The 57671-nt window shown below is 39.2% G+C and carries 46 protein-coding genes (1 of these 46 cut by a window edge); 7 read left to right on the forward strand and 39 right to left on the reverse strand.

Annotated features, from left to right (window positions below):
• Window positions 1-5 precede the first annotated feature (5 nt).
• A complete protein-coding gene (locus BM086_RS07440; protein ID WP_092325370.1) occupies window positions 6-1355 on the forward strand; it encodes a S1C family serine protease in 1350 nt (449 codons plus the stop codon).
• A 31-nt stretch (window positions 1356-1386) separates the two neighbouring features.
• Window positions 1387-2328, forward strand: coding sequence for a 3'-5' exoribonuclease YhaM family protein (locus BM086_RS07445; protein ID WP_092325372.1), 942 nt, complete (start codon window positions 1387-1389; stop codon window positions 2326-2328).
• A gap of 159 nt (window positions 2329-2487) precedes the next feature.
• Here BM086_RS07445 and BM086_RS07450 read toward each other — a convergent pair whose 3' ends face one another.
• From BM086_RS07450 to BM086_RS07465, 4 genes are all read right to left on the reverse strand, one after another.
• Window positions 2488-3651, reverse strand: a complete 1164-nt coding sequence (locus tag BM086_RS07450) for a pyridoxal phosphate-dependent aminotransferase (RefSeq protein WP_092325374.1) — start codon at window positions 3649-3651, stop codon at window positions 2488-2490.
• A complete protein-coding gene (locus tag BM086_RS07455) occupies window positions 3648-4136 on the reverse strand; it encodes an Lrp/AsnC family transcriptional regulator (protein ID WP_092325376.1) in 489 nt (162 codons plus the stop codon). The genes BM086_RS07450 and BM086_RS07455 overlap by 4 nt, the downstream gene beginning before the upstream one ends.
• A 78-nt stretch (window positions 4137-4214) precedes the next feature.
• Window positions 4215-5204 (reverse strand): AIR synthase-related protein, encoded by a 990-nt coding sequence (locus BM086_RS07460; RefSeq protein ID WP_175560152.1) that lies wholly within the window; start codon window positions 5202-5204, stop codon window positions 4215-4217.
• Between the two features lie 87 nt (window positions 5205-5291).
• Window positions 5292-6869 carry a VanW family protein gene (locus BM086_RS07465; protein WP_092325380.1) on the reverse strand — a complete coding sequence of 526 codons (1578 nt, stop codon included), beginning with the start codon at window positions 6867-6869 and terminating at the stop codon, window positions 5292-5294.
• A gap of 112 nt (window positions 6870-6981) precedes the next feature.
• Here BM086_RS07465 and BM086_RS07470 point away from each other — a divergent pair, with 112 nt between their 5' ends.
• Window positions 6982-7590, forward strand: coding sequence for a hypothetical protein (locus tag BM086_RS07470; RefSeq protein ID WP_141107708.1), 609 nt, complete (start codon window positions 6982-6984; stop codon window positions 7588-7590).
• A 182-nt stretch (window positions 7591-7772) separates the two neighbouring features.
• On the opposite strand, the gene galT is transcribed toward BM086_RS07470, so the two are convergent.
• The 10 genes from galT to BM086_RS07520 all read right to left on the reverse strand — a co-directional run bounded on the left by galT (window position 7773) and on the right by BM086_RS07520 (window position 20970).
• The gene (galT, locus tag BM086_RS07475; RefSeq protein ID WP_092325384.1) at window positions 7773-9311 is read right to left on the reverse strand and encodes a UDP-glucose--hexose-1-phosphate uridylyltransferase; all 1539 of its coding nucleotides are present in this window, start codon (window positions 9309-9311) and stop codon (window positions 7773-7775) included.
• A 5-nt stretch (window positions 9312-9316) separates the two neighbouring features.
• Window positions 9317-10498, reverse strand: coding sequence for a galactokinase (locus BM086_RS07480; protein ID WP_092325386.1), 1182 nt, complete (start codon window positions 10496-10498; stop codon window positions 9317-9319).
• A 644-nt stretch (window positions 10499-11142) separates the two neighbouring features.
• Entirely contained in the window at window positions 11143-13302 is a 2160-nt protein-coding gene (locus BM086_RS07485; protein ID WP_092325388.1) for a glycosyltransferase, read from the reverse strand.
• Window positions 13303-13312: 10 nt separating this feature from the next.
• The gene (locus BM086_RS07490; RefSeq protein WP_141107709.1) at window positions 13313-14002 is read right to left on the reverse strand and encodes a hypothetical protein; all 690 of its coding nucleotides are present in this window, start codon (window positions 14000-14002) and stop codon (window positions 13313-13315) included.
• 3 nt (window positions 14003-14005) lie between these two features.
• Window positions 14006-15403: an exopolysaccharide biosynthesis polyprenyl glycosylphosphotransferase gene (locus BM086_RS07495; RefSeq protein WP_330391554.1), complete on the reverse strand. Its 1398-nt coding sequence runs from the start codon at window positions 15401-15403 to the stop codon at window positions 14006-14008.
• An 11-nt stretch (window positions 15404-15414) separates the two neighbouring features.
• The gene (locus BM086_RS07500; RefSeq protein ID WP_092325393.1) at window positions 15415-16905 is read right to left on the reverse strand and encodes a hypothetical protein; all 1491 of its coding nucleotides are present in this window, start codon (window positions 16903-16905) and stop codon (window positions 15415-15417) included.
• A 42-nt stretch (window positions 16906-16947) separates the two neighbouring features.
• On the reverse strand, window positions 16948-18111 hold the full coding sequence (locus tag BM086_RS07505; protein WP_092325394.1) for an SH3 domain-containing protein: 1164 nt from the start codon (window positions 18109-18111) through the stop codon (window positions 16948-16950).
• A gap of 125 nt (window positions 18112-18236) precedes the next feature.
• A complete protein-coding gene (locus BM086_RS07510) occupies window positions 18237-19088 on the reverse strand; it encodes a hypothetical protein (protein WP_092325395.1) in 852 nt (283 codons plus the stop codon).
• 72 nt (window positions 19089-19160) lie between these two features.
• A complete protein-coding gene (locus tag BM086_RS07515; protein ID WP_092325396.1) occupies window positions 19161-19955 on the reverse strand; it encodes a hypothetical protein in 795 nt (264 codons plus the stop codon).
• Entirely contained in the window at window positions 19936-20970 is a 1035-nt protein-coding gene (locus BM086_RS07520) for an LCP family protein (RefSeq protein ID WP_092325397.1), read from the reverse strand. The genes BM086_RS07515 and BM086_RS07520 overlap by 20 nt, the downstream gene beginning before the upstream one ends.
• 154 nt (window positions 20971-21124) lie before the next feature.
• Between BM086_RS07520 and BM086_RS07525 the strand changes: the two genes are divergently transcribed.
• Entirely contained in the window at window positions 21125-21598 is a 474-nt protein-coding gene (locus BM086_RS07525; protein WP_092325398.1) for a helix-turn-helix domain-containing protein, read from the forward strand.
• A gap of 149 nt (window positions 21599-21747) precedes the next feature.
• Here the strand turns inward: BM086_RS07525 and BM086_RS07530 are convergent, their stop codons facing one another.
• Both BM086_RS07530 and BM086_RS07535 read right to left on the reverse strand, forming a co-directional pair.
• Window positions 21748-22914 (reverse strand): toxic anion resistance protein, encoded by a 1167-nt coding sequence (locus BM086_RS07530; RefSeq protein ID WP_092325399.1) that lies wholly within the window; start codon window positions 22912-22914, stop codon window positions 21748-21750.
• 50 nt (window positions 22915-22964) lie between these two features.
• Complete coding sequence (locus tag BM086_RS07535; protein ID WP_092325400.1) at window positions 22965-24206, reverse strand: 5-bromo-4-chloroindolyl phosphate hydrolysis family protein; 1242 nt, start codon at window positions 24204-24206, stop codon at window positions 22965-22967.
• A gap of 225 nt (window positions 24207-24431) precedes the next feature.
• On the opposite strand from BM086_RS07535, the gene BM086_RS07540 reads away from it, so the two are divergent.
• Window positions 24432-25331, forward strand: a complete 900-nt coding sequence (locus BM086_RS07540; RefSeq protein ID WP_092325401.1) for an AraC family transcriptional regulator — start codon at window positions 24432-24434, stop codon at window positions 25329-25331.
• Window positions 25332-25412: 81 nt separating this feature from the next.
• On the opposite strand, the gene BM086_RS07545 is transcribed toward BM086_RS07540, so the two are convergent.
• The 11 genes from BM086_RS07545 to BM086_RS07595 form a co-directional block, all read right to left on the reverse strand.
• Window positions 25413-27332, reverse strand: coding sequence for an ABC transporter ATP-binding protein/permease (locus BM086_RS07545; protein WP_092325402.1), 1920 nt, complete (start codon window positions 27330-27332; stop codon window positions 25413-25415).
• 92 nt (window positions 27333-27424) lie between these two features.
• Window positions 27425-29356, reverse strand: coding sequence for an ABC transporter ATP-binding protein/permease (locus BM086_RS07550; protein WP_092325403.1), 1932 nt, complete (start codon window positions 29354-29356; stop codon window positions 27425-27427).
• Window positions 29357-29406: 50 nt separating this feature from the next.
• Entirely contained in the window at window positions 29407-30417 is a 1011-nt protein-coding gene (locus tag BM086_RS07555; protein ID WP_092325404.1) for a hypothetical protein, read from the reverse strand.
• A gap of 62 nt (window positions 30418-30479) precedes the next feature.
• The gene (locus BM086_RS21575) at window positions 30480-30602 is read right to left on the reverse strand and encodes a hypothetical protein (protein WP_255367779.1); all 123 of its coding nucleotides are present in this window, start codon (window positions 30600-30602) and stop codon (window positions 30480-30482) included.
• A 501-nt stretch (window positions 30603-31103) separates the two neighbouring features.
• Window positions 31104-33584: a glycogen/starch/alpha-glucan phosphorylase gene (locus BM086_RS07560; RefSeq protein WP_092325405.1), complete on the reverse strand. Its 2481-nt coding sequence runs from the start codon at window positions 33582-33584 to the stop codon at window positions 31104-31106.
• A 139-nt stretch (window positions 33585-33723) separates the two neighbouring features.
• Window positions 33724-35622, reverse strand: a complete 1899-nt coding sequence (locus tag BM086_RS21700; protein WP_092325406.1) for a flagellin N-terminal helical domain-containing protein — start codon at window positions 35620-35622, stop codon at window positions 33724-33726.
• A gap of 60 nt (window positions 35623-35682) precedes the next feature.
• The gene (locus BM086_RS07570) at window positions 35683-36081 is read right to left on the reverse strand and encodes a hypothetical protein (RefSeq protein ID WP_092325407.1); all 399 of its coding nucleotides are present in this window, start codon (window positions 36079-36081) and stop codon (window positions 35683-35685) included.
• Between the two features lie 86 nt (window positions 36082-36167).
• A complete protein-coding gene (locus tag BM086_RS21350; RefSeq protein WP_175560153.1) occupies window positions 36168-38075 on the reverse strand; it encodes a flagellin N-terminal helical domain-containing protein in 1908 nt (635 codons plus the stop codon).
• A gap of 405 nt (window positions 38076-38480) precedes the next feature.
• Window positions 38481-41678 carry an isoleucine--tRNA ligase gene (ileS, locus tag BM086_RS07585; protein ID WP_092325408.1) on the reverse strand — a complete coding sequence of 1066 codons (3198 nt, stop codon included), beginning with the start codon at window positions 41676-41678 and terminating at the stop codon, window positions 38481-38483.
• Window positions 41679-42088: 410 nt separating this feature from the next.
• Window positions 42089-43585, reverse strand: coding sequence for a cell wall hydrolase (locus BM086_RS07590; protein WP_141107710.1), 1497 nt, complete (start codon window positions 43583-43585; stop codon window positions 42089-42091).
• A gap of 4 nt (window positions 43586-43589) precedes the next feature.
• Window positions 43590-44276 (reverse strand): MIP/aquaporin family protein, encoded by a 687-nt coding sequence (locus BM086_RS07595; RefSeq protein WP_092325410.1) that lies wholly within the window; start codon window positions 44274-44276, stop codon window positions 43590-43592.
• Window positions 44277-44424: 148 nt separating this feature from the next.
• Here BM086_RS07595 and BM086_RS07600 point away from each other — a divergent pair, with 148 nt between their 5' ends.
• Window positions 44425-45966 (forward strand): glycoside hydrolase family 28 protein, encoded by a 1542-nt coding sequence (locus BM086_RS07600; protein ID WP_092325411.1) that lies wholly within the window; start codon window positions 44425-44427, stop codon window positions 45964-45966.
• A 156-nt stretch (window positions 45967-46122) separates the two neighbouring features.
• On the opposite strand, the gene BM086_RS07605 is transcribed toward BM086_RS07600, so the two are convergent.
• The 10 genes from BM086_RS07605 to BM086_RS07650 all read right to left on the reverse strand — a co-directional run bounded on the left by BM086_RS07605 (window position 46123) and on the right by BM086_RS07650 (window position 54643).
• Window positions 46123-46614, reverse strand: a complete 492-nt coding sequence (locus tag BM086_RS07605; protein ID WP_092325412.1) for a GAF domain-containing protein — start codon at window positions 46612-46614, stop codon at window positions 46123-46125.
• A 62-nt stretch (window positions 46615-46676) separates the two neighbouring features.
• Window positions 46677-47354: a hypothetical protein gene (locus BM086_RS07610; protein ID WP_092325413.1), complete on the reverse strand. Its 678-nt coding sequence runs from the start codon at window positions 47352-47354 to the stop codon at window positions 46677-46679.
• Window positions 47351-48016 carry a hypothetical protein gene (locus BM086_RS07615; protein ID WP_092325414.1) on the reverse strand — a complete coding sequence of 222 codons (666 nt, stop codon included), beginning with the start codon at window positions 48014-48016 and terminating at the stop codon, window positions 47351-47353. The genes BM086_RS07610 and BM086_RS07615 overlap by 4 nt, the downstream gene beginning before the upstream one ends.
• 14 nt (window positions 48017-48030) lie before the next feature.
• Window positions 48031-48942 (reverse strand): ATP-binding cassette domain-containing protein, encoded by a 912-nt coding sequence (locus tag BM086_RS07620; RefSeq protein ID WP_092325415.1) that lies wholly within the window; start codon window positions 48940-48942, stop codon window positions 48031-48033.
• A gap of 1 nt (window position 48943) precedes the next feature.
• Entirely contained in the window at window positions 48944-49318 is a 375-nt protein-coding gene (locus tag BM086_RS07625; RefSeq protein WP_092325416.1) for a GntR family transcriptional regulator, read from the reverse strand.
• Window positions 49319-49744: 426 nt separating this feature from the next.
• Window positions 49745-50887, reverse strand: a complete 1143-nt coding sequence (locus BM086_RS07630; protein WP_092325417.1) for a tyrosine-type recombinase/integrase — start codon at window positions 50885-50887, stop codon at window positions 49745-49747.
• 82 nt (window positions 50888-50969) lie between these two features.
• Window positions 50970-51140: a helix-turn-helix domain-containing protein gene (locus BM086_RS07635; protein WP_092325418.1), complete on the reverse strand. Its 171-nt coding sequence runs from the start codon at window positions 51138-51140 to the stop codon at window positions 50970-50972.
• A 141-nt stretch (window positions 51141-51281) separates the two neighbouring features.
• Window positions 51282-52733, reverse strand: a complete 1452-nt coding sequence (locus BM086_RS07640) for a virulence-associated E family protein (protein ID WP_242952147.1) — start codon at window positions 52731-52733, stop codon at window positions 51282-51284.
• Window positions 52705-53316: a CHC2 zinc finger domain-containing protein gene (locus BM086_RS07645; protein WP_175560154.1), complete on the reverse strand. Its 612-nt coding sequence runs from the start codon at window positions 53314-53316 to the stop codon at window positions 52705-52707. The genes BM086_RS07640 and BM086_RS07645 overlap by 29 nt, the downstream gene beginning before the upstream one ends.
• Before the next feature lie 13 nt (window positions 53317-53329).
• Entirely contained in the window at window positions 53330-54643 is a 1314-nt protein-coding gene (locus BM086_RS07650; RefSeq protein ID WP_092325420.1) for a hypothetical protein, read from the reverse strand.
• 732 nt (window positions 54644-55375) lie between these two features.
• On the opposite strand from BM086_RS07650, the gene BM086_RS07655 reads away from it, so the two are divergent.
• On the forward strand, window positions 55376-56194 hold the full coding sequence (locus tag BM086_RS07655; protein WP_175560155.1) for a helix-turn-helix domain-containing protein: 819 nt from the start codon (window positions 55376-55378) through the stop codon (window positions 56192-56194).
• An 8-nt stretch (window positions 56195-56202) separates the two neighbouring features.
• Here BM086_RS07655 and BM086_RS07660 read toward each other — a convergent pair whose 3' ends face one another.
• The gene (locus BM086_RS07660; RefSeq protein WP_092325422.1) at window positions 56203-57147 is read right to left on the reverse strand and encodes a lysophospholipid acyltransferase family protein; all 945 of its coding nucleotides are present in this window, start codon (window positions 57145-57147) and stop codon (window positions 56203-56205) included.
• A gap of 113 nt (window positions 57148-57260) precedes the next feature.
• Window positions 57261-57671, reverse strand: partial view of a class I adenylate-forming enzyme family protein gene (locus tag BM086_RS07665; protein ID WP_092325423.1) — the final stretch only. It continues 1293 nt past the right edge of the window; the window shows 411 of its 1704 coding nt (coding positions 1294-1704); its start codon lies beyond the right edge, outside the window; it ends in the stop codon at window positions 57261-57263.

A 57671-nucleotide genomic window follows, 5' to 3' on the forward strand; every position in this document is an offset into this window, starting at 1 on the left:
AAACTATGCCATTTAATCAGGATGAAAATAAAAAAGACAAGCTTGCAAATACCACATTTATCAGTGAAAAGATAAAACAGCGCCCCATCAACAGAAAAAAGCTCCTAAGAAGAACGATAATAACCATTTCACTGGCAGTTATCTTCGGAATTGTAGCATGTTTTACTTTTCTTTTACTTCAGCCCGTGTTTAGCGATAAGCTCTATCCGGAAAAAGAACCTGATGTTATTTCTTTTCCCGAAGAATCAGCAAGTGATGAGCTTACGCCTGAAGAAATGGTTGCTGTAGAAAATGAAATTGCGGCAAGTGAAGCTCAAAGTCTTGAAGCTAACCAAAAGGATCAGATTGACCAGGCAATTGCATCCTACACCTTTAATTCCACAGACTATGGAAAAATGATGGCTTCATTAAAAGTTCTCGCTACTGACGCTAATAGAAGCATCGTAAAGGTAACCGCCATCTCAAGCGACAGCAACTGGTTCAATTCATCATATCAGAGCAGCGGTTCAACTTCAGGTCTGATAGTGGCAGATAATGGCAATAATTATTACATTCTTGCTCCCTATGAAAAACTTAAAGATGCTGAATCCATCGGAATCACTTTTTGTAACTCAATAACAGTTGAAGCTCAGCTAAAGCTTGTTGATACCATAACCAATCTCTGTGTCCTGAGCGTAAAAAAGGCTGCCCTTTCACTTGATACAAGGAACAGCATAATCGCCGCAACGCTTGGCAGTTCCAATACAAGCAGCATTACAGGTCTCCCTGTTATCGCCGTTGGAAGTCCCATAGGAATTCAGGGTTCTATTTCTTACGGCATCATTACTTCTGAAAAAACTACCATAGACCTTCCGGATTCAACTTATAAGTTATTAACTTCTGACATTCAGGGAAGCAGCGAAGGAAGCGGTGTTTTAATAAATCTTTACGGTCAGGTTGTGGGAATCATTGACATGACAAAGGTTCCAAGTGACCTTTCAGGAAATATATGCGCGATCGGAATCACCGAGCTTAAGACACTTATAGAAAATCTATCCAACGGTAAGAACCGAGCTTATCTGGGAATCCATGGAACCACAGTTCCTGAAGAAATTCAGACAAAACAAAATGTTCCTGCAGGCGCATATATTACTCTTACAGAAACCGGTTCGCCTGCCATGAAAGCAGGCATTCAGAGCGGAGATATCATCACTTTCATTGATGACACAGAAATAACAAGCTATGAACTTCTTATAAATAAGCTTGCTTCTCTTAGCCCTGATGATGTAATATCAATTACTGTAATGAGACAGGCACCCACAGATTATGTTGAGATGAAACTTGAAGCCACTCTGTCAGGCGCCACCCATGATTAATTATTTGCTTATTTAGAAATGAGGTTTTTTAATGAAATTTATTAAGGATTTGAAGCCCGGAGACAGAATCAATGACGTCTACCTTTGTAAACACAAGGTCAGCGCCACGACCAAGAATGGTAAGGAATACTTTTCAGTAATTCTCCAGGACAAGACAGGAACCATCGATGCAAAGATTTGGGAGCCTAATAGTAACGGAATCTATGAATTTGATGCTACAGACTACATTAATATTTTCGGTGAAGTAACAAGTTTTAACGGCGCATTACAGGTTAGTATAAAAAGTGCAAGAAAATGCCAGGAAGGTGAGTATGATCCAACTCTTTATCTTCCGGTTACCTCCAAGAATGTTGATGAGATGTACAAAGAGCTCCTTGGTATAATTGGAAGCATTCAGAATCCTTATTTAAAAAAGCTACTTGAAGATTTCTTTATTCACGACGAAAAATTTATAGTACTTTTCAAAAAATCCAGCGCAGCTAAGACTGTTCACCACGGCTTTATTGGTGGACTTTTAGAGCATACACTTAGTGTTACAAAGCTCTGCATGTACTATTGCACTTCTTACCCCAAGCTAAACCGTGATCTGCTGCTTACTGCAGCAATCTGTCATGACATCGGCAAAACAAGAGAACTTAGTCTTTTCCCTACAAACGATTACACTGATGAAGGACAATTCCTTGGTCATATCGTAATGGGAACTGAAATGATTGGAGAAAAGGCACGCAATATACAAGGTTTCCCTGAACTACTCAAGCAGGAATTGCAGCACTGTATTTTAGCTCATCATGGCGAATTCGAATATGGTTCTCCCAAAAAGCCTGCCATTATGGAAGCTGTTGCACTAAATCTTGCAGATAACACAGATGCCAAGATGGAAACTTTCACTGAGCTTTTATCAAATGTTCAGGCTCCAGGCTGGCAGGGCTACAACAAGTTCTTTGAATCAAATATTTATGAAACTGTAGTGTGATCATGCTACAGTTCATCAGCAAATTATGATAATGACAAATAAGACGGATGCCCTTGATTCATACATAATATGAACCATAAGCATCCGTCTTCTTATATACTATCTCTCAATAAATCTTTTTAATCAGCAATATACTTTACTGTATCAATCACCAATCTATCAATGTTCCAATTTTGAAATAAATTTCTCAAATCTTTCCATGGCAATCTTAAGATTTTGTAGGGAATACGCATAGGAAATTCTGATGTACCCTTCTCCACAGTCTCCAAAGGCACTACCTGGAACAACTGCAAGTTTTTCCTCTTCAAGAAGCCTTGTACAGAATTCATCACTACTCATTCCAAACTTCTTGATACATGGGAATACATAAAACGCTCCAAACGGCTCAAAACAAGGAAGTCCAAACTTCTTAAATTCATTAAGAAGGTACCTTCTTCTATGATTGTACTCCTCACGCATTTTGCTGACATCTTCGTCACCATTTCGAAGTGCCTCTACTGCTGCGTACTGGCTTGTAGTAGGTGCGCACATTATAGCAAACTGGTGTATCTTAACCATCTGAGCCATTATGTTTGCAGGTCCGCAAGCATATCCAAGTCTCCATCCGGTCATAGCATAAGCCTTGGAAAAACCGTTTATTAAGATTGTGCGCTCTCTCATACCGGGAAGTGAAACTATTGAAACATGTTTGCCATTATAAGTAAGCTCACTATATATTTCATCAGAAATAACATAAAGATCTTTTTCGATAACTACTTTGGCAATCTCTTCCAGGTCCTTCTTCTCCATAACAGCGCCGGTAGGGTTGTTGGGAAATGGCAACACAAGAATCTTTGTCTTATCTGTTACCTTTTCAAGAACTTCTTCTGCGGTAAGTCTAAAATCATTTTCTTCTTTAAGCTCAATGATAACAGGCACAGCATCAGCAAGAATCGCACAGGGCTCATATGACACATAACTTGGCTGTGGAATAAGGACTTCGTCTCCCTCATCAACCATTGCTCTAAATGCAAGGTCAATTGCTTCTGATCCGCCAACCGTAATGAATATTTCTTTTAACGGATCATAGGTTACTCCCTGTGTTCTGTTTATATAATTACTAACTTCCTGCCTAAGTTCCTTAAGTCCTGAATTGGAGGTATAAAATGTTCTTCCCTTTTCAAGAGAGTAAATGCCCTCATCTCTGATATGCCATGGTGTGTCAAAATCCGGTTCACCAACACCAAGAGAAATAGCACCTTCCGTCTCCTGAACTATATCAAAAAATTTTCTAATACCGGATGGCTTGATTCCAATTACTTTCTTTCCTAACGGATCTCTCATGGTGTGATTATCTCCCTTGTGTCCTCGTATTGCTTAGTCAAAATAGTTCCGTGATCCTTATACTTTTTCAAGATAAAATGAGTTGCAGTGCTAAGGACTGTATCCAGCGTTGCCAGCTTATTATTTACAAAACCGGCAACTTCTTGCAATGATTTACCTTCAAGTATTACCATAAGGTCAAATCCACCGCTCATGAGATACACACTTGTAACTTCCGGATATTTATAAATTCTCTCCGCAATATTATCAAACCCCTGGCCTCTTGTAGGTGTTACTTTAACTTCTATCAAAGCATTAACCTTATCGAGCCCTGTTTTAGACCAATCTATCATGGTATGGTAACCACAAATTATTCCCTCATCTTCAAGCGCCTTGAGTTCGTTGGCTATAAGAAGCTCATCCGCCCCTAGCAACACGCTAAGTTCATGAACTTCAATGCGACTGTTTTTTTCAATAATATTTAGTATTTCTTCTCTGGTTCCCATCTCATTCTCCTCACAGTAATATTACGATTCTCTTGTGTTTCTTCATCATATGATAACACAGAATAAAAAACTACTCCATTACAATACTTTTAGTATCTCATCAGCCTGAGGCGCCTCTAAAAATCTCGTCTCATCAGCATTGATTATAATCTTATCATTACTATCCGTAAGTTCTCCAACAATCTTTGCCGGAATACCATTATTGTTGAGGTCAAATACCAGTTTTTCACCGTCATCTGCCGCTATAAGAAGAGCCCCGCCTGACAGAAGCTGATACGGATTTATTTCAAAAAACTCACATATCTCTATTGTCTCCTGTCTGATTGGAATATTCTTAAGATCAACACGCAGTCCACATCCCGATCTTCCTGCAAGTTCCCAAAGACCTGCAAAGACTCCGCCATTTGAAAGGTCATGCACTGCAGATACTCCCGATCCTGCTAAAATATCCATCTCTTTTTTCACATAGAGGTCATACTTAAAGTTTCTGGCTCCATCTATAAAAGGGACAGGATATTTTGCTGTAAGTTCATCAAACTTCTCCCATGCCAGCATAGCTGTTCCCTCAAGTGCTACACATTTCGTGATCACAAGACTTTGCCCCGGTTTACCCTTTCCATTACAGGTAACTCTTTTACCATCAGTTAATGCTTCCTCACTTAAGTAGCCTATAGCAGTAATATTCAAAACCGGACGATTTACCAGTGAAGTAACCTCTGTATGACCGCCTGAATAAACCACATTGCATAGTCTTGCGGCTTCTATAGCGTCATTTACATACTTCTTTATCTGCGGTTCTTCTGCATTTTCCGGCAAAAGAATACTCATCAGCACCTGCTCCGCTGTAATTCCTTGGGCTACAAGTCCATTTACAGCCTTGATTACTCCATAAAATGCTGCATCTTCTATATCCACCGTCACAGGACAAATTGTGGAAAAAGTCTTTTTTTCATTAGAAAAAGCGCAGTCAGACCCTGCAGCTGCGCTTCCTTCATTTTTAAATTCCGTTTTTATTAGTTTTAATACTGATCTTTTTAATGCATTCTCAGTAATCTTACCAATTCTCATCAATACTCCAATCATAATATGATGTAAAGTTCAATAATCGTATCACGTATTGTTCCGTGCAATGCGCTCCAATAATCCTGCGTTTTATCAGTTGGTGATAATTGCCTCTGCATCTTCCACCGGTGCACTCTCAGCTGCTGCCTGCTGAATCTGCTGATTAGCTGCATTTACTGCCTGTGCCGCAGCAATGGCTGCTGCCTCTGCATTCTCTGTTCCGGCTGCATCTCTTGCTGCTGCAAGTGCTCCTGCAACTGCCTTAACTGTACCAAGATCCTTGGTTGCAATAGCAGTCTGAAGCTGAGCTACCATGTTTGGATCAGCTCCACCTGTTCCGACTGTTACAAGTCTTGGAACCATCTTGTAATTACTACTGTTGATTACCTCTTCACTTACTACTGCGCCATTCTCAGATACAACTTTTTTAAGCTGTGCCTTATATCCAATATGCGCTGACTGCACGCCCACATAACCAATCGCCTGAGAAGCATCTGTTGAATACCGATCTTCTGAAGCAGGTATCTTTTCTAAAACTTCACTCTTAAATGAAACAACTCTTCCGGCAGGTCTTGTCTCAACACCATAAATTGTAAAAGTGATCTGCTTGTCAGCAGTTGTTCTTCCCTCTATATATATAGGATAATCCGTACTATTTACAAATCTGAAATTCTTTCCGCCGGATTCAGCAATTGCCGCATCAGCAGAAGGATCAACATAAGTAACGATCATTGAATGATTATGACGTTCTGTAACATCAAGCTCTGCAAGAAGAACTGCGTTGTATAGAGTTGTGGATACCTGGCAGATTCCCCCTCCGATACTCTCCACAACAACACCATTTAAATAAGATCCTGCAGGGAAATATCCATTAGCTTCTGTAAAAGGAGTAATTACATCAAGTACCGAGAACTCCTCTCCCGGATAAAGAGTTGTTCCATTTATTAAAGAACAACCATTAGCAACATTGGCACTTCTTGAAGCACCGGATGACTTGTAACTTGTTGTAAATGTTCCAAGCACATCTCTTACACGTGAAAGTTCCTCTGCACTTCCAAGCGGCACATCCTCTGCAACACAAAGCTGAATCTGAGTAGCTTCACCATTCCATCCGCTCTTTACAAACTCTTTTATTTTATCAACAGAACCCTCTACATCAATAAGATAACCTGTCTGTCCCTGAGTTACCTCAAATCCATCAGCAGTCTTTTTTAACGAAAAATTTACTTTTTTCTGGTTAAAAGAACTACATCTGTTACTTACAATATCAACTATATGTTCATCATTAAAACCATACTCAATATCATATCTATGATTTGACTGCTCAAGGTCTCTTAGCGCCTTATATCTCTGAACCACGTTGCCACAATGTCCAAGGTTATAAGCTTCCTCAACAACCTGTGGATTTCTCCAAGAAATACCAAGTTCATCACCCTTAATTGTGATACTCTTGCCTTCACCGGCTGTAAGAGTTATATCTGCTTCTGCAAGTCTGTCAAAATACGCATTTACTGCCGATCCTGCATCTGTAACGCTCATTCCCGAAACATCTATATCACCTATAAATACTCCGTTTGCAATTGTTCTGCCATCTGCTGCTTTTGTCTGAATCCCAGGCAGAAGTAACAGCACACCAAGTGAGAGTAAAACTCCACGCAAATATTTTTTCATAATGCCCCCTATGTGCCATTTTACGTGCTATTATATATGGTATACAAGCACCTTTATTTACGAAAGGATATTATAGATGATATTCCCCTTTTTAGCAAGTTTCATTATATTAGTGATAATATTCAACATTCGCTCCCGTGGCGTTTCAAGAAAGATAGAAGAACGGGAACAAAATTTTTGGGAAAAAGAAAGAGAAGCCAATAACGTCAGAAAAAAAAGCCTGGATTCACTAGAGTATATTCATATACCTGTAGACCTTCTTCCATTCGACACCCACGGTAACAATGGCATCTTACAATCTGCAGAGGAAGAACTTCTTGCGTTAAAGGATGAAAAGATCGTGAACCTGACAGGAATAACAAATACTGATCTAAAGCTTGAATATGGTACAGCAAACATAACTGTCCTGACTCAATACGACCAGAATTACACTGCCATGGTTGTCTCTTTACAGAAATGGGGACAGGAGCTTTATGACCAGGGGAGATTTGAAGACGCGGCAAAAGTCCTTGAGTTTTCAGTAAAAACACGGACTGATATAACCGCAACCTACAGATTATTAGTGGATTTGTATAAGACCAAACTGGGATTTAGCGAATCTGAAATAAATAGAAAACTTGAAGGACTTCTTCCTATAGCAAAAGGCCTCAATGCTTTAAGCCGCAATCAGATTGTGAAGCTTATTGAAGAAGCAATTATTCCTTTGGAAGAAGTAATGTAGTCTTAACGCAAAGCTACAATTACCTGCTTATTCAGTACTAGATTGTGTAATTATCAAGTATTATGATCATTAAGGAAAAATGGTGACCAACTGGTCACCATTTTTTAATGCTTTATATCAAACAACAATTTCACTTGATGCTTTCTATAAATCACTTTTGCTTGAAATTTACATTAATACCTTTAGCATAAAGACGCTGTGAATCTGTCAAAGGCTGCCTGCCCCTGCTCTGTGCGCTTATAAACGCCGGCATCTTCAAGAACATGCATAAATACTTCTCCAATTTCTTTCTGGATTATTAAGTCAATGTTTTCCTTATTAATTGAATCGTATTTTTCCTTAAATAAATCCACCCAGTCAGCATGTTTCTCAAGAACTTCATCTTTTCTTAAGTCTTCACCATTTAAGATAGCTTCTTTTAACTGAGCCATTTCTCCCTTAAGTCTTGCAGGAAGAACAGCAAGTCCCATTACTTCTATAAGACCAATGTTCTCTTTCTTTATATGATGAAGCTCAGCATGCGGATGATATACACCAAGCGGATGCTCATCTGTAGTGATATTATTTCTCAAAACAAGGTCAAGTTCATAATTGTCGCCGCGTTTTCTTGCTATTGGAGTTATTGTATTATGAGGAGTTCCTTCTGTTTCAGAAAAAATGAACGCTTCCTCATCAGTATATCCTCTCCATTTATTAAGAATAATGTCTGCCAGTTCTATGACCCTGTCAGTATTTTTTCCTGAAAGCCTGATAACGGACATCGGCCACTTAACTATTCCGCTCGAAACATCCTCAAAACCTTTAACGTTAAAAGATCTTTCCACAGGCGCCTTTGCCATAGCAAAGTCATAATGCCCTCCCTGGAAATGGTCATGGCTGAGTATCGATCCTCCAACTATTGGAAGATCAGCATTTGATCCTACAAAATAATGAGGAAACTGCTTTACAAAATCAAAGAGCTTACAAAATGTATTGTGCTCTATTTTCATCGGGATGTGCTGTGAATTAAACACGATACAATGTTCGTTATAATACACATAAGGCGAATACTGAAATCCCCACTTAGAATCCTGAATTGTCACAGGAATTATTCTGTGGTTTTCTCTTGCAGGATGATCCAGTCTTCCCGAATAGCCCTCATTTTCCCAACAAAGCTGGCATTTAGGATATCCGCTCTGCTTCGCATTTCTTGCAGCTGCTATAGCTTTAGGATCTTTTTCCGGCTTTGAAAGATTGATAGTTATATCAAGATCACCATATTCAGTCGGTGATACCCACTTCACATCCTTTGCTATGCGATATCTTCTAATATAATCACTGTTTTTAGAAAGATTGTAGTAGTAATCTGTAGCTTCTTCAGGACTATTAGAATACTTATCGTTGAACTTTTTTATGATAGCACTCGGTCTTTCTACCAAAAGTCCCATAATCTTTGTATCAAAAAGATCTCTATAGGCAACGCTGTCATTCTCGATAAGCCCTTTTGATACTGCATAATCATCGATTTCTTTTAACAGACTTTCCAGGTATCTTCCAAGCTCAGCCTCATCTTCCGGAATCTTTTCTGAAAGCTCTTTTATCCCGCCAATCTCATATTCTGCACTATCAAGTCCAAGCTCTATCAAAAGCGAATTTACCGCATAAATAATATCCGACTCCTCAATAAGCTCAGTCTTAAACGCATATGCAACTAAATTTACAATACTATCCTGTATATTCATAACTTTCAGATTACCTCAGGGCCATTGCCGATTTCTACTGTATAAAATGTTGCCTCATATCCTATTTTCTTAAGATAGTTTTCTCCAACAGTTTTCTTAAAATTCTCAACCGCTTCGTCCTTTACTATTGAAACAGTGCATCCTCCAAAACCGCCGCCTGTCATTCTAGATCCGATTACTCCCGGAATCTTCCATGCCTCTTCAGCAAGAGTATCAAGCTCTACTCCTGTTACATCATAATCATCACGAAGAGATTCATGAGACTGTCTCATAAGTTCTCCAAAGTGAGCAAGGTCGCCATCCTTTAGAGATTTCACAGCCTCGATTGTTCTCTGATTCTCATATACAGCGTGCTTAGCCTTCTTCTGCATATCAGGATCTGTGAGAACATCCTTATGAGCTTCAAATTCCTCAACAGAAAGATCTCCAAGTCCCTTGATATCAACTGTCTTCTGTAAAATAGCAAGTGCTTCTTCGCACATGCTGCGTCTTGCGTTGTACTGAGAATCTGTAAGCTTATGCTTCTTGTTTGTGTTTGCAATTACAATCTTTGCACCCTCAAGTTTAATTGGCGCATATTCATAAGATAAATCTGCTGTATCAAGGAAAATGGCATTATCCTCTTTTCCCATAGCAACAGCAAACTGGTCCATAATTCCGCAGTTACATCCGTTAAAATTGTTTTCTGAATACTGACCGATAAGAGCAAGGTCCTGATTGCTAACTTCAAAACCATATAAATCTCTTAAAATAAAGCCTGTCAATACTTCCAAAGATGCTGAAGATGAAAGTCCTGAACCATTAGGAATATTTCCGTTAATAACAAGATCAAAGCCCTTATCCAGCTTCATTCCTCTTTTTTCAAAAGCCCAGATAACACCAATAGGGTAATTTGCCCAGCCTGCTTCAGGTGTTGGCTTAATCTCCTCATCCAGGTTGATCCCATATACACCAAATCTGTCCTGATTGCAGGAATAGAAATGAACCATTCTGTCATCTCTCTTTGCTGCTGCGCCATATGTTCCAATAGTCAAAGCACATGGGAAAACATGTCCGCCGTTATAGTCGGTATGCTCTCCTATAAGATTTACTCTTCCCGGTGCAAAATAAGCCTTAACACCATCCTTTTTTGAAAAAGACTTCTCGAAACTGTCAAGCACAGCCTGTTTCATGTTCTGATCGATCATAAATCCTCCTGATAAACATAGTTATTCATAATTGTTAAATTGCGTCTTTCCACAAGTCCATTATGTTAAATGTTATTTATCTTCTCTTACATCTCATTCTTATGATATCATAAGCCCATAACATATATTTTTAAATACCACTTTGTTTGTGATACCTGTCGAAATGTTATATTTATAGGATATATTTCAATAAGTATGTTCATTAGATTACAGTTGTAGTCTATGACATTAATTATAAGATTTTCTAAATTCAAGACTATTCTATAAGCAAAGATGTATATGGAATAAATCAGTTTTTTATCTGAAATTGAGAACATTAAAATAAGAGATACAGTATCTATCACAAACCAGCATTAAGATAGATATTGTATCTCTTTTTGCAAAAATATATACTTTTTCAATCTTTAAATCAAATTCTGACCAATAGTCAAAATAAAATTTTAATTTAACATATAAAAAGCAAAATTAAATTAGAAACCATCATCTTTTTCACAGTTTACATACACAATTCACACAATTTGTTCACAGAATTTGGTTATATTTATTCTCACGCCTGTCACACGTGCCTCAGCGTTGATAGTGTCATAACATAAGCACGTGGCGAGCGCACCATGCGCACACTTCTTTCTGTTTTTCTAAAATGTCTATTTTCCTCTTCTTTTTTTTAGCCCAATTATAAAACTTAATGCCTGAAGCATAAGTTTAAAATCATTTAAAAGACCAAAATGCTGAATATAAAAAATATCCATTTTTAAAATATCAACAGCATTTGCATTTCTATTACCATATATCTGATAATATCCGGTAATCCCCGGTTTCATCCTGTATCGAAATGCCACACGTACATCATCACTATTCTCAGCCGAAGCAACAACAGATGTGGGGCCAACAAGGCTCATAGAACCATTAAGTACATTTATAAAAGCAAGTGCATCGATTTCTTTATCAGAGGAAAATCCATATCGTTTATAAATCTTCCCATCTCTTGTCATACAGGGAATCTTAACAACCTTATCTCCTCTCATTAATCTATAAATATAATACGGTAGACAAAAAAGTGTACATATCGTCCCTATAACAATATCTACCGTTCTCTTTACTACCCTTTCTTCCCATCTTGCGCTATATTCCTTAAGCTCAAGGATTGGTGTATCAAATAACTCCATATCCTGCGTTCCCTGAAGTAAAATATCTCCCATATCAGGAATCAAATATACTCTTATTAGATGCATGTAGCAAAATTCCAAAAGTTGTTTTCTTAATCTTTCTTCGCCTCCATTTATAACAACACAGCCATACCACCTTAAGCATTCATCCATGATTTCCTCAAAATTTCCGCAGTATTGCATCACTTTCATAACTTTGAACCTGTCACTTCTGGAATTGAATCTGTTAATAACTGCTTCTGTATCGTCAAAGCTTAAACTAACATAACTTTTTCTTTTTATCGAATATACCTTCGTTCCATCATTACCATCCTGTACATTTTTACTTACTAATAATCCTGTTTTTTCATAATGCAGCTCTTCATTGCCATATTCACGAATATCCTGAAGATCAATTACCAGCGTTTCTCTTGGTGGAAAAACATGACGATAAACCGCATCAGCAACAAATGCCCATATTCCTACGATAAATACTTGCAGAAAAAACACTCCAAACATAGGTTTTAATGGCATGAGCCAGTTACGCATAAGGCTAAGCTGAAAATATGTAATAGCATTTGTCAAAACAAGTGCCACTATCTCTGACACAAAAATATTAGAGGGTTTAAGATATCCCGTTCTAAGTCCTCCGGAACTTTGTGACATAAAAAGCAAAATTGAAAAATATACAATTAGTATTAAAATATGACCACGAAAATATAGTTTTAACCCACCGCCAAAGTAGAAGCCATCCTGCGATATACGTGGAAGATTTAGAATAGGATATAATTCATTAAACCATACATACGCATAAATACCAGTATACATGATTATTCCAAGAACACTTAACTGTACAACAGTAAAACGCTTTACTGTTTCAATATGCGCTCTCACAGTTTCAGCCAGGAATCTCCTAAGTGAGGCTCTTATTGCCCAGATCATAATGCATAGAAAAGCATGTAACTTTGACAGTCCCGCAACATTTATATACAGATTCCAAATACGCTCTATCGCTGTTACCTTATTGCTTGATAATGACACTTCCGGTCTTCTGTATATTGCAAGTGGCTGGTCAAGACCATATGCAATATGCCCTGCCTTTAAAATCTTCCACCAGGTTGCTGTATCTTCTGAGCCTATTGGCGGCATATAGATGAGTTTTTTATCGATAATCTCTGTGTCAATCAGAACTGTACTTGTAAAAATTACAGTTCTGGTAAGAGCACTTTTAAAGTTTAAAGTTTTGGGAACCCGAACCATTTTGCCATTTGGAACTGCATTCCCATCACCAAATTCATACGCACTAAAAACAAACCCAGCACTATGTTTATTCATAAACTGGATTTCTTTCTCTAACTTATCCGGCATCCATACATCATCTGCATCAAGGAAAGCTATATATCTTCCTCTTGCTTCATCTATTCCTCGATTACGAGCCATGGCTGCACCTTTATTCTCTTCTTGTCTTATCAGTCTGATCCTGCCCTGTTCATCCCCATATTTATGCAGGTAATCGTTGATTTTTTTTACACTATTATCTTTAGAACAATCATCAACTAGTAGCAGTTCCCAATCTGTAAATGTTTGGTTCTTAACTGTTTCAATAGTGTTTTCCACAAATCGCTCTGCATTATAAACAGGTACTATGATGCTAATCATTATTTATGCTCTACCTCTTTATACCTTCTGGAATTGCAACACTTAATCCCTTAAATCGTCTTATCTTTGTGAAATTTTTAGGCATATCTGCATTTGCTTCTCCGATACAATGGACGAGAACTCCCTCACGCTCTGCTAATTCCATTATTTCTTTTGAGGGTTTGTCATTCATCAATATCTGTGGTATTTTGTATAACTCGATCTGCCTCTTAAGTCTTGGAATATCGTTTTCTCCAGAATAGACCTCCTCCAAAACCTTATAATATATATCCCCGTGTTTTTCTATCCATTTTTCAAGTCTGCTATCATTCTCATCAGTCTCTTTTTTTATGATCATCGTCCAAAGAGCCTGAAATTGTCTATGCATCCAGAACTTTGCCATGCCAAGCCATACTGCAAACACAATGTTTGATGCTGCCAGACAAAGCAAAGTTCTGAAATAATTCTCTGTGAAAATCACTTGTAATATAGCAAGAAGCACCAATATACCCAGATTCTTCTCAAAAAGAATTTTATCTTCAACTAAGTACCATGCATATATTTTTAAAAACATAGTTAACCCAATATATGCAATATCTAATATGAAAAGTAGCCAGATTCTATTGGTAAAATATAGAAATGTAATTCCCTGCATCAAAAACAAAACGATACTACAGAATCTAGTATGAAATTGCCACCTCTGAGCTATAGTACATGCCATATTTTATATCACCTTGTCCAATATTCCTGAATTTAGAGTCTCTCTCTTATTGCCCTTTTGTGCCTTAGCTGTAATCTGTCCAGTGCGAACGCCCTCAGTGCTTTCCGGCATAAACAGTATTCGTACTGTTGCAAACATCAGTCTCAAATCTTCTACTATACTCATTCTGTTGATATACATCAGATCCATTTCCAGTTTGTCATACGGATTTGTATTGTACTTACCGTAAACCTGCGCATATCCTGTAAGTCCTGCTTTTACCTGAAGTCTAAGTCCAAATGCCGGCATATCCTTCTCGTATTGCTCAGCAATCTCAGGTCTCTCAGGTCTTGGGCCAACAATACTCATATCGCCCTTTAGGATATTCCATAACTGTGGAAGCTCATCAATTCTGCAAGCTCGGATAAACTGACCAACAGGTGTTATTCTGCTATCGTTTGCACCTGTACTAAGTCTGGCGATGCCATCTTTTTCTGCATCCACTCTCATTGACCTGAACTTAATGATCTTAAATTTTCTCCTATCCTCTGTGAGTCTAACCTGTTTGTAGAACACAGGCCCACCATCATAAAGCTTTATGACTATGGCTGTTATCAAAGAAATAGGACTCGTCAAAATAAGTGCAACCAAGCTTACACAGATATCAAATAATCGTTTTAATACCTGATACTCCGTAACAAGAACCGCCCGCTGAACATTCATAATTGGTACAGAAAAATTCTGCATATGATGCGATCCCTGCATGATAATATCTCCTACATGCGGCGCAAAATACCCCGGAATATCCTTCTCAATACAATACTTTACTATCCCATTTCTAAGAGTGGCATGTATTCCTGATACCACTATTGCTTCATATCCCTCAAGCTCTTTTTCTAAAGTTTTATAATCTTTGGGATTTCTTACGTACTTTTGAATATCAAATTCACTTCTAAGCCGCCTTATCTCTCCAAGGCGCTCCAAATCCTCATCATCTTCATACACAACAACCGTTTTCTTATTAAGATGATCAGAATTATAAACCTTCTTTATAAATATGCTCCAAATAACATCAATTATTAACTGCACAATGCACAGTGCCATAAAAGGGAGGGGATTTGTGCATTTCATGAACATTAGAAGTGACACAACCCATATAATTCCATTTGTAACCACCTGTGCTAAAAAGCTTGAACCTATAAGGTCAGTAACCTTTCTGTAACCAATACTGTACAGATCATAGGTTCTATTCATCAAAAACAGGACTGCTGCATAAAGTCCATATAATACAAACTCGCCCTTCAAGTGATATGCACTATCATACTTCCCCCGATAAAACATTCTCCAACATATCACAAACAATATAATTGAAATCGTAAGCTGTAATAGTTTAATTCCTTTTAGTTTAAGTTCGTGTCCTATGGCTGATCACCTCACAAAATAATCTGTTCTGAGCCCTTTCTCTTGTTGTTTCTTTCTTCTTTAATACGCATATTTACAATTTCAGCCTTGACACCATTAAAGAACCACCAGATAAGCACTATTAGCACAAGTATTGCTGATGGAATTGCAACATTCTTTGCTATATGCATAATTCCACCATCAACGAAATACTGCGCAGGCACTGCGACCTTAACAGCATTTGAGAAAAGCGTCGTTGTATAGTACTCTTCTGTTGTCTCTTCAACAAGAGCTACCCAGTTTGCAATTGTTGTATTTAATCTTGCCAATAATGAATCTGCATATTCATAGTCTGCCTGAACGTTTGACTGCGCAACTGCATTCAGGTTGTTTAAAAGCAGATAATATTCATTCAGGCCTGTATTTTTTTCTGCAATCTGCTGATTAAGCGAAATCTTCTTACTAACCAGCTGATCGTAATACTCATTCTTTTCACCATATTGAAGTGTTGAATCTGAACCGCTTACAACAACAACAGGATCTTTTTCATATGAACTTATGATATTTGATACTGTCTCAAGCTGAGTTTCAAGTTCGGAAATTTCATTGCTTGCAGTTCTTATCCTGTACTCGTAATACTCAACCTGTCTTGACTTATCTTTTGTCAGTGAATTGCTCTCTACAAAAGATGACAACCTTGAAACATCTACTGATTTCACAAAATTAAGCGCTGTAACGATGTCCTCAAAGGACAATCCGGTGCTGGAAGCTCTGAAATCAGGAGCTTCTTTCATCTTCTCTTCCACATAGGAAAGCATGATTGAGATCTGTGTCTTAACAAGATCTATACTTTCACCATAATCGTAATCATCACCGCTAAGAAGGTTTGACGTTACTGTCAGCGCCTCTGCATTTGCATAGGTATCAAGGAAGTACTGCTTATAACTGCTAAGTACACCATTCAATATCTGTGAAAGCTCATTATTCTTAAAAGTCCCGTCATCGTATAGATAAACCACATATTGTGATGGGAAATATGACACATCCAAAAGTTTTTCATAATTGTCTGTATCTTTTTCTGCCATTTTATTAATGACAGTAATTCTCTCTACAGCATCTTCCGGAATTACGCCGACAATATTGATATTCTTACGAACGGTTTCAATATTTCGTTCATCAATTCCCATCCCTGAAAGAGCACTCTCAATTACATACGGAGATTTTAAAAGGCTCACATCAAATGCTGCCCCATTTGGATCCAGACCTTTCTCAATTCCATCAAACTGGAATGTTATCATAGCCCTGGCATAAGAACCTTTTCCCGATATATGCTCAAATCCAGAGTAAAGAATTCCTCCTGAGATTCCAATAAGTATCGCAAGAATCAGTAAATATGCCACCAGCTTCTTTTTTTTCCCCATGTACTCAAAAACGTTAATAAGATCTATTTCAGAACTTGTTTCATGTTTCTGATTTAACTGAAATATAACTTTATTATTCTCCGGTTTATCAATACGCTCCATCGTTGTAATGTCGTCTCCTTATCTGTGTTAGTCTTTAGTCTCTTACTGCGTCTTTATGTGATGTTCATCTTTCATAATCCGCTTAAGAACGTATGCCCTGGATTTTTTATACTCCACCATAAGCCTTAAATATGTTAAAAAAGCTAAAACAAAACTTAACCCCGAAAGAAAAATGAATAGCACCGTTATTAAATCAATTCTATGTGTTTGGGATATAACTGCATCTTCTGTCTGCAATTCTGCAATTTTAGTTTCTCCACCCTCTGAAACCGCTTCAGAACCTTCAATTTCCTGTAACAGATCATCAGATGCAGCATTACCGCCTCCTGTAGTACTATTCTTTTGATTACCTGACTGATCATTTGATACACCAAGCACAGTCTCGGTCTTTACTTGTGTAGCCTCATCTCCTTCGTTACTTTCTGATTCAGCTAATGTTTTTTCCGTTTCCTTCCCTTTTTCAGCATTTTCTACCTTTTCTGCACTAACCATATCTTCACGAACATAGCCGGTTAGTCCGCCATATGTGACTTTATACCATACCCCCTCTCCACTATTTACCTTTGATGGTGATGATATCTTTATTCCATACGGAATAACTACCAACTTGTTGGACGATGTAGATGCCTCGCTCCGTATATTTGCATTTTTGTTAAATGTCAGAATAAATGCTGCTTCCTCAGTCTGAGGTTCATTTATTTCGTCAGTATTTTCTTCCTGTCCCTCCTGATCGGCTTCATCTTGATTTTCTGTAGCCTTCTGCTTAGCATCGGTGCTTTCCGCCTGCTTTGTTTTGCTACTCTTTGTTTGCTGAGTTTTATTTGTATTCTGTTTTTGTTGCTGTTGTGGCTGCGCCTCCTCCTGCTTCACACTCTCCTGAGTGCCCTGTTCCTGAGAAGACGACACATTTTGCTGAGATTGTTGTTGGGACTGATTCTGTTGCTGAGTTTGCTGAGTCTGTTGTTCTGGCTGCTGATTCTGATTTGTCTGGTTCTGCTGTTGCGAAGCCTGAGCTTGTTGTTGATCTTGCTGCTGTGCTGTCTTCTGTTGATTTTCAGGTGATTGTTGTCCCTGTTCTGTATTCTGTTGTGTCTGTGCACTTACTGTCTGATCTGCAGCCTGCTGCGCATATACCGGTACATGTATCGAAAGCGCAAGTACAATCCCTGCCCCCAAAACAATCAATTTATAGTTACGCTTTAACATCTGTTCACCTTACTTTTTAATAGTCCGACTCCCATTTAAGGGAATCGGACCAATCCACACACAAAGGGCTTTTAGTTTATTTGACATGTCATTTACTAGTTAGAAAAAAAAATATGAAGGGAGTTTTATTTCTTTCTAACAATCATGATAGGACCTGGATGCTCAAGATGAATGCCAAGTGCACCCTTTGCAAATGCTGTGATCTTTACAGAAATCCACTGGTTGTTGTAGAACTGTAAAACTTCAATAGTATCTGCACTATCCTTAGCTGTAATTCCCTGTACATTAAGAGCTGTGTCAAGAGACTTAAAGTTCTTAACTCCTGCTGGAGTAAGCTCTATTGTATTAAGGAGCTTAGCTGAAGATGATATCTGCTTTGCACGAGCTAATGCGCTCTGTGTAACAGCACTTGATGGCTTGGAAACGTTGATAGCAATGTTTCCTGACTTGCCGTCAACTGCGCTTGCGCAGAGAAGTGCATTCCATGCAACTGCTACTGAATCAGAAATAGATGGATCAGCCTTTACGAAGTTACCAACCACCTCTTCAATGCTCAGGTTACGAATAGTTGTTCCCTGCTGGATCAATGCCTTCTGAGCAGCTGACAGTCCGTTATAAACTGCCAAAGCTGTTGCTGTCATTGATTCTGTTGTAAGCTCAGGAGCGTCACCGATAGCTGTAAGAGATGTTGCAACGGCGGTTGCTGCTGCAGGTGAAGTAAACTGTCCACTAGCCATAAGAGTTGATGCAAGAGCAGATGATGCTGCCTGCTGAGTTGCATTAAGTGTAATAGCGGGTACAGTTACTGGCTGTGTAGTTGCTGCTGCAGGAGCAGCTGTTGTTGCAGGAGCTGATGAAGATGATGAGCTTCCTGATGAAGGATTAAGTGTTGTTCCTGCTGTTGGGCTTGCTGCCATAACTGGCAGAGACATTGTTAATACTCCTACGAGTACTGTTGCTACTAATAGCTTCTTCATGTGTTTCCTCCTTCCCTTTGACAATGTGTGGTATATATTTTCGCTCTCCAAGTTGAGCGGAAATATCACTGATCATTCATCTGATTCTTCCGGAAGGTAAATTCCAGGCATATCGGCCGGCTGATGCGTAAGCATCCCCGCCTCATCTTCTATAAGCCTTGCAATTACCATGAACTGCTTATCTGAATTTTCCGGATCAGACACAACAATCGTCACCAAAAAGTCCATGTATGAAACTAATTTATATTCATCCGAGACATTGTCGGATAGAGTTCTTTTATCTATAAGGTCATTTACAAATCTCTGACACTCATTTCCTATTGCAAAAGCATAATACTCAAGAAGGTCAACCTTATCCCACTCAATCGACATTACAACCTGATATTTCAAGCGGTTTCCATCCATATAGATTTCAAAATCTCTGTGAGCATCGAAGAAATCAGGATCCTTATATGAAAGAATTGTTTCCTCATCAAGTCCATATATGATTTCGTTAAAATCACAGAAATCTGTTCTGTTTGGAAACTCTATAAAGGCATTTTCTATGTTGCCCCCTTCGCTAAAAGTACTATAGTCATAATCACCTTGGATTATCATCTGGTTCACATCAGTATCGGGAATCTTTATCCAGGCAAATGCATCAGGATTGTCTTCTTTGATCTTGTTAAAATCAGGTCTCTTATCTTCTTCCGATAAAGCTGATTCTTCCAAAGCCTCATCCACAGAACTGTTTTCCGAAGTGTCTTCAGTAATAGGGTTCTCATCATCTACAACGTGAACCTTACATCCGCCAAGAGCTGTTACCTCGATTCCCAACGCAAGCACTAATGCCAGTTGTTTAAAATACTTATTCTTCAACCTTCTCATAAAAAACTTCTATAACAAGTTTCTTGAGAGCATCCTCATCGCAGTAAAACTCGTCAAACTGCTCCCCCTTAACTGTTTCCCCCTGTATAGTGTGCATACTTTTTCCATCATATCTGTAACCTGATGCCAAAGTTGCCAAGTAGACCATCTCATTAGTCGAAATATCTGTAGTTACATATTTGGATACAGCTTTAAAAATACTTGTTACCGAAACAGGATTCTCTTTAATCTGCTTTATCATCTGAGATATCAAAGCCTTCATGTAAACCTTTTGTCTCTCAAGCCTTCGATCCGCGCCTCCAACCTCATGATCTCTTTCTCTGACAAAGGTCATTACATCCGCGCCCTCAAGATGAACAGTTTCTCCTGCCTTATATTTCTTGTTTCCAGCATCAAAATCGTTAGGTAATGTGACATCAACTCCACCTACAGCCTTACTTAGAGGAACAACTCCTTCCATATTCATAGCTACATATCCGTGTATTGGCAGTTGATAAAAAAGATTGGATACCGTCTTAACCTGATATTCACAACTTTCTTCCATTCCGTTTCCAACGCCATGCTGAACTGCTATCTGTGCTTTAACTGATTTTGTAATGTTGCCTGAAGCATCATATACATCCACATCCACCATGGTATTTCTGTTTATAGGAATAAATTCTATACGTTTTTTATCAGGATCAAGGACTAATAAAGATAGAACATCCGCCTGTCCTCCATCCAACCCGCCTGACTGTGCTGTATTTACTCCATGTTGGTCTGTTCCCATTATTAAAAATGTAAGAATATTTTTGTTGTACTCGTAAATCTCACCGTCAAGTTTTACCCAACCGTCCTGCCATTTTTTTTTCTCTTTAACGGTCACTTCTTCAGCTTGTTCTATGACAGGTGCTTCCTCTTCAACTTCGCTTACAAGACTCTTCCGACCACTCTGTATTCCTGCAAATGTAACACCTGCTACAATTACTATCACTGCAACTATTATCAAAAATAACTTCAATAATGTAGGTTTCATCAATTGAAACACCGAGGGTCCTTTCGATATGATTTCTAATTATACGATAGTTTTTGTATCAAATAAAGTATTTGGGCTATTTTATTTATCATTTAATACTTATTTTATAAATTGTCTCCATACTTTAATATATAAATAACGATTGGAGATATTTATGTCAGACTCACCATTATCAAGCTACCTTCGAATGCTCCGAGAAAAGGGCGGATACACGCAAGATGATATTGCTAAAGTAGTTGGAGTAAGCAGAGCCAACTATTCTCACTATGAAAACGCCCGTATTATGCCATCTAACGACTGCCTTTGCAAAATCGCAGATTTTTATCATGTCTCTTTATCCAAACTCATCAGACTTTCAGGCACGAACTATGCGGTTGATGATGCAGATGACATGAATGATAGTGATGAAAGCGCAGGTTCATTCGCTGCCACCAAATCTGATTCTTATGAAAAGATCTACAATGATTTTCTAAAAGAATGTGCCGATATGCGGCCGGAAGACCTTGCCAGATGGCTTTCTATTGAAGACCGGGAACTTGTTTATAACTTCCACAAATTATCCAGTCGCGAGAAAAGACTTATCACTTATCTCATAAAATTGATGCTAATAAGTAATATAAATCCATAAGCATAAATGAATTATCATCTATATACACAGTAATTTTTTTCATTTATGTTCCATACTATAATTTCACAAAAAAAGACGTTTCTGTTTTTGCTCATACATAAGAATAAGCAAATCAGAGACGTCTTTTTATTCATCAATATAATATCAAATCAGTTCTTTGCAGCCTGAAGAAGCTTATCCTTAAGCTGGTTCTCAATCTGAGCAAGCTCAACTTCTGCTTCCTGGCGCTTAGCCTTACCTTCTGTCTGAATCTTAAGCACTTCATCAAGTGTTGATATAAGAGACTCATTTGTATGCTTAAGAGTTTCAATATCAACAATTCCTCTTTCAGCCTCTTTTGCGCTTTCAATAGTGGCAATCTTAAGAGCATCTGCGTTCTGTTTAAGAAGCTTGTTTGTCATATCATTAACCTCACGCTCAGCCTTAGCAGCCTGTGTTGAATGCTCGATACCAATGGCAATTACCATCTGGTTCTTCCAAAGAGGTATTGTGTTTACTATTGTAGACTGAATCTTTTCAGCCATAACAGTATCTGAGCTCTGTACCATACGGATCTGAGGGCCTGTCTGCATTGCAATTGTTCTTGTAAGTTCGAGGTCATAGATCTTCTTTTCAAATCTGTCACACTTATTAGCGAAATCTTTAGCCTTTTCAGCATCCTCAGGAAGTCCTGACTGCTCAGCCTTTTTCTGAAGTTCTACAAGAGTTGTATTTCTCTCCTCTTCAAGCTTCTTCTTGCCGGCTAAGATGTACATTGTAAGCTCTTTGTAATAATTGAGGTTAAGATCATACATTCTGTCAAGGAGCTCAACATCTTTCATAAGTGTTACCTGATGCTTCTCAAGCTCATTACTGATAGTCTGAACATTTGTCTCAACCTTGCTATACTTAGCTTTCATGCCCTCAATCTTGTTGGCACTCTTTTTGAAAAGAGCTTTTAATCCCTTCTCATCCTCAGCAACTTCAAAGTTCTTAAGCTGTGTTACAAGGTCAGTGATCATATCCCCCACCTGACCCATATCCTTGGTACGAACATTGTCGATTGCCTTCTCTGAGAAATCAGCAAGTTTCTTCTGTGTACCAACACCATAATTCATGATACCTGTAGAATTATTGATATCAATCTGCTTACTGAAATCTTCAACCTGCTTAAGTTCTTCAGGTGAAAGCTGTGCTTCCATAGCAACATTTCCATTATCCTTTGCAGGTTCCTCTGCCTTCTCCGGTGCAGCTGCCTCTTCTGCCTTGGGTTCCTCTACGCCAAAAGACAAAGATGGCGCAGCAGGTGCTGCCTCAAAATTAAAATCTTCTCCCATTACTCTTTTTCCTCCTGAAATCTATGTTTTAGAACGTTATGTCTAAATTATCACTTATTACCAAACTCCAACGAAATCCCCTGCTCTCCGTCCTGAGTCTGAACAGCCATGCCACCTGCGGTTGCAACAGCCATTCCGTCATTTGTAAGACCGTCCTGAGCCATCATGGTCTTCATAACAGAAATATCCGATGAAATATCCCATGCCATATCCTGGAAAAGACTATCCAAGAGTTTTTCAAATGCATCATTTATAGTATCCATTACAGCATCGATTTCTTTCTTGGTCTGCTGTATGTTCTCGCCGTATCCGGCCTGCTTATCAAGATCAACATAAGCTGTAAGTAACTTCTTGATCGTAGGAAGGTAATAATTCATAAGCTTGTGAAGATCTTCCGCACTGTCAGGATTCTTTTTAACCTGTTCAAAGATCTTGTTCATGATGCTCTCAAGTTTGTACAGTTTATTAGACATCTCCTCTGTATCCGGAATAATGTCATTTATCTGTCTTACAAAACTAATATACTCTCTCCCATCAGCAAGTATGCTCTGAACTTTGTCCGTTGACTTATTCTCGCTGCCTGCTGAGACAACAGAACGCTCCTGCACCTCTCTCTGTTCTCTTGCAAGCCTGTCCTGTTCAGCTCCCATATAAAGCTGATAAGCTGCATCGGTGATCATACAGGTTTTCTCTGATGAATCAAACTTAGCCCGTGGAAGATAGTTTGCTTTTATCATAGCCTTAAGATTCTTAAGCACATTTTCATCTTTTTCAAGCGCAGCATTTGCAAGATCGCTTACATTAAAATACTCAGAATCCTTAAGAATATTTCCGTACTTGTAAAATGCCTTTGAAAGTTTAAGTTTCTTAAAACCTCTTGCTGCAAAAAATCCACTTATTGCCACCAACGCCGCTATTGTTATCGTGGCAGGAGCAGAACCGATCATAAGGCTTCCCAGTAAAAATATTGCCATAAAAGATGCTGCTCCGGTTCCAAGAATAGCTTCTAAAAGACCATCATATCTGCTGATATGCTTTGCAAAAAACGGAAATGCCCTAAAATTCTTGACGCTTCCTGCCTGACTGGCACGACTTCCATTTCTGTAAACATTCTGATACTGACTTCGGTAATTTGAACTTGCATATGTAGTCTTACGCTCAATGCTCACAGATTTGATCGTATCTGTGATCTCTGATGCCAGTTTGCTGTAATCGTTAGTATCTATCGCCTTTGTAACGCTTTTTAAAATATCGCTTCCCGCATTTATCCAATCCTGTGAATTATTATCCACTGTAATGCCTCCCTAATATAAGCCGGAGAAATTCCAAGCCTAGATGTTTTCCATTTTACAGTAAAAGAGCTGAAAATACAATAAATTTGCACATTCTTCGCCTTTAAAACACCGCTTTTTTATACATTAAAAAAGCTCTCATTCTACTGCTTGTACATGTTGTTTATTTATGGCTTAATTAATACAGAAGGTACCACAAAATCATTGCTTGTATAAGGAATTCTTATGGAAAAAGCTTATAAACTTCTTTTTAACACTGAAGAATCTGATGATCTGTACGTTTATTGTTGCGGTCTGTCAAAGACTGAACCCAAACACAGCTTTGGACCCGCACTAAAACCGCATTTCATGATTCATTATGTCCTAAGTGGAAAAGGCTCTTTTACAATCGGAGGTAAAAAATATCCTCTTACCGAAAAATACGGATTTCTGATTGTTCCTGATGAACTTGCATATTATGTTTCTGACGAAAAAGATCCCTGGACTTATGCCTGGATTGGTTTTGGCGGAAGAAGGGCAAAAGCAATTGTTTCACAGCTTGGCCTTTCTATCCAACAGCCTGTTTTTAAGAGTAATAAGTCAAAAGAAATCTATAATCTCGTCAAAGATATGATTGATCACAATACCTTTAGCGTGGAGGATTCACTAAGAAGAAACGGCCTGTTGTCCTTGTTCTTATCGGAAATTGCCTCAGGACTTAGTGTCACACCACGGAGCGATTCAGGCAGTGACAACGAATATGTCAATCGCGCGCAGGCCTATGTGCGCAGCAATTACTGCAATCCGATAAAGGTCACGGATATTGCCAGCTATGTGTGTATTAACAGAAGCTATCTCTACACCTTATTCCAAAAAACACTTGGAATATCGCCGCAGCAATATCTTACCAGTTACCGCATTGCAAAGGCTGTTGAACTTTTGCAGCTCACAGACCTGCCCATTGAATCCGTCGCCATATCCTGTGGTTATTCGGATCCACTTGTTTTTTCCAAGGCTTTCAGACAGGAGAAAGGTCTTTCTCCGTCCAAATATCGAAAGAGTCTTCCAAAAAGCGATCACGCAGAGAGTAAGGATCATCTGCGTCAGGTCGAACAGCTTATAGAAGAACATAATTTAATGGAGTAGTGGATATCCCGCTACTCCATTATTTTCAATAACAGTTCTGCAATTTCATCCCAAATGTATATTCCTATTCGTAGTGTTGCCTTACTCAACAAAGAAAAGTGCTTCAACAGGATTAAGTTTTGATGCTTTTCTAGCCTGTGAATGAACACATATTATTCCCCAAAGGGAGCTTAAGATCACGCAGATTATCAGCTTAACAATTGATATTTCAAATATGCTTCCAATCGATTTCGATATTGCAATAACGTTAATGAAATATCCGATAATAAGTGCTGAGAGTGCCCCCAGCACACCGCCCATCAGTCCAACGGCTGCGCCTTCTCCAAGAAATACTCTTCTGACATCTTTCTTTGTAAATCCCAATGCTCTAAGTATCCCTATTTCCCTTGTCTTTTCAATTATGCTCATTCTAAAGGAAATAGCCATCATTACTCCGGCAATGATAAGCGCTATTGATACGAACACTACAAACAAACCGGTAATAGCATCAATCACCACATTTATTGCACCCATACTATCTTTAGCAAGTTCTGAATTAACGCCAAGAGCTTTTATTTTCTCATTGACAACATCAATGTCACTTATCTTTTCAGGAACTATTGTATATTCCCTTCCGTTAACTCTTCCTCCATTTACCTCATCATGTATATCAAAAAATGTCTCATATGGTACTATGGTGCAGTTAATCAGTCCAAAAAGTGTATTTTGCATGATTCCGCATATTTCAACCTCTGAATATGCCACATTGACCTTTTTATCTTCGCCCTCTTTAGCCATCGCAAAAGTTACTTTTTTGCCAATAACAGAATTCACATCATTATCGCCTGCAAGTTCCTTTGCGCTTTGAAGCGAAATAACTATTTCCTTGGATGAATCTGCCACAGGCAGCCTTCCTGCTATCAGCATGTCATCTGAAGATTCTTCTGAGATTGAAACAGCCTTACTATAAGTCGGAATATTCTGTTCGTCTGAAATTATATAACCACCCACAAAAATATAATATGGATAAACCACTTTTACACCATCAATATTTTCAACCTTCTCCAGCATTTCATCTGTGAAGGTCTCATTTCTGCCAGCGGAGGCATATATTGTGCTCTGGTCAAAAAGCATTGAAAGCTGTGAATTCACAAAATCCTTAATTCCACTTCCAATTCCAAGGATTACCATGGTAGCTGCAACTCCTATCGCCATCGCAAGAGAAGTAAGAACTATTTTGCGCTTTGATGTCTTTATATTTCTCTTAGCGATCATTGCGCTGGCGCCTTTTCCCGCCTTCCTTGTTTCAGTTTTCTCTCTGTCTGAAGCTACACTCACAACTTCGTTTAAACGATCATCAGACACAATAGCTCCATCCCTCATTTCGATGCGCCTGTCTGCTTCTCTTGAAAGAGCATCATCGTGTGTAACCATTATTATTGTCATATTTCTTTCTCTGCACAGACGCTTTAACAGTTCCATGATTTCTTTTGCTGTATTAACGTCGAGTGCACCTGTGGGCTCATCCGCCAAAAGAATCTGTGGATTTCCTGAAAGCGCCCTTGCTATTGCAACTCTCTGCTTCTGTCCACCTGAAAGCTGAGCTGGCTTTGATGATAATCGCTCAGAAAGGCCCACTTCATCTAATAACTCTTTGGCTATTTTTGTACCTTCTTCTTTGTCATAATCCTTGAGTTTAAGAGAAAGTTCAACATTTTCCAGAACAGTGAAATCATCAAGAAGATTAAAGCTCTGAAAAACATATCCTATTTTCTGTCTCCTAAGATATGCCCATCTTGAATCAGATACTTTTTCAAGGTCTTCACCATCAATAGATATCTTACCCTCAGACTGCCTGTCAAGGCCGGAGACAATGTTAAGAAGTGTTGTCTTTCCGCATCCGGAAGGTCCCACAATACTTACAAACTCGCCCTGATTGATTGTAAGGTTAATATCTTTCAAGACATTTGTTTTTGTTCTTCCGTTTTTATATGTTTTACATAAATGGTCTATCTTTATCATTGTTTTCTCCGAAAAAATCTAGTGTAACTGTTTTATAATAATTCATGTATTTGCTTGCCAGACTAATACGTTGTATATTATGTCAATGCCTGTCATTTAACATAACCAAGTGCCTTCAATGGGTCTAGTTTAGCAGCTTTTGATGCTGCACTCTTTGAACAGATTGTTCCAAGCATCATGCTTGCAGCAATGCATATGATCAAATACAGTCCGTTTGCCTCATATGGAAGGAAATTCATTCCTGAAAATCTGCTGATGAAAACTCTATTTATTACATTCCCTAAGAATGCTGCAACTCCTATTCCAATCATTCCGGCGAGAATACCAACTATAGTTCCTTCTGATAAAAACACTTTTACAATCTCATCTCTTTGATAACCAAGTGCTTTTAAAATGCCTATTTCTTTAGTTCTTTCAGTAACATTCATATATGATATAAGGCATATCATAACTGCAGATACAATAACTGAGATAAAAGATATAAATGCTAAAATTGCAACAATTACATCTATAGCCCCCAAAAACTTAGAAGGCAGTTCTTCTGACTGCTTGGCATCAAGTCCCATGTCATATAAGGATTCAATAATATCCTCTCTGTTATTGCTGTTTGCCAATATCACACAATAGCCACTTGCGCCACTCTCACTTGTTGCCCCGGCTTCCCCCGCTATTTTTTCAAGGCTATCATTGGGAATATATGCCGTATCCAGCACCCCGAACATTGCTGTTTCTCCAATTCCCGATATAACAAAAGTCTTTGAAACAGGAGTGGCAATCTTGCTCTTTGGCTTAACCAGAAACGTCAGTTCAACCTCAGCGCCTATCGCCTGTTTTCCACTCTTTCCTGTCAGTTTCTTTGCAAGAGTTTCTGATGTAAGTATCTCGTTTTCTGCTACAGGAAGTTCTCCTTCTGTAAGAATCGCAGTAATGCTTTCCTTTGTTTCTTCGTAAATTCCGCTTATGCTGCATTCCTTATCGCCGGATCCCGCATAAAGATCCACTGAATATTTAGGATAGACAGCTTCCACATTGTCAAAAGCAAGAATCTGTTCAGTAACATCTTCTTTATATGCAAAGCTGTCAGTTATAGATGCAGATATGATATTCCGATTAAACCCTTTTTCAAATTCTCTGTTTATTCTTGTCTTTGTCCCAAGGCCAATTCCCATAACCAGCATCACACCGGCAATTCCAATCGAAGTGCTGAGTGCCAAAATAAAGGTTCTACGCTTCTTAGCCATTGTATTATGGATTGCAAGACCTACAGCTTCTCTGGTTTTAAGCTTTTTATTTGAAATTCGGTCATTAGTTTTTTCTGTTTCCAAATCTTCTTTTAACTTCTGCTCGACAAACTTTTCATCACTTATCACTTTCCCGTCAGCCATGGTAATAACTCTGTCCGTTTCCCTTGCAAGGCTTTCATTGTGAGTCACCATCACAATGGCTATTTTTTTCGTCTCATTGATATTCTTAAGTAGCTTCATTATCTGATCACTATTTACAGAATCAAGTGCTCCCGTAGGTTCATCTGCAAGTATTAACTCAGGTTCTGAGACGAGTGCTCTTGCAATCGCAACTCTCTGCTTTTCGCCTCCTGAAAGTCTTCCTGGACGCTTATTTGCATATTTGCGCATTCCTACAAGTTCCAGACTCTTAAGTGCTCTATCTTTCTTTTCTCTCTTAGAAAGAGTTGTATGATTTAAAGCCATCTGAACATTCTTTACTGCGCTCATATGCTCTATTAAGTTGTAATTTTGGAAAACATATCCAATTTTATGAGCTCTAAGAGCTGCATACTCATCATCAGAAAGCCCTGATATTTCTTCACCATTTAGTGTAATCGAGCCATTACTTATCCTGTCAATTCCGGAAATACAATTAAGAAGTGTAGTTTTACCACAGCCGGAACGCCCCAGAATACTCACAAACTCGCCTTCACCAATCTCAATATTGGCATCTGAAACGCCGATTATTTCTTTATTTCCAACTTTGTAGTTTTTATCTACACCAGATATCTTTAACATTTATTACTTTGAACACAGAATCCTGCATTCTCCTCCGTGTATAATTTAGCCTAGACCATAATCCAATGGTAAGCTCTGATCAAAAGGCTTACCATTTTGCTCGTAAAGCCATACAGACCTACTAATAGTAATACAGTTGTGATTGTTCCGTAAAGCATAAGAATTATACTTTCTTTACTTCTGTCCTTAAACCATTCCCTATAATTAAATACTTTCCTAAGTGACTTTGAATATAAATTATCTATACCAGTTGCAAAGCTGAATATCCAGTATCCATCAAGTCTTATAAATGGAAGAATATTAAAAATAATATTTCCAATATTTATAATGATCATCATTTTGAAAAAGTTCATCGGATATATGATATCCGCAACATTAAGCAAAAATAATGATGATGCATTAATTGTCAGGCCCGCTGAACAACAAATAACTTTTTTATATCTTTCTTTAAACTCTCTAATTGAACTTATCTCGCAATACATAGCCGGATTAAACGCAATCAATGCTACACCAATCTTTCCGGCACGACCACCGAAATAGTTACATGTAAGTCCATGAGCCATTTCATGAAGTATAATTGTCAAAAACTGTGCAACATATACTACAACATATACTGCAGGTGTATCTATCACACTTTCAAACGAAAATAATACTCTGCTACGTATAGCTGATAACACAATGCCTCCAATCACCATAGACATCAGCAAAGCAATAATTATATGATTAACGATTCTGTTTCCAAAAAATCTCTTTAATATGAAGTCAAGAAGTTTATTGGCATCAAATAAAGGAATTCTAATATAGAATGGATTGAATCTTCTTTTTTTCTGTTTTCCTTCAGTTATTACGCAATTTTCCTTAAGTGCACTAATAACCTGTTCTACTACATTTAAATCCTGATTGATTTCTTCTGCAATTCTTTCCGGAGTAAGCCCGTTTACTAATTTCTCTATTACGCTGCCTTCTACAAGACCTACTTTAAAATATGTACCGTTATTACCTATAATGTAATGATCATCAAACTTTGAAACTCTTAAGTTTTTATTGATGCTCTCTGTCATAGCTGTTCTCCTCTATAATAACTTTCAGGGGAGAGTAACTCTCCCCTGTCCAATAAAGTTATTTATCTTCCCATGAAACCATCAACGAAGCCCTGGCAAAAATCGCAGATGCTCTGCCAAAGTCCACTTCCAAGTAACTGAGGTGCTGCTACAACTTCTAACATTTCAACGTTTACTGAATACATAATTTTAAATCTCCTTTTTCTCTTCTTTATTAGTTTTGTTTTTTGTTATTCGTTTATTTGTTTGCTATTTGTTTTGCTATTGTTTAGCTAAATGCTTTTTCTGATTAACGGCCTGTGATGATGTAAGCGATTTCTCTGCAAAGCTGTCCAAGCTGATAACCTGCGCTATAAGCGTCACATGCGATAACTTCTTCCATCTTTTCAATATTTGCTGCGTACATAGTAAAAATCTCCTTTTTCTTTTTTATTATTTATTTTTGACGATCATCATAAGTTTTGCAATTATCCATGGTACTTACTTTTTTCGTCTTAATTAACCTTAAATGACTTCCGGATGTCGTTCAAAGTTCTTATGTACTTACCTTACAGCAACCCCCTCTATGGCACAATAAAATGCCGATTATCGGTCGGCTTTCTCCGATAATCGGCATAAATTATAATTTGAGTTAATTGTTTTGTTTAAACCCTGCGAATTATAGGCTTATAAGATCATTTAAATCCTTACTTAATTTCAATATTCAACTTATCCAGATGCCATACTTCATCAACATACTCCTGGATTGTTCTGTCAGATGAGAACTTTCCGCAGCATGCTGTATTCATAAGTGCCATCTTTGCCCAGCGCTTCTTATCTGCATAGGCATCAGATATTCTGTTCTGAGCCTCAAGGTATGACTCAAAGTCCTTAAGAATAAAGTACTGGTCAGCCTTATTGGAATTTACTCTGTTAAGCAGGCAGTTATAAAGTGGTCTGAACAGCTCTCTATCCTTGGAGAATGTTCCATCAACCAGCATATCCAAAACTGTCTTCACATTAGGATCAGTGTTGTAAATATCCATTGGATTGTAGTTGCCATTCTTCTCGTATTCCATAACTTCCTGAGAAGAAAGACCAAAGATAAATGCATTTTCTTCGCCAACTTCATTGACAATCTCAACGTTAGCACCGTCCATGGTTCCAATTGTAACAGCGCCATTTAGCATCATCTTCATGTTGCCGGTACCTGATGCTTCTTTACTTGCAGTTGATATCTGCTCGGAAACATCAGCCGCTGCAAAGATAAGCTCCGCATTGGATACTCTGTAATCCTCGATAAATACAACTTTTAATTTCCCTTTAATTGAAGCATCATTGTTAATAACTTCTGCAACAGAATTTATAAGCTTGATCGTAAGCTTGGCTGTAAGATATCCGGCTGCTGCCTTTGCACCAAAAATATAAGTCTTTGGATAGAAATCTTTTCCGGGATGGCTCTTAATATCATAATATCTGTACATTACAGTCAGAATATTAAGAAGCTGCCTCTTATACTCATGGAGTCTCTTTACCTGTACGTCAAAAATTGACTTTGGATCAACTTTAACTCCATTGTGCTCATAGATGTAAGCTGCAAGTCTTTCCTTGTTTTTCAGCTTAATTTCCATGAACTCAGCCTGAGCCTTCTTATCGTCAACAAATTCTTTTAGCTTATCCATCTTGGAAAGGTCAGTGATCCAGTCATCACCAATCTTTGATGTTACCCAGTCTGCCAAAAGAGGATTTGCATGCAAAAGGAATCTTCTCTGAGTAATACCATTAGTCTTATTGTTGAATTTCTCCGGCATCATCTCATAGAAGTCCTTAAGTTCTCTCTGCTTAAGAATTTCTGTGTGAAGTTTTGCAACACCATTAACTGAATGACCACCAACAATTGCAAGATGTGCCATTTTTACCTGATTATCATAAAGAATCGCCATACTGCGGATTTTTGCCTGAACATCAATTCCGGCAGAGCCAGAGTAAGTGCGCATGATACGATCCACAAATCTTCTGTTGATCTCATCCACAATCTGATAAATTCTCGGAAGAAGTCTCTGGAAAAGATCTACAGGCCACTTTTCAAGAGCCTCTGCCATGATAGTATGGTTAGTATAACAGCAAGTCTTAGTGGTAACTTCCCATGCATCATCCCATGAAAGATAATACTCATCCATAAGAATTCGCATAAGCTCGGCAACCGCAACTGTAGGATGTGTATCATTAAGCTGGAATACAGCCTTTTCATAGAATTTTCTTATATCGTCATGATTCTTTAAATATCTCTTAATTGCAGTCTGAACAGAAGCAGAGATAAAGAAATACTGCTGTTTAAGTCTAAGTTCTTTTCCTGCAATATGGTTATCATTAGGATAAAGAACTTCGCAAAGCTGACTTGCAAGATTCTCCTGCTCGACAGCCTTCTGATAATCGCCCTTATCAAAAGAATCGAGCTGGAAACACTGAACAGGCTCAGCATCCCATATTCTAAGTGTGTTAACCACTCCGTTTCCATAACCGATAACAGGCAGATCATAAGGTATAGCCTTAACCACCTGATAGCCTTCCTGCTTGAATACTGTTCTGCCAAACTCATCAGTATACATATTTACATAGCCGCCGAATTTAACTTCCTTGGCATATTCATTTCTTCTAAGTTCAAAAGGATTGCCGTTTTCAAGCCAGGTATCCGGTGCTTCCACCTGATATCCATCCTGGATTTTCTGACGGAACATTCCATATTTGTAACGGATTCCGCATCCATAAGCAACATAGCCAAGAGTTGAAAGTGAATCCAAAAAGCACGCTGCAAGTCGTCCCAGACCACCGTTACCAAGGGCTGGGTCAGGTTCCTGATCCTCAATCAGATTCACATCAATTCCAAGTTCATCCAAAGCCTCTTTTACAGGCTTATATGCCTGAAGATTGATAAGGTTATTACCAAATGCACGCCCCATCAAGAACTCCATGGACATGTAATAAACAATCTTTGGATCCTGCTCTGCTGCAGCTTTCTGTGTTGTCATCCAGTGGTCAACAATAGCATCCTTGATGGCATAAGCCGACGCCTGATAAAGCTCCTGTGGAGTAGCCTCATCCATTGTCTTTCTGTACAAAGTCTTAACATTGTACTGCACGCTTCGCTTGAACAAATCCTTGTCAAAAGATAACTGTTTTTTCTTCATGCTGCCTCCTCGTTAAGGGCATTTTTAGTCTAAAACTCCCTGAACTTATCCTCTAAACACAATACTTGTAAATATTTTACCGCAAACATGTACACAATTCTATAAAATATCTGTAAACTTCCTTATTGAAATTTAATAATTATTGAAGCAGTGCCAATACTCCCTGATTTGTCTGGTTAGCCTGAGCCAGCATGGATTGTCCGGCCTGAAGCAGAATATTTGTATTAGAAAATCTTACCATCTCAGCCGCCATGTCTGTATCTCTTATTTGCGATTCAGAGGCAGTAGTGTTTTCAATAACATTGCCAAGATTTCTTATTGTATGCTCAAGTCGGTTTTGAAGTGCTCCATAGTAGCTGCGTATTTTGCTTACATTCTCTGCAGCAAGACTTACTACATCAAGTGTATTTCTTGCGTTCAAAACAGTCTTTGTGTCAAATCCTGCATGATTAGTAATCTGATCTACAGAAATAGAATACCTGTTAAGGGGAATCACATCCTCTGACCTGTCATCAGTTCCAACCTGTAAAAACAGCGTCGATGATATATTTGAACCACCACCTCCACCACTTACATTCGAGAAATCAAAGCCTGAACCAAAGGCATTTGCATACCTTGTATTATCTCTGTTTACCACGTAGTTAGAACTCGTCGCTCCATTTACCGAGCCAAATAAACTGCTCTCAGTACTTCCAAGGTCACCAAACAATGAACCCGCTCCGCTTGTTCCTCTTGCATTCAGCAAATCCTTAACAAATTGTAGAGCTGTTGTGTCAGCGCCCGAAAATCCTGATTCAAAGGCCTGTTGGCTTGAGTAGCTGGTTTTTGCCGCAATTGCCTCGCTGAAAGTATGCCCCTGCGCCATGTATGTCATTATACTGTCCAATCCATTCTTTATGCTGGATGAGCTTACAGTTGACTGCCCCGACGCAAGCTGGCCCAAGTACATTGTTGCAAGGTAACCGGCACCATATGGCATAGAGCTAAGTTGTGACATATAACTCTTGATTGTAGATTCATCAGAATCTGGATTTAACCTATTAGAAACCCATCCGTTATCTCCACTGGATGTTTGCGCGGAGCCTTCTACAAACCAGGATGGCAGGCTTCCAAGCATTCCCTTAGTCAATGTATCGTACATAATAAGATGTGTCATTTCATGGGCGATAACTGCTGCCAGATCTGCTTTTTGACCATCTGTCATTGACGGAAAAGAAGCAATTGGATAGTCTGTTGTGTCTATCTTCATTGTATAAGCCATGATAGTTGATGTTGAGTTTGAAGACATCTTCAGTTCTGCATACGCAAGGGTTCCATTTCGTCCATCAATATTCCCCAGTTCCAATCCTACCTGTATTCCACTTGATGAAGCAGTTCCAAACAAAGAGGGAAAATTTGAGCTGAGCTTATTGATGGCGTAAGCTGCCGCACTTTGAGCAAATTTTGCGATATCGGAGTCAGCATAGGCATTTTCCTGCCCGACAGCTTCTGTAGCATCTGCGCTTGAAACCTTATTGCCATCGGTATCAACAAATGGTAAAAGAATTTCTATCTGCTTGCCATTTGGAAGTTCAAGATAAACAGAACCGGGAAGATTAAAACCCAAATTAGATGGATTCATTCCACCGTCAAAAATGGGCATTTCATTAAATGTACAGGTTGAATGTATTCTGTCTATCTCAGTGGATATCTTCTGGACTTCCATATCTATAAAAAGTCTGTCATCATCCAGGAGAGTTTCCGTCGATGCCTTTACAGCAAGTTCTTTTATCCTCTCCAGCATGTTATCAACTTCATCAAGAGCTCCATCCGCAATCTGGCACCATGATACCCCATCCTGCGCATTTTCAGAACCCTGACTAAGCCCTCTTATCTGTCTGCGCATTTTTTCAGAAATAGCTAGCCCTGCCGCATCATCTGCTGCCCTGTTTATCTTGTATCCGGAAGACAGTTTTTCAGCAGCTTTTGCCCACACTCCAGAAGATATATTTAGTTGTCGATTGGCATTCATGCCCGGAAGATTATGCTGAACTATCATGTAAAACTCCTAAACCAATAAAAGTACCCGCTTCAGGTAAAAATTCAAGTTTAAAAAACGTCAGTCCCAAAGTCCCCTGACTTCCACCTTTAGATCCTCGCCACAAAGTGGACATAGGAGTTCGTCTTTTCCGTATATAACACGGTCCACCTCAAATGTCTTTGCCCTGCTTCCACATTTACACTTTGATGCAATCACAATCGGTTCACCCGCTTCCGTCATAACAGTAAAAATTGGGATTTCCACTACTTTTTTACACTTGCTGCAAACACCTATATCAATCCGTACATTCCAGTTCTTACTTCCATGTTTATTAATAGCTTCACGAATCTTTTCTTTTGCCTCATCATCAAATAATTCAATCACATACTCAAATTCATTATATTTTTTCCCAACGCCCACATTCAATGTGGCTGAATACCCGCATTTCGGGCATCTAACTGATACAATCTGTCCCATATGACCCCCTAAACAATATAATTTGAACTTGAACACGTTCCATAACTAAGATAATAATCCTTCAAAAAACACATCAGCTTTCTATATTACTTAAGCAGAGCCAGCACTCCCTGATTTGTCTGATTTGCCTGCGCAAGCATTGCATCTCCTGCATGAGAAAGAATATTACTGTTGGAAAATCTGACCAGCTCAGCCGCCATATCTGCATCTCTTATCTGTGATTCAGCGCTTGTCGTATTTTCAACTACATTCTCAAGATTTCGAATGGTATGTTCCATACGATTCTGATAAGCTCCAAATACGGCCCTCTGTCCGTCAACTATCTGCGCGGCATTCGATATCAGTTCCAGTCCTTTCCTTGCTTCGCTATCGGTTAAGGTGTTAAGATTATCAATTCCCAAATAATATACACTGAGAACATCATAAATGATCGGTATAATGTCAGATTGAGTATTATCAGCCCCTGCCTGTATATTCAGCCCCATAGCTCCGCCATATACATTCGCATCAAAATACCCCACAGATATATTACTTCTGCTAATTCCATTAAATGAACTCCTGGTCAGATCTGCACCGGTTATATTCTTTATTCGCTGTAGCACATGATCAGTTGTCTCATCCTTTGCTACAGACATGGTTAAAGTAAGATTTCCCATCGCTCTCTGATTGGTAGATAATTCCACTCCAGTATCTCCATATTTGAGAGCTTCACCGGATGTAATTCCCAAACTGATCGTAAGCGTTCCACCATAATCATTCAGTTCTACAGAATTATGGTTGTACGGATTGGTATGGGCTCCCAGTGCGCTTTTAACAGCCTGCTCAAGACTACTGTTAGATGCCCCCTGTCCCATACTATATGTTCCATATCTATTGCTATCCCACCACAATCCTTTTGTATTATCATTTCTCGTGCCACATGAAGTGGACACAGAACCAGAATAGCTTACCGTTACAGGAAAAGTAGATGGTGAAGCCGGCTGCGTTTCATCGCTTTTTCCAAAATTAAATAGGAAGGACAAAGCACTTGCTGTATTTGACTGTTCCCTGTTATTAGCAGAGCCGCTTGGATCCATTCTATCCTCTGATCCAGTTATACTGTCTCTATAAACAAGACCTGATAGATAATTCATACTTCCTGTTATACTATATGTTTCTCCTGATCCTTTTGCGCTTCCACTTACAGTATAGCTAGTTCCCGCAAAAGCTCTTTTGCCATTCAAGTCTTTAACAAGCATGTCAAGTGTAGCATCCTCATCCAGAGTAAAAGTAAAGCCCATTTCTATTCCTCTGGCCGCAGCGTTTGTTCCGCTATAATCCATCGTGGTATCATCCAGCTTTATAGTAAATCCTTTTTTTAGGTCCTCTTCTGATGGCCATGGTATTTCTTTACTTTCATAATTGATTCCATCGTACCCGGTCCAGCTTACCTTCACTCCATTTGCTGTAGTTGAATAATTAAAATACTGGTTACTTGGCCAGGCGCCTCTGTTAGTCTCAGTCACTGTTCCTGTAGTTCCAAGGCTTGATGTATAAATTGGCCTTCTTTCTGTTCCCACAGGTATTTTTGTCTGATTATTTTCATCCCAGATCGGTCTTTCATTAAAACTTGTCACATGAAAGATTCTCGTGCACTCCATCTTGATCTGCTGGATTTCCTTATTTATCTCAGCCCTGTCTTCATTTGTAAGGGTATTTGTGGCAGCCTGAACACATAGCTGAGTCATTCGAGCCAGCATTTCATCAATCTGAGCAAGAGCTCCATCGGCCACCTGTACATAGGAAACTCCGTCCTGTACATTTTCTGTAGCCTGCGAAAGCCCTCTTATCTGTCTTCTCATTTTTTCGCTGATAGCTAGACCTGCCGCGTCATCCGCAGCACGATTGATCTTATATCCAGAAGCCAGCTTTTCTGCAGTCTTGGCTTTTACGCCATTCATGATTCCAAGCTGTCTATTAGAATTAAACGCAGTCAGATTATGTTGAATTACCATGCACGAAATCCCTTCCACCAGAGCCTATCAGGAAACAACTTATAATCTTCCCGACCGGTCTTTTCTAATTCTAAAGACAACTACTCCGGTCATTTTCCACTCTCATGCTTCCGTGCATGTATTCCGCTTTCCTTGCGCTAAGACACTTTATGATAAAGATTTTATCTTTGTAACAAATATATCGGATATTATTTTCAGTTTTTTAATAAATAATTGATATTTTATTTCTTTGTTGTATAACTATATATTGCAAAAGTATAGAAATACGCATTTTTTGTTTTTTAGCAATTTCTTATGAAATAAAAAAAGAACGCATATTTCCATAATTCACATGAAAATACACGTTCTTTTATTCTAATTTTTATTTGTTACATAACATTATCTGTTACATGACATAATATATCATCAAACTTTCTCAACACCAATCTTTACTTTCTCGCCGTTGATATCCCATTCCTTAGCATTAGCTACATCAGAACCGTAGACAACTTCGTTAGCAAGAACCTTTGTTGAGATACTCTGCTCATTTGCCTTTACGATCTCAGCAAGTTTGTCATTTCCATTCAAGGAAACCTTGATGTGATCCATAACTTCAAAGCCGGAATCCTTACGCATTGTCTGAACCTTACTGATCACTTCAAGTACAAATCCCTCATTAATAAGCTCCTCTGAAAGGTTTGTATCAAGAACAACTGTGATTCCCCAGTTCTCCTGAGATACAAAGCCCTCTTTCTGAGCCATCTCAATAAGAAGATCTTCCTTAACAAGCTCAACGTCAACATCGTTTACATTAAACTTGATAGAACCGTTGTTGTTAAGTTCGTCCATTGTTGCATTGCCATCAAGCTTTTCAAGATATGCCTTGATAGCTCCAATGTTCTTACCATACTTAGGTCCTAATGTCTTAAGCTGAGGCTTGAATGTGTAACTTGTAAAGTCACGAACATCGTCAGTAAATGCCACATTCTTTACGTTAAGTTCTTCTCTGATGATATCAGTGTAGAACTCACCTACAGTCTGCTCAGCCTTAACATACATCTGTCCTATAGGCTGACGATTCTTGATGTTTGCTGCGTTTCTTGCTGCTCTTCCAAGAACTACGATATCAAGAACTTCTTCCATATCTTTTTCAAGCTTAGTATCTATAAGGCTCTCATCCACAGCTGGGAAGTCGCAAAGGTGGATACTCTCAGGTGCATCAGCAAAGCTCTTACGAACAAGATTCTGATAGATTTCTTCTGTCATGAAAGGAACCATAGGAGCTGCTGCCTTGGCAACTGTCACAAGAGCTGTGTAAAGTGTCATATAAGCAGAAATCTTATCCTGTTCCATTCCCTTTGCCCAGAATCTCTCACGTGAGCGACGAACATACCAGTTTGACATCTCATCAACAAAGTTATCAAGAGCCTTACCAGCTTCAGGAATTCTGTAATTGTTAAGGTTCTCATCAACTGCCTTTACGCAGCTGTTAAGCTTTGAAAGAAGCCACTTATCCATAACTGTGAGCTTATCAAGCTCAAGCTTATAATTTGCTGAATCAAAACCATCAATGTTTGCATAAAGCACAAAGAACGCATAGGTATTCCAAAGTGTTCCAAGGAACTTTCTCTGACCTTCCATAACTGCATCACCTGAGAAACGGCTTGGAAGCCAAGGTGCTGAGTTAGTATAGAAGTACCATCTGATTGCATCTGCTCCATATTTTTCAAGAGCATCGAAAGGATCAACAGCGTTACCCTTTGACTTACTCATCTTCTGTCCATTCTCATCCTGCACAAGGCCGAGTACTATTACATTTTTAAATGCAGGCTTATTGAAAAGAAGTGTAGCTTCTGCGTGAAGTGAGTAGAACCATCCTCTTGTCTGGTCAACTGCTTCTGAAATGAATTCAGCAGGGAACTGCTTCTCAAATAATTCTTTATTCTCAAATGGGTAGTGAAGCTGAGCAAATGGCATAGCTCCTGAGTCAAACCAGCAGTCGATAACTTCTTTTACCCTGTGCATCTTCTTGCCACACTTAGGACATGTGATCTCAAACTTATCGATATAAGGTCTGTGAAGCTCTGTAGTCTCTGCTGAAGGATCACCTGAAAGCTCTGCAAGTTCTTTTCTTGAACCAACAGAAAGCTGATGACCACAATCATCACACTCCCAGATATTAAGTGGAGTTCCCCAATATCTGTCACGGGAAATGCCCCAGTCCTGAATATTCTCAAGCCAGTCGCCGAAACGTCCCTTACCGATTGACTCAGGAACCCAGTTGATTTCCTTGTTGTTGCGAATAAGATCTTCCTTAACTTCTGTAACCTTGATAAACCATGATGAACGAGCATAATAAAGAAGCGGTGTTCCGCATCTCCAGCAGTGTGGGTAATCATGTTCCATCTTAGGAGCGCCAAAGAGAAGTCCTCTCTTATCAAGATCCTTTAATACCTCTGGATCTGCACTTACTGCACCCTCATCCATTTCCTTCTGAGTAGGCTTACATCTCATTCCTGCAAAAGGAGTTTCAGGCTTAAGGCGTCCCTGTGAATCTACCATCTGTACAAGAGGTGCATCGTACTTACGTCCAACACGGGCATCATCTTCACCGAATGCAGGCGCAATGTGAACGATACCTGTACCATCTGTCATAGTTACATAGTTATCACAATAGATAAAGAATGCCTTCTTGTGCTGCTTGGCAGTTTCATCTGCTGCGCACTGGTAAAGAGGCTCATATTCTTTATACTCAAGGTCTGTTCCAACAAAGCTTTCAAGAACTTCATATGCCTGTTTATCCTGCTCATCCTTGGAAAGTAAAGTGCCGAGTACGTTATCTGCAAGTGCCTGAGCCAGATAATAAACATTGCCATCTACAGCCTTAACCTTGATGTACTTCTCATCAGGGTTTACGCAAAGACCGATGTTAGAAGGAAGTGTCCATGGTGTTGTTGTCCATGCAAGGAAATAAGCATCCTCATCCTTAACCTTAAAGCGAACGATTGCTGAGCGCTCCTTCAAAGTCTTATAGCCCTGAGCTACTTCGTGAGATGAAAGAGGGGTGCCACAACGAGGGCAGTAAGGAACTACCTTGAAGCCCTTGTACAAAAGACCTTTCTTCCAGATTTCGTTAAGAGCCCACCATTCAGACTCAATGAAATTATCATCATAAGTGATGTATGGGTGCTCCATATCAGCCCAGAAACCAACTGTGCCTGAGAAGTCTTCCCACATTCCCTTATATTTCCAAACAGATTCCTTACACTTCTTGATGAAAGGCTCCATTCCATATTCTTCAATCTGCTCCTTGCCGTCAAGACCAAGCATCTTCTCAACTTCAAGTTCTACAGGAAGTCCATGTGTGTCCCAACCAGCCTTACGAGGAACAGTATAGCCCTTCATGGTGCGGTATCTTGGAATCATATCCTTAATAGCACGGGTAAGAACGTGTCCGATATGTGGCTTACCATTGGCTGTTGGCGGGCCATCATAGAACATATACATCTCACCCTTACTGCGTGTGTCTACGCTCTTCTGGAAAATGTCTTCTTTTTTCCAAAACTCTTCAATCTTTTTCTCTCTGCCGACAAAATTCATGTCAGTTTCGACTTTGTTATACATCTTGAGCTCCTTTCTGATAAAAAATAAAACCCCGCCCTTTGTAAAAAGGACGAGGCTCTTAATATACTCTCGTTATACCACCTATTTACACATACGCGCCCGAAAAAACACTATTATTCAGGTTGAATACGTTTCCCGTTAACGCCAGGTTTACGTCAAAATCTAGGTGCCATGCCACGCAAAACCATCATATGTGCCAGCACTTCAACTTCGCAGCTCAGAAGTGATTTTCGATAAAAGAACTATTTTAGTTTAGTTCATAAGCCTCTACTTGCACTGACTTACACCGGCCGTCAGCTCTCTGTATGCTTTCGAATGCTCTCTACTGTCTTCGTCATAGCTTTTTTATAAATTTTTGTTTTAATACTTGCTTCATAATACAACTAAATAAAATTATTCGCAAGGATTTTTTACTCTGAACCACCTTCTGAATTGCCATCCTCCTGAGAAGATGAATCTTGAGGTTCTGCGTTCTCTTGAGGCTCCGGATTTTCCTGATTTTCATTATTCTCTTCTGAAGGCTCCTGGTTTTCTGAAGGAGTTTCCTCTGAATAGTTCTCCTGGGGTGTTTCTTCAGATGACGGTTCAGGCTGTGCCTCCTGAGGTGCCTCACTTTCCTGCGATTCAGTGCTCGTCTGTTCCGGTTCCTTCTTATTGGTTATCCACCTATAGAAGAAAGCATGATTGCCGATCATAGTGTACTCACTGATTCCGTAATAATCAGCATAATACTGCGTCATAAAGAATAGATAATCGCCAACACGTGCTCCATCAAGCACTTCCTGAGCAGCCTGAATGCAGGTAGAATTAGGACCATTTGCTATTATCAGCTCGACCTTGCCTGACCTGTAGGACGCAAATTGCATGTTCTGCGTGATTACGCCTACAATGGTGTTAGGAAATGCCGAACTCTTTACTCTGTTCATAATAACTGAACCAACAGCAAGCTTGCCGGTATAAGACTCGCCTCCCGCTTCAGCCTGAATAGTCGCTGCAAGCCACTCAAGTTCGCTTGCGCTTGCTGCATACGCACCGGAAGTATCTTCCTTTGTCAGAGCTAGACGATTTGCTATCTGCTGAGCAAGTTTAGCCTGTGCTTCTGCAGTCTGAGCTTCAAGCGCTTTCATCTTCTTATCAAGATCTGCAAGCTGATTATCATAATCTGCCAGTTTATTCTTTTCAGAAGAAATCGAAGAGTTAGTACTGCTTAATTTCCCCTTTACCTCATCCGTCAGATCTGCCAGTTCATTATGCTTGGCATCGAGAACATTCTGATACTCATCAAGCTGAGCTTCTTTTTCCTCAACAACCTCAACCTTTTGCTCAATAAGATCCTGCAGCGCCTTATACTCAGTAATGACCTTGGTATCATAACGCAAGATTGCGCTGAAGTACTCGAACTTTGTAAGAAATTCCTGCATCGAGCCGGATTCAATGATAATTCGCACTATTCCCTTGCTTCCACCGCTCTCATAGGTATTCTTCATTCGAAGCATCAAAAGATCATGTCTTTCTTTTTCTTTTTGTCTGGCTTCCTGCAGTTCATTATCAAGCCTTACTATTTCCGAAGAAACTTCAGCCATTGCCTTTTCAGCCTCAGATATCTCTTCATTAAGGTCATCCAGCTTATTCGAATATCCATTTATTGTCTTTTGTAATTCTGAACTCTGGCTTTGAAGATTTGACAGGGCATTCTGTGTCTGAGTCCTTTGCCCCTGAAGCGCAGATATAGCTTCTTTTGTCTCTTTAGTCTGCTTCTCAAGATTTGAGATTGTCTCCTGCGTCTGTGCCTCTTCCTGCTGCATTGAGGCTATCGTTTCATCCATTTCTTCAGCATAGCTTACAAAGGATGTCTTTCCCAGGCAAAAGATCAAAACCAGTAATCCTGCTATAACTCTATTTCGCATAACCTCAATCTTCAAGTGCTTTATATACTAATGCAGCAATAGCTGCTCCAACAAGCGGTCCAACAATAAATACCCATAATGCTGCAAGAGGCGCCATATTGCCGGAGAACGCAGCTACAAGTGCAGGGCCAAAACTTCTTGCAGGATTTACGCTTGTTCCTGTAAGTCCAATTCCCAAAATATGAACAACTACGAGAGTAAGACCAATCACAAGTCCACCAAATGAACCATGGCTTGTCTTCTTAGAAGTAACACCAAGAATTGCTGTTACGAATATATATGTAAGAATTATTTCTACTAAAAGACCTGCAATCGGATTTCCATTTACTCCTGCAAGCCCGTTTGATCCAAAACCTCCGGTCTTGTCTTCCACCTGACCAAGTCCGAAAACAAGTGCCAAAATGCCTGCGCCGGCAAAAGCTCCGATGCACTGTGAAATAACATACCCTATGAACTCACTTACCTGCATCCCGCCTGTCATAAGAACTCCAAGTGAAACAGCCGGATTGATGTGACATCCTGATATGTTACCGATTGAATATGCCATTGCTACAATTGTAAGTCCAAATGCGAGTGCAGTTAAAAGATATCCCGCCCCGCTGGATGCATCACACCCAACAAGCATAGCTGTTCCACAACCAAGCACTACTAATACTGCTGTTCCAATACCTTCTGCTAAATATTTCTTCATACCACGCCTCCTGACTTTCGAATGCTTTTTGCATTCAATATTTTATTTATTGTCTCCCCTGTAGCGACAATATCTTGTATAATCTCATTATAACCATTTCAGTCAAAAGATGTTACATTTTTTCGATAAAATATAAAGGAATTAACCTATGGAATCGTTAGATTTTCTATTAGACTACAGAACAACCCAAAATAGCGCTGAAATTTTCTGGGATTTACCGACCACCGCCACATCTGATTGTCTTTATCAGGTTTATGTTGATGGTAAATTTCACATTGAAACATCTAAGACACATGCTTCAATAACAGATCTTTCTTCTGATCAATCTTACGAAATTGAAGTTTTTATTCTATATTCCGGTGAAAACTCCGATAAATCTATTGGAAAACTCACAATTCATACTGCTCATGAAAAGAAAAAAATTGATATAACTAAATCACCCTATTTTTGCAAAGGCGACGGCAAAAAACTTAACACTGAACAGATTCAGCAGGCACTTGATGATTGCGACAAAAACTCTTATGTGTTCATTCCTTCAGGAACTTTTTTGACCGGAGCGCTGAACGTTCACTCTGACACCGAAATATATCTTGATGAAGGCGCCACTTTGCAGGGCACAGATAATCCCATGGACTATCTCCCGAAAATTCCAAGCCGCTTTGAAGGCCATGAAATGGAATGTTACAGAAGTCTACTTAACCTTGGAAACATGGATCATAACAGTGGGTACAACTGCCAAAACGTTATTATCCACGGGAAAGGAGCAATTTTCGGCGGCGGTAGTTCTCTTGCAAAGGCGATTGCCAAAATTGAGGGTGAACGCCTGAAAGAATATATCAATGCTCTGGGGGATAGAATCAAAGAATACGAAAAGCCGGAAACCATTGCCAGCAGATTTCGCGGTCGCCTTATCGGAATGAACAATTGCCAAAATGTTTGGATACACGGATTAACACTTGGTTTTTCTCCATCCTGGAATATTCATTTTGTTTACTCCGATCAGATTGTCACAGACCATTGCACCATTAAATCACAAGGAGTATGGAATGGCGATGGATGGGATCCGGATTCCTCCACGAACTCCACTTTATATGCCTGCGATTTTTATACTGAGGATGACTCTGTTGCCATCAAGTCAGGAAAAAATCCTGAAGGAAATATAATAAACAGACCCACCAGACATATCCGCGTATTTGATTCGGTATGCCACTTTGGTCATGGTCTCTGCATTGGAAGTGAAATGTCCGGTGGAGTGGACGATGTAAGACTTTGGAACTGCGACATGGGACCCACCTGGTCAGGTATAGAAATAAAAGCCACCAGGAAAAGAGGCGGCTATGTAAAAAATGTCCTTGTGCGAGACATTACCGCTTCTCACGTAATGATGCACTCTGTAGGATACAACGATGATGGAGAAGGCGCTCCAACTCCACCTGTCCTTTCAGATTGTCGTTTTGAGAGAATGCATCTGCTTGGACGATTCCTTGATAATAACGCAGGCAAAAATGAGTGGCATAACTGCCCCTCAATTTTGCTATGCGGTTTTGATGTTCACGGATATGAGATAAAAAATATTGAATTTAAAGATATTGAAATGGAAGAACCTGCTGATGGTTTCGAAGATATTCACACAGAATTCTGCGAGAATGTTTCATTTGAGAATATGAAGATTGTTCAAAGACAATCCTAATAAATTTCAGATTACTATTTTTCTCACATCCATAGCGGAGCGTTTTTTTGTTAAATAGGAATTTCCTCTCAATAAAAAAATCATAGCAAACGCATTTATAATTAGTATCGTTTGCTATGATTTGCTTACTCATTCATTATTACATGAAACGCCTTATCAGATATCTAAGGATTCTGTCTTATATTTCTCAAGTCCGGAAAAATCAGCTGTTCTCTCAATAGTCTTTACAAACTTTTCAAGACCTGCCTGATCCTCGAATTTAAATCTATCCAGACTTGGACTGTCAATATCAAGCACTGCCACCACTTTTCCTTCATAATGGATTGGAATGACTATCTCTGAATTGGAATCAGCATCACAGGCAATATGTCCCTTAAATTCGTGAACATTTGCAACCAAAACTGTCCTGTCTTCTTTGGCTGCTGTACCGCAAACCCCTTTTCCCAAAGGAATTCTGATACATGCCACTTTTCCCTGGAATGGTCCTAACATCAGTGAGCCTTTATCCATCAGGTAAAAGCCTGCCCAGTTCAAATCCTCTACACTATCAAATATAAGTGCTGAAGCATTTGACAACACAGGAACAAAACATGGTTCAGTTTCCGCCAATGCTTCCATTTGCTTTGCGAGCATATTATAATCTGTCATAATTTCCCTCCAATCTAGATTACCATTCCCTAAATTCTAGCACTTAATTTGTTTGTGCACAATTAGTTTTTTGACATACTGACAATTCCCCTAAATGCCAGTGTTGATAATGCTTTCTTATAAAAAACCTTGGACAATATCACAAATGCACCCCAGCCAAGGAATATAAGTACATATCCTAAAACAACTGATCTTAACAAGCTCTCTGATCCAAATCTATATAAAAAATGACTTTCATTTATAGAAAAGCGTAGAATAGGTATTCCTACAATCATAAATGCAAGCAACCCTTGAATAAAGTATTTATAGCAGATTCCTAAATAAGCAAAAACTAAAAATGTTATTAGTCCAAGAATAAATATATACCTGCTCTGAGTAGCATAGTTTTCCTCATATGTAATACCGTCTACTCCAACTTTAATAAGAACTATATGTAAAAGAACCAGAATTGTATATGTGATCAAAGATAATGGAGCTGTTATCATAAGCGGCCATCTGGTCTGAGCTATTTTCTTATATGGTGATGATTGAAATAGGCCGGAATAATTCATTGGATATACCATCTGAGCAATCAGAGTCGAAAGAATCACCAGATATAATCCTCCGGTAATATTCCTTCCTAAAAATCTTAATTCCATAAACATTCCCATTGCCATAAATAGCACCAGTGTTCCTGATTGTGCAAACATCTTAGGACTGTATTTTATTAGTTTAAGTTCTTTTTTTAATTCGTTTATCATCTTTTGTCTCCATAAAAACTTCTGTCAAAATTATTTAGCACTACTTTTAACATACACAATGTAGATAAGACCGATAATAACAATAATATAATTAGCCACAGTACGATATTAGCCTTGCCTGATTCATATCTACTATAAAAAAAGATGCTCCCAATAGCCGCAAATACCGCAGTCAAAATCCCTGTTATTATGGAATAATTAAGGAATGCCGCAATATTTCTCAGTACCATAAGCGCGATAGTGTTTGCAGAATATGTAAAAAGAATCATTGCTATGCTGGCTGCGATATATCCTTGCGGTAATTGCTCTCTGCTTACCCTTACCGTTATTACCATTGAAATAAAGATTACAAAACAAATATAGGAGAAGCGCCTTATCTGATCAATCATGATGCCCTCTTTTACAAGCTTCCTTCCACTATTGCAGCATCTTAGCATTCCAAAGGAAAAATGTCTGGATGTAATTCCATTAAATGCAAAATAATCAGCAATGCATCCAAGCGCAATGATATATATACATATATACATCAGATTTCCCGGTCCCATTACAGAAGCCGTAAATACTTGATAAATAATAATGAGAGCCGGCATCACCAGCAATATCACAGCACTATATAATCTTCCACAAAAGCATCTGTAGGTGTCTCTTAAATTCTTAAGCATTTGCCACCTCCGCCTTAGCTAATCTTCCCAAGCTTTGAATAATTTCTCATTATCCCAACTGTCAGCTGCATAAGAGTCGGCGCTTCTACTTCGATATCAAGCCCGGCCAATTTTTCTATGTTTTCAGCTAAACAAAGACCTTCATATCCAAAACTGTTAGTAGTAATATCGAATAGGTATTTTTTAGCTATTTCCTCATCTTTTTTCTCACCCTTAACATAAAGATATTTTTCTTTTAAATCTTCAACAAATCCCTGTTCTACTGCTTCCCCGTTCTCAACTATCACAATATAGTCCGTAACATTCTCCATATCTGCTACATTATGAGTAGAAAAGACAACTGATCTCTCCCCCTCTTTTTCCGCCAGATATTCTCTGATCATTGAGCATAATTTATCTCTCATCAGTGGATCAAGCGGAGAAGCGGGTTCATCAAGAAGAAGGAGCTTCGTATCCCTTGCAAGAACGCCTGCCAGCATCAGCTTAGTCCTGTTTCCATCAGATAATGCGCTTACTTTCTTATCTTTTTCAAAAGCTTTACCGCTAACTACCGCCATATCTCGCAGCATGTGATCATATTTTTCCCCGTTAAATCCATCAAAAAGCAGTTCCTGCACTTCTCTTACCTGTTGCATATTCCAGTTTGGCAAAAAATAATTCCCAGTTCCTGTGTACCCAATTCTATTCTTGACATCAGGCGTATTCTCACGGTCTTTTTCTGAATACTTTTCAAAATAAGTTACATCACCCTTATGATCAAGCTGCAGTCCTGCTATTATCTCCAAAAGAGTTGTTTTACCGGCTCCATTTTCCCCAATAATTGCCGAAGCAAAGCCCTTTGGAAAATCTACACTCTCGATGTTCAATTCAAAATTTCTGTACTTCTTTTTTATATTCCTGCATGTTATTACTGAACTTGTTTCCATATCATTCCTCCGCGAATTTTTGCAATGTTGTCAGTGTTTCTATCAGTTCCTCTTCGCTCATGCCAGCTATTTTGGCATATTTTATTGCTTCAAGCAGTGCTCCTTCAACTTTTCTCTTATGCTGTTCCTTAAGCATTTCCCCATCCTGAGCATTGACATAATAGCCTTTTCCCTGAACAGCAGTGACAAGTCCTTCACTCTCAAGCTGTTCATATGCCTTGATAGTGGTTATTACGCTTATCTTCAAGTCCTTAGCCAATCCCCTTATCGATGGAAGATACATTCCCTCTTCATACCTTCCCTCAAGGATTTCTGTTCTAAAGTTGTCTGCAATCTGCTGATAAATAGGAACTCCCGAGCTTTGTGAAATCTTCATTTATGTTTCTCAACCTCTCATTCATATTTTACAACAACTGTATATCTGTTATATATACACTAATATCATTTGAATGTCAATACATTATACAGAGAACAATCCTATCTATGCCCTCAAAGAGCTTTACTTATAAATCCATGAAAAAAGAAAAAGGTATAGAAGTAGGCAATCGCCTATTTCTATACCTTGTAATTTTCTATATATCTATTATTGATTTGTTGCATTGAGAAAAATTAAGTATTTTAAACTTTTCTAATAGTCTGCTATCTTACTTACGATAGCAAGCAACAACAAAACTACTCAAATCCCTATAAGCTTAATCATAGCTCATCTGAAACCTCGAAAATTACGAATTTCAGATATTTAGTCACAATATAGCTTAAATACTCGCTTTCTTTATCTGCCCTCTATGCTACTACACCACTTTTACACCACTTTCTCCATGAGCGCCATTGCTTCAGTGAGAGTATCGTCCTCGACATGACAGTAAAGATCCATAGTCATCTGAAGAGAATTGTGACCCAGAATCTTCTGAAGAACCTTGGGTTGCATTCCTCTTGCAATAGCTTTGGTCGCAAAGGTATGCCTAAGTCCATGTGGCGTAAACGGCGCAAAATTCAAGCCAGGATTCTCACGATTGATTTTGTCAACAATATAGCGTATGGATCCTCGTATATTTGCTTCATTGATCGGATTGTTGGTCTTACTGCAGAAAACCAGATCTTCCATTCCGGGCCTAGGATTATGCCTGATTGCAACACGCTCTTTCCATTTCTTCTGTTTAAGAAGTGCCTCTTTAACAGCAGACGTCATCGGTATGCTTCTCTTCCCCGCCCTGGTCTTTGGAGGATGAAACTCATAAATACCAACTCCACCATTAGGCAGATAGCATAGAGTTTTGTTTATCTCTACCATGCCAGTGTCAAAATGAACACAATCCCAGTTCAATCCGAGTATTTCACCCATTCTCATTCCTGTCCCCAGCGCCACAACAAAGAAGTTATGCATCTGGTCTCCATCTGTGCTGTCTAGAAGAAGTGAAATCTCTTCATCTGAAAGAATTCTCTTTTCTGCCTTCTCATCATTATCAATAGTGGTGTTTATGCCAAAAGCCACGTTCTTCATGAGAAGGTCTGTTTCTACCGCACGATTGAGCATATCTATAAGAACACTCTTGCAATCATCGCGCATATTATCCGTCTCAAGCTTGTTAAATGCATCCTGTAGTATTACAAGATTCAGTTTATTTAGCTTTCTCCATCCAAGATCAGCTCTTAATCTGTTGTAAATAACTCCGTAAGTTCTGATTGTTGTATCTCTGCAGTGCTTCTTGCAGGTAGTAATCCACTTATCGTACCACTCGTCAAGAGTAATAGTGCTGGTTACAACGTTGATCTGCTTCTCATCCTCGTATTGCTCATCTCGTAGCTTTTTTGTTATCTCTGTGACTGTATTAGCATATATCGTCTGCCTTTTACCAAAGCGATTTGTAAAGCGAGCCTGATATAAACCATCCTTTCTCTGGGTAATACCCTTACCCAGTTCTTTACCATTTAATGACTTTCCCATTCTATCTCCTTTCGTGAGATCAAAATGGGAGCCTACAACTATATAAAGTATAGCAGTAGGCTCCCTTTGTCTCAATTCATTTTTACGCTGTGTTTCTGTCAATCCACTTGTCCAACTTGTTCTTGTCGGCGTACCATCTGTTGCCAATCTGTACCCCAAATCCGTTCCGACCACGTAGCAATTCTCTTGCCTTAGTCTTGCCAATTCCCATATACTGGCAAAACTCTTCAATATTCAATAATCTCTTTTCCATATTGTTATTCCCCTCCATTGAAAAGAGCCGGCAGGAAGGTGATAAACTCACTCCCATAAACCGGTTCTAAAAAATTTTCACTTATTACAGTTACAAAATACTTTTATTTTTATCAGTTTATCGGTTTATCAGTTTATCCTGTCAGGTGAAGGGAATCTCCATCTGTTCAGGAACCGGCATAAAGCCATCAGGATCTGTGACCTCCAGCGGAGCGCCTTCTCTGACCCATCCACGCTGCTTGCCATAGTCAAAGAAGTCATGACTCGATACTCGTTTCCATCCCGGGATGTTATCCATGATGTTCGCTATCAACCTTGCTTCACCCTGTTTGGGTTTGTCAAAAAGACTGCTATGCCCCAGTGCTTTATAGAAAAGCATCTGAACACATACATAGTTCTCTTTAGTCGCATCAAGGAAATCACGTATCTCTGTTTCCATGGGATCTTCCGGAACAAAATCTTCCTGAAGGAGCTCCAGTTCTTCCTGCATTTCTTTTGAAAGAGTCAGAGAATAATCTCCTGACCTGAATATCACCATCATCTCAGCCCACATCTGCTCGATATATTTCCTGGATTCTTCTTCATCATCAAGGATGTGGACCTCAGCAAATGCTGCATGGCACTCAATAGGGATAAACCTTCGGTTACCTGATTTATCCGGAGGAAGGAACTGTCTTTTATTAGATGTTCCTGCAAATACACACTTCCTTGGATGCTCAGATACAAATTTGTCATATCTTATGCGGTATACATCCACCTGTCTTGTTATAAAAGCTTTGATCTCCTCAGCGTTTGATGCTCTTACTGTAGCAAGCATCTCCGCCATTTCTACTATCATGTGCCCCTGAAGCTTTTCAAAGACATCATCTCCTTCAAGGTTCTTGAGGTCATCAGTGAAATACCTGTCCTCTATAGCAAGGAATCGCAGAAATGTTGATTTGCCTGCTCCCTGACCACCTACAAGACAGATCATATAGTCAAACTTGTGTCCGGGATCATACACTCTCGATATTGCACCAAGCATGAATATTTTGAGTGCCTGATAATTGAGTTCGGACTCATCAGCACCAAGGAAGTGGTGTAGAGCATGACGCACTCTTTCGGTTCCATCCCATACAAGCGACTCCCAGTACTGCTTTATTGGATGATAGGGATTATCAAAAGAAACCGTCTTTATAGCCCTTTCGATCTTCCTGTCATCTTTCAACCCGTAATGAACTTCAAGATAGGTTATAAGATTTGCCACATCAACATCTGTTAGGGCGGCAGTGCTTCTTCTCCATGGCACAGGTTTTATGATGTCCACCCTTTCATTCAGCTCATTGAATCTTATTGCATCCTTAAGCACCGGATCTTCCCGTAGTGCTGTTTTACAGTTGTTATTTGTCTGAAGTGGGATCCCTTTAGGATCTGTTTCAAGAAGCTGTTTCACCTGCCTGCGCCTTTCTGAAATCTCATCATTATCAGCCTCATTATTTGTACCTTCATCTGTAGCAATTTTCTTAGCCATGCGCTCCATGAATCCAGAAGCAAAAAGCACAGTGGCCATTCTTTCCATTTCTTCATCAGTTAAAGCTTTTAATTCGTTCCCCAATACGTTTTATCTCCTCTCCATAAGTTTCCAATATTTCAATCTGTTCAGTTCGTTCTCCAAATAACAGAGCATCAAGAATTTCATTTACAAAATCCAGCTTATCCAGTGCCTCCACGAAAAAAGGATGCCAGTCGGCATCCCCTTCGTCCTTTGGTTCATATTCTTTTTTCCAGTTCCACAAAAGCCTGTGATACTTTGAAAGAGTATTGATGGCATCCCTCCTTACGATATCAAACGCTCTTACGACCTCGCGTCTGACAGTAAGTTCTTTTCCCTGACGAATCTGTTCTTCAGATTTGAAAGTTCTATGATTAGCTCCAATCTCTAATCTCAGATAAAAATCCTCATTCAGCTTTTTTACTGAATCGATTGCCGACAGTCCAAAGTGGTTTGAAACAAAATCTATCACATCCCCATCCGCTCCACATACGAAGCAATGATAGCGCTTATCCACCTTCATGCTTGGGTGTTTATCATTGTGGAAAGGACAGCAACACATCCCTTTGCTGCCAACGTCAATACCATAATGCTTAAAAGCATCCACCGCTGTAACCATTTCTTTGACCTCATCAAATACACTCACGTCTTTACCTCCCTCACAGGCACTGTTCATGCTTTCTTTTCCTTGAAGGCACATCCAGTTCCTTTGCTTTTTCTTTGGCAATCTCTTCTTTTTTCTTATTAAGGATTTCAATAAGACTTGGTCTTGCTGCTTCAGCTATTTTATTTAGAAGGTGTTCTTTCTTAGTAGTTGAAGTAAAAGATCTTTTCAGAGATTCCACAACTCTTGTCTTGATTCCCGATAGCCTTTTCTGCAGCTTATCCAGTTGCTCTACAGCAAACCTTCCAAGAGCCTTTGTGATGAGATTATCTGACTCAGTAATCTCAGCTTTTAACTTAGTGATCTCCTTTGTCTCTTCTTTTCTAATATTCTCAGCAATCTCATCAATGATGGTTTCACATGCCTTATCATAGGCAATCTCTGTGACATCATTTATAAAGACATCCACTTCTTCAAGCTGTAACTCTTTCTGAAGTTTTTCATCATCCAACTCCTTGATTTCTTTTTTGAGGTCATTTCTTTCTTCAATCAGAATGCTGTTATCAATAAGGAGCTGTCCATTCTCAATCTGAACATTCTGATTTTTCATATTGATCTGGCTTGTGATGAACTCCTGCTTTTCCTGATATTTCTTCCCGCCATAGATAGGTTCTACCTCAAGATCGATCCCATGCTCTTTGCATTTCTCCAGAAAGATGGCTCTGCACTCCTTATCAAAAGTCATCTTCCTGTTGTTATACCTTCCCGGTTCGCTCCCCTTATCAGGAAGTTCAAGCCCCATCCTCCTGCAGGCTTCTTCCTGCTGGGGCATATCAAATCCATACTCATCAGGAGCAAAGAACACATGGCGCTCATGGATGTGAGGAGTCTTCTCATCAATATGAAGCCCCCAGTCCATGGTCCTGCAGTACTCTCCAAACCTTTTGTCAATTTCCTGCATGGTCTCGGCAACTACCATCGCAAGTTCCTTGTAGTCGACCGTACCATCGATGTTCCCGATCTGATAGATTGTTTCTTCAGGACACCACTTTTTATTAGTAACTACTTCTTCCATAGTCTTGATCCTTTTCTTGTGGCCTTCCTTTCTGTGTCTTTCATTCTGTGCATCAAGCCATCCCGTGAACTGCTGCTTGTAAAAGAGAAGCTCCACATCCTTAAAAGACATCCAGTCATCCGGTCTATCTTTATGGAAAGTGAATCCCTGATAGCAGTTCCAGTAAATGTTGTTGGGCGTCATCTCACTGTTGATGTCAACAGCATTATCAAGATCAAATTCGCGGTCATTGTGCTTCGGATTATAAGTCCCGTGTGCTCCTGATCTTCCATTGTGCCTTGTAGCACGCATCATAATTTCTTACCTCCATTAGTTGTTTGTTTTTTAAAAAGCCTTGTCAGCCGAGGGAACCCCCAGCCCACCTGCCACCATCCAGAGCCGACAAGTAATACCCAGTACGGTGTGTCGATACTCAACACACCTCCCTGGGCCAAGGTTTCACCCTGGACCTGACAAAAGGGCTTAGCCCCCTTGACCCCTTGTTCAGAAAATGCTGCGCTCGCATTTTCTGAAGACGCTGCTATTCACAGCGTCACGCTTTCACAAACTCTGCTGTTTGCCCGTCAGCAAAGTTTGTAAAAGCTACGGAACAAAATCCTGCGCATGGATTTTGTTCATGATGGGCAAATCAAAAGTCACCAGCTCTTCATCGAAACTGGTGACCATTCATTTGCTCATCATAAAAAAACATTTCTTAAGTGCCGTCTCCCCTCCTGATTTCCTGACAAGTATCCTCTGGTTCCGTTAGCCATATAGACTGTTTTGGGCTTTGTCGTTTTTCTATCCTTGGCTCGCTCCGCCTTCCGGTATCATCGCTTAGCTTCCCTGAAATAGTATTCATTTGGAACGATCATGTAGTTTTTACATTTCTGATTGTCCCAAAATGGAGAAGCTCATCCCGTATATCCCTTATGTAGGATTTTTTCTTTCAGGAATCGTTTTTCCGAGATTACGGAAACGGACCGTTTATGAAAAGAGCTATTGATGATATACTTTCTTTTGTCATTATCAGCGGAGGAAATTAATTTGAAATCGCATATAACTTTACAAGAGAGATTAAAAGATTTAAGGACAGAGAAAGGACTTACCTTAAAGGAGCTTGAAGCCAAGACCGGCATTTCAAGTTCAGCCCTTGGAGAATATGAGACAGACGAAAACAAAGGCATACCTCATTATGTTCTGGTTGCCCTTGCAGATTTTTATAATGTAAGTCTTGATTACCTTTTTGATAAATCAGAGGTTAGGGAAAATACAAATAGAGATATCACTGAACTAAATCTCAGCGATTCTGTTCTTGATGTACTGAAAAGTGGTACTATCAACAATAGGCTTCTTGGAGAAATCATCTGTCATCCGTCTTTCAAAAAGCTCATGGCGGATACTGAGATTTTCGTAGACGGAGTTGCTTCCCAATCTGTCCAATCTGTAAATGCCTACGCTGATGTATTAAGAAAACGGATCATGGGAGAATTCAATCAATCTGCTGACGATGCAGGGCTTCTTGTTCTAGATGCCTGCACCATTGAAGAGGAGCGTTACTTCCTTAATAAGCTCCAGCTTGACCTAGAGCCTATTGTAAAAGATATCCGTACCGCCCATGTAAGTGATAAAGAAACAGCCACGGATACAACCGTGGCCGATAGAGTTAATGAATTATTTGATAACGTTAAAAAGCATAAAGATGATTTCATGAGCATTCTTACCTTCCAGTTCTGCAGAGAGCTTGGCATGAACCCTAAGAATCTTTCGCCTTTGGAACTTGAAACCCTTCAGGGAATCTTTGCCAGATCTAAGAACTATAAGCAGGTCATGAATTCAAGAAAGAACAAAAAGAAACACAAATAATATCATGTTTATTGTTTTTTTGCTTCACCATACAAAAAAGCATTTCGTAAGCATGGAACAATTTTGTCCATAAAAGCGAATACTTCCTCGGAATCTGTCACTCCTTTTGGACGAAACATTCCTGACCTGATATCATCTACTGTCCATGTATATGATGTACCAAGTGAAAACACTTCATGCAAGAATTCACTATATGCTGCGTCGGATACATCACATCTTTTGATGCCCGGAATAGACTCAATTATCTCCCATTTCAATGTGGCTATTTTGTCCCTAAGCTCCTCGGTAAGCTTATATCTATCTGCAAGGTCACAGCTATCATAATTGATATTTTCACCGATGTTCGCATAGTATCTATTGCCTGATCTACACAATGCTATCGGAACAATATCTGCACCACACTCTATAGCAATCTCAACTGCTCCAGGAAATAATGGATTTACCAAGGCGTTGGGACTGATGTTTTGTACTCCTTCCGGAAAAATGAGCAGATTTCCTCCCTTCTTAAGCAAATCTAACATTTGCGCTTTCGCTGCAATTCTGTCCTCTTTAAAGGAAACATCCATCAGAATTACGCCATTTGCTTGAAGTAAGAATCCATCTAAGCTGCGATATAACTCTCTTGGGTCACCAAGAACCAACCAGCAAGGCTCATGTATTGATAAAAAAGACATCTCTATGTCAACACCACCTATATGCGTTGGACAAAAAATGATGGGGCGCCTGTCTTTCTTTCTTCTATCATGAACGATTGTCAGCTTTTTTCCTGAAAAAAACTGATTACACCACAAAAGTGGCATTAGAATGCGATGTATCAGTGAATGAAAAGGAATCCTCCTGACAACACCGCCATATTTCCTGTAGCGCTCAAGTCGTTTCTCACGGCAATATTTTTCACATTCTTCTTGATTTAGAGATAGCATATAGAAAAAGGATCCTAAAACTTTGAACACAACAGTGACTCCTTCACATTATGATTCGCGTTTCTTAACTAATCTGCCGCATAATCTATCAACCTAATTAATTATCATTGAAAAAGTTTTATATCCTGTTCATATTGTTCCATTTAATTAGCCTTCTTCTCCAATACTCTATAGTCTATTTTCCCAATAGAAGTTAATGGTAAGCTGGGAATATAGTTATACTCCACTGGAAGTGCATATTCGGGTAACTCCCTTTCGCATATGCTTCGTAATTCATCAGTTAGCCCATCCGACTCTTTTACGCCATTTTCAAGTACAATAAAAGCTACTGGTAAGCATCCTTCCGAATGAACAGTATCGCTATGACCTACAACACAACAATCCTTGACCGCTTCATGTTCCTCAAGTACATTTTCAATCTGTGTAGGGAACACCTTAAATCCATCATGCCTAATTATCATCCGTTTCAGCCTCCCCTTGATAAAAAGACATCCATCTTCATCAATGTAGCCAAGGTCTCCAGAATGAAGCCATATACTTCCATCCTCATGTTT

It is taken from the genome of Butyrivibrio sp. YAB3001 (genome assembly GCF_900112195.1).
Classification (GTDB): domain Bacteria; phylum Bacillota; class Clostridia; order Lachnospirales; family Lachnospiraceae; genus Butyrivibrio.

What these genes read in the sequence shown, in the direction of transcription:
- BM086_RS07600 (WP_092325411.1), top strand. Translation starts at nt 44,425, where the DNA reads ATGGAATCGTTAGATTTTCTATTAGACTACAGAACAACCCAAAATAGC.
- BM086_RS07625 (WP_092325416.1), bottom strand. Translation starts at nt 49,318, where the DNA reads ATGAAGATTTCACAAAGCTCGGGAGTTCCTATTTATCAGCAGATTGCA.
- galT (WP_092325384.1), bottom strand. Translation starts at nt 9,311, where the DNA reads ATGAATATACAGGATAGTATTGTAAATTTAGTTGCATATGCGTTTAAG.
- BM086_RS07510 (WP_092325395.1), bottom strand. Translation starts at nt 19,088, where the DNA reads ATGAAGAAGCTATTAGTAGCAACAGTACTCGTAGGAGTATTAACAATG.
- BM086_RS07455 (WP_092325376.1), bottom strand. Translation starts at nt 4,136, where the DNA reads ATGGGAACCAGAGAAGAAATACTAAATATTATTGAAAAAAACAGTCGC.
- BM086_RS07555 (WP_092325404.1), bottom strand. Translation starts at nt 30,417, where the DNA reads ATGACAGAGAGCATCAATAAAAACTTAAGAGTTTCAAAGTTTGATGAT.
- BM086_RS21700 (WP_092325406.1), bottom strand. Translation starts at nt 35,622, where the DNA reads ATGATAGTTCAGCATAATCTTCCGGGCATGAATGCCAATCGACAACTA.
- BM086_RS21350 (WP_175560153.1), bottom strand. Translation starts at nt 38,075, where the DNA reads ATGGTAATTCAACATAATCTGACTGCGTTTAATTCTAATAGACAGCTT.
- BM086_RS07610 (WP_092325413.1), bottom strand. Translation starts at nt 47,354, where the DNA reads ATGATAAACGAATTAAAAAAAGAACTTAAACTAATAAAATACAGTCCT.
- BM086_RS07595 (WP_092325410.1), bottom strand. Translation starts at nt 44,276, where the DNA reads ATGAAGAAATATTTAGCAGAAGGTATTGGAACAGCAGTATTAGTAGTG.
- BM086_RS07445 (WP_092325372.1), top strand. Translation starts at nt 1,387, where the DNA reads ATGAAATTTATTAAGGATTTGAAGCCCGGAGACAGAATCAATGACGTC.
- BM086_RS07530 (WP_092325399.1), bottom strand. Translation starts at nt 22,914, where the DNA reads ATGGGAGAAGATTTTAATTTTGAGGCAGCACCTGCTGCGCCATCTTTG.
- BM086_RS07480 (WP_092325386.1), bottom strand. Translation starts at nt 10,498, where the DNA reads ATGATCGATCAGAACATGAAACAGGCTGTGCTTGACAGTTTCGAGAAG.
- BM086_RS07465 (WP_092325380.1), bottom strand. Translation starts at nt 6,869, where the DNA reads ATGAAAAAATATTTGCGTGGAGTTTTACTCTCACTTGGTGTGCTGTTA.
- BM086_RS07500 (WP_092325393.1), bottom strand. Translation starts at nt 16,905, where the DNA reads ATGGAGCGTATTGATAAACCGGAGAATAATAAAGTTATATTTCAGTTA.
- BM086_RS07620 (WP_092325415.1), bottom strand. Translation starts at nt 48,942, where the DNA reads ATGGAAACAAGTTCAGTAATAACATGCAGGAATATAAAAAAGAAGTAC.
- BM086_RS07630 (WP_092325417.1), bottom strand. Translation starts at nt 50,887, where the DNA reads ATGGGAAAGTCATTAAATGGTAAAGAACTGGGTAAGGGTATTACCCAG.
- BM086_RS07525 (WP_092325398.1), top strand. Translation starts at nt 21,125, where the DNA reads ATGTCAGACTCACCATTATCAAGCTACCTTCGAATGCTCCGAGAAAAG.
- BM086_RS07570 (WP_092325407.1), bottom strand. Translation starts at nt 36,081, where the DNA reads ATGGGACAGATTGTATCAGTTAGATGCCCGAAATGCGGGTATTCAGCC.
- BM086_RS07515 (WP_092325396.1), bottom strand. Translation starts at nt 19,955, where the DNA reads ATGAGAAGGTTGAAGAATAAGTATTTTAAACAACTGGCATTAGTGCTT.
- BM086_RS07460 (WP_175560152.1), bottom strand. Translation starts at nt 5,204, where the DNA reads ATGAGAATTGGTAAGATTACTGAGAATGCATTAAAAAGATCAGTATTA.
- BM086_RS07545 (WP_092325402.1), bottom strand. Translation starts at nt 27,332, where the DNA reads ATGATAAAGATAGACCATTTATGTAAAACATATAAAAACGGAAGAACA.
- BM086_RS07450 (WP_092325374.1), bottom strand. Translation starts at nt 3,651, where the DNA reads ATGAGAGATCCGTTAGGAAAGAAAGTAATTGGAATCAAGCCATCCGGT.
- BM086_RS07550 (WP_092325403.1), bottom strand. Translation starts at nt 29,356, where the DNA reads ATGTTAAAGATATCTGGTGTAGATAAAAACTACAAAGTTGGAAATAAA.
- BM086_RS21575 (WP_255367779.1), bottom strand. Translation starts at nt 30,602, where the DNA reads ATGTATTCAGTAAACGTTGAAATGTTAGAAGTTGTAGCAGCACCTCAG.
- BM086_RS07650 (WP_092325420.1), bottom strand. Translation starts at nt 54,643, where the DNA reads ATGATGCGTGCTACAAGGCACAATGGAAGATCAGGAGCACACGGGACT.
- BM086_RS07485 (WP_092325388.1), bottom strand. Translation starts at nt 13,302, where the DNA reads ATGATTAGCATCATAGTACCTGTTTATAATGCAGAGCGATTTGTGGAA.
- ileS (WP_092325408.1), bottom strand. Translation starts at nt 41,678, where the DNA reads ATGTATAACAAAGTCGAAACTGACATGAATTTTGTCGGCAGAGAGAAA.
- BM086_RS07560 (WP_092325405.1), bottom strand. Translation starts at nt 33,584, where the DNA reads ATGAAGAAAAAACAGTTATCTTTTGACAAGGATTTGTTCAAGCGAAGC.
- BM086_RS07615 (WP_092325414.1), bottom strand. Translation starts at nt 48,016, where the DNA reads ATGCTTAAGAATTTAAGAGACACCTACAGATGCTTTTGTGGAAGATTA.
- BM086_RS07635 (WP_092325418.1), bottom strand. Translation starts at nt 51,140, where the DNA reads ATGGAAAAGAGATTATTGAATATTGAAGAGTTTTGCCAGTATATGGGA.
- BM086_RS07440 (WP_092325370.1), top strand. Translation starts at nt 6, where the DNA reads ATGCCATTTAATCAGGATGAAAATAAAAAAGACAAGCTTGCAAATACC.
- BM086_RS07490 (WP_141107709.1), bottom strand. Translation starts at nt 14,002, where the DNA reads ATGGCATGTACTATAGCTCAGAGGTGGCAATTTCATACTAGATTCTGT.
- BM086_RS07540 (WP_092325401.1), top strand. Translation starts at nt 24,432, where the DNA reads ATGGAAAAAGCTTATAAACTTCTTTTTAACACTGAAGAATCTGATGAT.
- BM086_RS07505 (WP_092325394.1), bottom strand. Translation starts at nt 18,111, where the DNA reads ATGTTAAAGCGTAACTATAAATTGATTGTTTTGGGGGCAGGGATTGTA.
- BM086_RS07605 (WP_092325412.1), bottom strand. Translation starts at nt 46,614, where the DNA reads ATGACAGATTATAATATGCTCGCAAAGCAAATGGAAGCATTGGCGGAA.
- BM086_RS07520 (WP_092325397.1), bottom strand. Translation starts at nt 20,970, where the DNA reads ATGAAACCTACATTATTGAAGTTATTTTTGATAATAGTTGCAGTGATA.
- BM086_RS07590 (WP_141107710.1), bottom strand. Translation starts at nt 43,585, where the DNA reads ATGCGAAATAGAGTTATAGCAGGATTACTGGTTTTGATCTTTTGCCTG.